Origin of the sequence: Kosakonia oryziphila (assembly GCF_900094795.1) — a bacterium.
Lineage (GTDB): Bacteria > Pseudomonadota > Gammaproteobacteria > Enterobacterales > Enterobacteriaceae > Kosakonia > Kosakonia oryziphila.
This window is the reverse complement of the sequence record NZ_FMBC01000005.1, coordinates 1-57,671: the sequence shown is the minus strand read 5'-3', so window position 1 is coordinate 57,671 and position 57,671 is coordinate 1. Positions and strand designations below refer to the sequence as shown.

The following is a 57,671-nucleotide window of genomic DNA, read 5'->3' as shown; positions in this document are numbered from 1 at the left end:
TCGGCGGATCGGCGGGGTTAACTTTGCTGTAAACCGGCGGGTTAGGCAGATCGGAAGGGAGCAAGCTGTTGGCAGCGTTCATCGCCGCCTGCACTTCCTGCTCGGCAACATCCAGCGGTAGCGTGAGCTGGAACTGTAACGTCACCACCGATGCCCCGCCGGAGCTTTGTGATGACATCTGTTTTAAGCCCGACATCTGGCCAAATTGCCGTTCGAGCGGCGCGGTAATTGCCGACGTCACCACATCGGGGCTGGCGCCGGGGTAGAGAGTGACGACCTGGATGGTGGGGTAGTCCACTTCCGGCAGCGCCGAGACGGGAAGAAACCGGTAGCCGATGATCCCGGCAAGCAGAATCGCCACCATCAATAAAGTGGTGGCGACCGGGCGTAAGATAAACAGACGGGAAGGGCCACCTGTCCGGCCTGGCGGTAGCAACTGCATCAGGAGTGCGCTCCTTTCGCCGGATGCTCAGGTTTTGTGGGCGTCTGCCGGGCGCTTTGCGCATCCACCACTTCCACTTTGGCCCCTTCGGTCAAACGGTCAATACCGTCCGTCACCACGCGGTCGCCCGCCGACAGCCCGGCAGCAATCACTACTTTCTGGCTGTCCTGAATACCCGGCGTAACAATATGTTTGCTGACCTGGCTATTCTCATTCACCACCCAGACAAAGTTGCCTTCATTACCCATTTGCAGCGCGGCGGTAGGGATCACAACGGCATCTTGTTGCGTGGCGACCAGCATGCGCGCATTGACGAACTGATTGGGAAACAGCGCGTCGTCTTGATTATTAAAGCGTGCTTTCAGTTTGATGGTGCCAGTGGTGGCATCGATCTGGTTATCAAGACTTAGTAGTGAACCGCTGCTCAGTTTCTGTTTGTTAGTGCGATCCCAGGCTTCCACTACCAGCGGTTGACCGGACTTTTGCGCTTGCACGACGGTGGCGATGTCGTTTTCCGGCAGGGTAAAGATGAGGTCAATCGGGTGGGTTTGCGTCAGCACCACAATACCGGTGGTATCGCTGCTGCTGATTTGGTTGCCAATATCCACCTGTTTTAAGCCAACGCGCCCGGAGATGGGTGCCGTGATGCGGCTCCAGTCCAGTTGCAACTGGGCGCTGGCGACCGAAGCTTCATCAGCTTTGACGGTGCCTTCGGATTCCGTTACCAGCGCCAGTTGGGTATCGAGATCCTGACGGGAGACGAGACTGGTTTTCACTAGTTGCTGATAGCGGGCCAGATCGCGGCGCGCATTCGCCAGCGTAGCTTGATCTTTTGCCAGTTGCCCCTGTGCCTGTGCCAGTGCGACTTTAAATGCGCTGGGGTCGATTTCAGCCAGCAGATCGCCGGCTTTAACCTGTTGCCCCTCCTGGAAGTGGAGCGCCATCAGTTGGCCGGAAACGCGGCTGCGCACGGTCACTGTGTTGGTTGCCGTAATTGTACCGAGGCCAGAGAGATAACGCGGAACGGATTCACGGGTCGCTGTGGCAGCCTGGACCGGTGGTAACGCGCCGCCGCGCATGCCGTGACGACCGCCGCCAGCCTGAATTTGTGTGTGTCCGGTGGTGGAAGAGGGGGGGGTAGCTTGCTGGTGGCTAAAGTAGTACCACGCGGCACCTGCCATGGCGATAACCACGACCGCCACAAGTGTGCGACGAAAAGTGAAGCTGCGTTTCATCGTTATATATATCTCGTCCTGGAAAGCATGACCAAAATAATACTAGTTTAATGAGGCCTTAACGCAGAAAAATGGAGGAAATATGAAACACTGTTTAGAAACGTCGAGTGGGATAGATATTTGCATTAGGGGCAATATGGAGAGGAAAATAATGCCGGATGTTGCTCATCCGGCAAAATATTAGCGAAACAGCACCTGCGCCCAACGGGCAAGCCCGGCGGTAACAGAGCCAAAATCATCGCCTCCCGCAATCGGGATCCCCGGTAGCGTTTCTGCCAGCGCTTTTTTGATGATGGGGGAGCGGGCGCTACCGCCAGTCAGATAGATCACTTCCGGCGTTTCGTTGCTATTTTCCAGCGCCAGTTGCACCTGCTCAATAATGCGCTGTAGCGGTTGATTGAGCGCCACTTCCAGGGTGTCCTGGGTGATTGCGGTGGCAAGCTCGTCGCTGATAAATGGCAACGGTGCGGTGATATGCGCTTCTTCTGAGAGGGCTATTTTGCTCTCTTCGGCGCTGCGTACCAGCCGGTAGCTCAGGCGCTGCCGCCACACTTTCAGCAGCAGGGCGACTTTTTCTGCGTCGCGGGCGTCGCGCAGCAGATCGTTGAGCAGACGGCCATTAGCTGCGCTGTAAAATTCGGTTTGCGCCGGCACATCGTTGATCGCCACCGCGTTCCACCATGGCAGAATCGGCAGGGCGATGCCTTTTTCCGTCTGGCCGCCCATACCAAGCAGGGGCATCAGACTTTTAAACGCCAGTGCGATATCCAGATCGTTACCGCCAACACGGCAACCGCTATGGCCGAGGAGGCTGGCTGCGCGATCCTGTCTGGCGCGCCATTCTGGGCCCATTAGCAGAATGGAGCAGTCTGTTGTTCCACCGCCGATATCCACCACCAGTACGCGTTTCTCTTCGTTTAGCGTGGCTTCAAAATCGAGCCCAGCAGCTACTGGCTCGTACTGAAACACCACGTCGCGGAAACCGGCGCGTTTCGCTGCGCGCTCAAGGATCCCCTGTGCCTGGGCGTTGGCATCATCGCCGCCAAGTCCCTGGAAGTTGATCGGCCGACCAATGACCGCCTGGTTGATGCTTTCTGGCAGTTGCGTTTCAGCCTGTTGGCGAATATGTAGCATCATGGCGCAGACCAGATCCTCGAACAGGGCAATCTGCTGCGGTTTCAGACCGTTGGCGCCAAGGAAGGATTTCGGCGATTTAACGAAGTAAACCTCTTCAGGATCGCTCACATACTGACGCAGCGAGGCGAGGCCAAACTGCACGCTGGTGGCATTGACCTCTATATCTTCCTCACGGTTAAAGCTCACCGCCCGGCGCAGCAGGGCCTGGGTTTCGCTCCCCGTTGCCGGAACCTGATGGTGACGATAGAGCCATTCGCTGACGGCTTCGCGCGTCGGCGCGCAGAGCATAGATGGCAGCAGCGAACTGTTATTTTCCATGGTCAGCAGATGTGGCGCGCCATCGCGCATTACTGCAATTGAGCAGTTTGCTGTCCCGTAATCAAAACCTACAAACACGTTGTTATCCCCATGCCAGTGAAGAAGGGGGGCGACTTTAGCCGAATGCGGCCCGGGCGACAACCGGAATATGAAAGCAAGGCGGAAAATCCCGAGGCCGTTTATGCTGTTAGCAGCAAATGAGGAGCAACTATGTACGAACTGCGCTGGCAGCCGCCTTACGACTGGGCCTGGATGTTGGAATTTTTAGGCGATCGCGCCGTGGCGGGCGTTGAAGAGATTGATACAACACGCTATGTGCGTTCCTTTTCCTCAGGCCCGCATCGCGGGCTGATTATCGCCGAACCGGATGAGGCGAGCGCGACGCTGAAGGTCACGCTTAGCGAAGGTTTACAGCCGATTGCAGAATTGTGCCTGCAACGGATCCGCTGCTTGTTTGATCTCGACTGCAATCCGCAGGAAGTGACCACAGCTCTGGGTACGCTGGGCGCCGCGCGACCAGGGTTGCGCCTGCCGGGATGTGTTGATCCGTTTGAGCAGGGCGTGCGGGCGATTTTAGGCCAACTAGTCAGCGTGGCTATGGCGGCAAAGCTGACAGCAAAGGTCGCACAGCGTTATGGCGATACGCTGGATGAGCGCGGTTTTATCTGTTTTCCCACACCGCAGCAGCTCTCTGCGGCGCGTGCCGGGGATTTACAGACGCTCGGCATGCCGCGCAAACGCGCTGAATCGCTGTTATACCTGGCGCAGGCCGCTTGCGACGGTGTGCTGCCGCTGACGGCACCGCCAGATGTAGAGCAGGGGGTGAAAGCCTTGCAAACCTTCCCCGGTATCGGCCGCTGGACTGCCAGCTACTTTGCCTTGCGCGGCTGGCAGGCGAAAGATATTTTTCTACCCGACGATTATCTGATTAAGCAGCGCTTTGCCGGGATGACACCTGCGCAGACGCGGCGCTATGCTGAACGCTGGCAGCCGTGGCGTTCCTATGCGCTGTTGCATATCTGGTATACGGCAGGGTGGGCGCCCGAAGTGTGATGCCTGGTGGTATCAGTGCATTTGTCTGCCAGATAAGGCAACGCCGACATCAGGTAATTAAGTACCAGACTCACGCAGCATCATGCCTGTATGGCTACGTGTACGCTCCGTTTTCCCCGCGCAGGCCGCAGCCATTCGCTGGTCAGTTGATGGCGAAATAACTGATGTTCAGCATCAAATCCAGCGGCTGAGCCTGTGAAATAATGTCGCCATAAATCATATCGATGCCGATGCCGGAAAGGGTATCCATCATGAGCGGCAGATTGGTCGGCCCGGCGATGCTCTTCATGCCAAGGCGCTGGGCGTGGCCCTGAATAATGGTCACCATCATCTCGTCCATCAGATTACCGTGAACGTTGGTAACCAGTACCGGGTCGAGCATCAGGTAATCGGCCATGTTCGGGCCCAGATGGTTAAAGATATCCAGATCGTTCCCGATACGGCTGAGAATAATGCGGCAACCTGTCTGGCGCAGCCGCGCCAGATTGTCGAGAAGGATGCTGTCTTCACGCATCAGTGCATCAGCGTGCACCACAAGATGCAACAGCCGGGCGGATAGTGGGCCGCTTTCCAGCAGATTGAGCAGTTCATTCACCAGCGTTGTGCTGGAGAGCCCGGCCACGGAAAGCGGCAGGGCAATACCGAACCCTTTACCGGCAACAGCAGTGGCGTGGTTACTGAAAAACTCATGGAATATGCGGCGGTCGAGCGCGCGGAGCAGTTCTGGTTCGCTAAGGCCAGAACGGAAAGCGTCCTCTTCCATTATTTCGCCTTCGCTGGTCCACAAACGCAGCGAGAGTAGCCAGAAGTTGCAGGCCGCCGGCACGCGCGGCGACGCCACGCCGCGGGCAATCAGCAGCAGAGGGTTATCTTTGATCATATGCCACTGTTCATCCAGCGACATCATGCTGCGCTCATGCTGCATCTCGCCTTGCTGCGGTTCGTACACTGTTACGATCCCGCGCCCGCTATTTTTGGAGGAGTAGCAGGCGATATCCGCCTGCGACATCACTTCTGAAGCCTGACAGTTGGTTTCATCAATCAACGAAATTCCGGCGCTGGCGCCGATATGGTGCAAACGGCCTTCCCACATGAAGCGGTAGGCATTGATGGCTTCAACGATACGGCCAGAAATATAGCGCGCGCTCTCGACATTACAGTCGGGCAGCAGTAAACCGAACTCATCGCCGCCAAGGCGGGCAAGAATATCGGTCGACCGCAACATGCTGAGCATCAGCGACGCGATCTCGCGCAGCAGGGCGTCTCCCGCCGCGTGCCCGGCTGAATCGTTAACGGCTTTAAAGCGATCAAGATCGATAAACACCAACGCATGACGCTGGTGGAATTCCTGCACTGTTAGCAGCAGGCGTTTGAGATGGTTTTCAAAACTGACCCGGTTCGCCAGATTGGTCAGCGCATCATGCGAAGCGCTGTAACTTAGCTGCCGCAGCATTTTTCGGGATTCCGTTACATCCTGAATCACCAGTACCGAGCCGATATGTTGCCCATCCAGTGTGCTGAGCGGCGTTATGCTGTAGTGAATGTCGAAGTAGCCGCCGGTGCGGCAGTGCAGCACCACATCCTGTTCAATGGTCGAGCGAGACATATCACTGCTGTGAATGTTTTCCATCGCCGGGCCATTATCACCAAAAGTAATGCGCAGTACCGTCAGCAACGGCTGGCCGATAGCCTGTTCCTGCGCCCATCCGCTCATTTTCTCCGCCACCGGGTTCATAAAGGTGACGTTCATATCCACATCGGTACACAGCACCGCTTCGCCGATGGAGTCCAGGGTAATGTGCAGGCGTTCTTTTTCCTGAAATAGCGCGTCGTTCAGCTGCTTAACTTCCGTCATGTCCATATTGACGCCGAGCAGGCGTTCAACTTCGCCATGCTTATTCAGCACACGGTTTGCCAGCGTGCGAATATGGCGAATACCGCCTTTGACGCTAATGCGGAACTCCAGTTTGAAAGCCATGCGCGCCACCAGCGCGTTGCGGATAATGCGTTCGGTTTCCGGTCTGTCTTCCGGCAGCACGCGTTCGTACCACAATTGCCATGTCGGTTTCGTGTGGGGAGGCACTTCGTACATCTCGAACATGCGCTTGTCCCAACTGATAATGTCCGTCTCAAGCTCCCACTCCCAGATGCCAATCCCGCCCGCCTCGTTCGCCAGCGTGATGCGCTCCATCAGGCGTTTGTTGACCCATTCGGTCTGCTTTAGATCGTTAATGTCTTCAACCTGGACGATAAAGTAGAGCGGGGTGCCATCCGTGTGGTGAACAACGGAAACCGCTATCAGCGCCCATACCAGCTCACCGCTGCGCGTGTAATAGCGTTTTTCCATGGAGTAAGCAGAGATATCGCCGCGCACCAGTTGCTCAAGCTGTTCCAGATCGCTATTTAAATCTTCCGGGCAGGTGAGCTGCTGGAAGGTCATCTGCTGTAGCTCCTCCTGGCTGTAACCCAGAAACTGGCATAACGCTTTGTTGGTCTGTAACCACTGCCCTTCGGTGCCCACCAGCGCCATCCCGATGGCGGAATACTCCATCGCATTTCGAAAACGCTCTTCGCTTTCGATAATGTGTTTGCGCTCGGCGCGAAAGGCGTACATCACCATAGTCATGACGTTCACTGGCAGCAGGATCATCAGGAACGGCAGCCATTGCGCGTTTATCATCACGTTGTTTTTTGGCATGGTGGTAAGGGTGGGGTTATGCGCAATCATCAGCGAGACCATCATGATGGTAATCAGAAAGACGAGAAAGGCTTCAACCCGTGGCAGACGCACTGCGCTCCACATTAGCAGTACAATTACCGCAGTAAACGGCCACGGCAGGTAATGCAGCGCCAGCCAGCTTAATCCGAGTGTGACAGAGAGCGTTGCAAGCGTTTCCAGCAGTAGCTGCGGTTTACGGTGACGCAACAGGTAGTGCGGTTTAAACAGCAGACCGAGCGGCACCACTGCCAGTGCGCCGATAGATTCGGACAGCACCCAGATAAGAAAGGTACGCAGAGCATTGTCGGCAGACGTCAACAGACAGATCAGCACGCCGCCGATCAGCGGAGGGATCAGCGCGCTGCCGATCGCCAGACGCAGCCAGTCGCCGAGGTTTTGCAGCGGGTTATACCAGGGCAATAGTTTACGCAGCAGCACCGCGCCTATTGCGGCCTCAATAACATTGACGACGGGGTAACGTAGATCGATCTGGCTGGCCGATGAGAGCATTACCGTCGCCGCTATATTGCCCAGCACGCAGGCCAGCGCGATGCCCGGCCACATCCGCCCGGCGTGGCGGTAAAATCCCACCGTAATGATGGCGGTGGGAAACCAAAGCGGCGCGATAACAGTGCCGAAACGGATAAGCTCCAGTGAGAAGAGCGTAAAAATGAAAGAGAGCAGCCCTAAACTGACAAGCCGCAGCCCAGGATGTGGGGTGGTAACCAAAACGCGTTGGTGTTGTTTCTTCATTACCGCTTTATCCGCAACCCTGTGACGTCCGGAACCGCGTCCGGAGAGTAAAATTTGAATTTTGGATTATGCTAGTACAAACAATTTACAATTCCTATGCCGGGCACTCATAATTTGACACCATAATGTTATTAATTACTTAGTGAGTAATGAAAACGCATCAGCCGGGTTAGTTTTACGCGTTTTACGGTGTGACTGGTCAGCCAGAGGGGCAAAAGTGAGCGGCTTTTTGCCGCCCCTGTTCCCGCTAAGGATTCGGCTGGTATCACGCCAGTGAAATCCCTATAATTGCCGCGTTTGACGCTTTGGCGTCGTCCTTCCTTTACATCCAGGTTAATCAGGTCGCTAAATTTATGACTGATCAGTCTCATCAGTGCGTCATCATCGGTATCGCCGGCGCATCTGCTTCAGGTAAAAGTCTTATCGCCAGCACATTGTATCGTGAACTGCGCGAGCAGGTGGGTGATGAACACATTGGCGTTATTCCAGAAGATAGTTACTACAAAGATCAAAGCCATCTGTCTATGGAAGAGCGTGTAAAAACCAACTATGACCACCCCAGTGCGATGGATCATAGTCTGTTATTCCAGCATTTAGAGTCGCTCAAGCGCGGCGAATCCATTGAGTTACCGGTGTACAGCTATGTGGAACATACGCGTACCAAAGAAACTATCCGCATTGAAGCGAAAAAAGTGATTATCCTGGAAGGGATCCTGTTGTTGACTGATTCACGCCTGCGCGATGCGATGAATTTCTCCATTTTCGTTGATACGCCGCTGGATATCTGCCTGATGCGCCGTATCAAGCGCGACGTTAACGAGCGAGGCCGTTCAATGGACTCGGTGATGGCGCAATATCAAAAAACTGTGCGTCCGATGTTCCTGCAATTTATTGAACCCTCAAAGCAATATGCCGATATCATCGTGCCGCGTGGAGGTAAAAACCGCATCGCCATTGATATCCTGAAAGCCAAAATCAGCCAGTTTTTTGAATAATACATGTTAGTCTATGGCACTGAGTGTTAAGAGCCTATCCCAGCAGGCGTAATTGTTGCCGGTGGTTTGGACACGGACCGCGCGGAAAAACCGGAGCGTACACGTAGTACGTGAGGATTTTGAGCACTGCCCAGGGCCAAACCAGCAAATAAAATAGCCTAATGAGATAGGTTCTAAGTCCGGCCCCTGATCTTCTCAGGGGCGTGCCGCACTATTAAGGAGAATGCGCCATGCGTCTTTGTGACCGCGATATTGAAGCCTGGCTGGATGACGGTCGGCTTGCTATTAACCCGCGTCCGCCGGTAGAACGGATTAACGGGGCGACGGTGGATGTCCGCCTTGGCAATAAATTCCGCACTTTCAGCGGACATACGGCGGCGTTTATCGATCTCAGCGGCCCTAAGCATGAAGTCAGCGCGGCGCTTGACCGGGTAATGAGCGACGAGATTGTGCTCGATGAAGGCGAGGCGTTTTTCCTGCATCCGGGCGAGCTGGCGCTGGCAGTGACCTATGAATCTGTTACATTGCCTGCCGATCTGGTCGGCTGGCTGGACGGGCGCTCTTCACTGGCGCGTCTGGGATTGATGGTACACGTGACCGCGCATCGTATCGATCCCGGCTGGTCAGGCTGTATCGTGCTGGAGTTCTATAATTCAGGCAAGCTGCCGCTGGCGCTGCGCCCGGGCATGCTGATTGGCGCCCTGAGCTTTGAGCCGCTCTCCGGGCCGGCCGATCGTCCTTATAACCGACGTGAAGATGCGAAGTATCGCGATCAGCAAGGCGCGGTCGCCAGCCGCATTGATAAAGACTGACTGATCTCCATTGAGGATGTGATGAGAAGAGCGTTAACAACACTGATGATTTTGTTGGTCGTGCTGGTTGCTGGCCTTTCGGCATTAGTGTTATTGGTCAATCCGAACGATTTTCGCGCTTACATGGTGCGCCAGGTGGAGGCGAGGAGCGGCTATCAGCTACAGCTTGATGGTCCGTTGCGCTGGCACGTCTGGCCGCAGCTTAGCATCCTCTCTGGCCGCGTCACGTTGACGGCCCCCGGCGCGGAAATGCCGGTGGTGAAAGCCGATAATATGCGTCTTGATGTCAGCCTGTGGCCGTTGCTGTCGCACCAGTTACAGGTGAGACAAGTGATGCTGAAGGGTGCGGTGATCCAGCTTATTCCGCAAAGTGAAGCGGCACCGGAAAAAAATGCGCCGGTGGCACCGCATGGCAACTCACTTCCGCTGGTGGAACCGGATCACGGCTGGTCATGGGATATTGCCCGTTTACAGGTTGCCGATAGCCTGTTGGTTTTCCAGCGCGCTAATGATGAACCGGTGACGGTACGCGATATTCGTCTGCAAATGGAGCAGGGGGCGCAATATCAGGCGACGCTGGATTTCTCGGGGCGGATTAACCGCAATCAGCGCGACCTGACGCTTTCATTCAGCGCGAAAGTGGATGCTCGTGATTATCCGCGTAATCTCAGCGCCGCTATCGATAAATTGCAGTGGCAGCTTCAGGGTGGCGATACGCTGCCGAAGGGTATTAGCGGCGCGGGCCAACTGCAAGCACAGTGGCAAGCCGCGACGCAGCGGCTGACGTTGAATGATGTCAGCCTCAGTGCAAATGACAGTGCCGTTACCGGCAAGGGAAGCGTAACATTTGGTACGCAGCCAGTCTGGGCGCTCGATATGCAGTTCGATAATCTCAATCTGGATAACTTGCTGCCGCCGGAAGTCACGCTGAGCGGCGACGGCGTGACGCCACAGGGGCAGGAACAAAACCGCCTGCCGCGCCCGGTTATTTCCAGTGGGGCAGATATGCCGCGGTACAACGCACTGCGCGGTTTCACGGCGCAAATCGGCATCACGGCGAAAAACGTGCGCTGGCGTGGTATGCAGTTTGTCGATGTCAGCGGCCAGTTCAACAATAATGCCGGTTTGCTGGCTATCCCGACGTTGCAGGGCAAAATGGGGAGCGGGCAAATCTCATTGCCCGGTACGCTGGATGTGCGTGGCAGGCAGGCTCATGCTGAATTCCAGCCGCGGCTGGAGGGCGTTGAGATTGGCAACATTCTCAAAGCGTTTAACTACCCGATTGCGCTGACCGGCAGCCTGACAATGGCGGGCGATTTCAGCGGTCCGGATATCAATGCAGAGTCTTTTCGCCGAAACTGGCAGGGAGATGCGCACATCGATCTGAAAAACAGCCGTGCGGAAGGGCTTAACTTCCAGCAACTGGTACAACAGGCGGTGGAGCGCAGCAGCGACGTGCAGGCGAAAGATAATTTCGACAACGCCACCCGGCTGGATAATTTTAGCTCAGAGCTGTCACTGGATAACGGGTTGATGACTTTCAGCGATATGCAGGGCAGCTCCGCGCTGTTGGCACTCTCCGGGGAAGGTGAGATGGATCTGGTGCAGAAGCAGGCAGATATGCGCTTCAGTGTCCGGGTGCTGGAAGGTTGGGAAGGTGATAGTGCGCTGATCGATTTCCTGAAAGCGACGCCGATCCCCCTGCGCGTTTACGGTAAATGGCAGACTCTTAATTACAGCTTGCAAGTGGATCAGGTGTTGCGTAAACATTTGCAGGACGAAGCTAAACGTCGTCTCAATGACTGGGCTGAGCGTAATAAAGATTCGCAAAACAGCAAGGATCTGAAAAAGCTGCTTGAGAAGATGTAACTATCCGGCCAGTTTGGCCGGATAAGCAACGGCGCTGTCGGGCTATAAAATGCCTTCCCGCGCCAGATGTTGCAGCAGCATAATGGTTTTGCCATCCGCGATATCGCCCGTACGGATTGCCGCCAGTGCGCTGGCAAAATCCATCTCAACCACTTCAATATCCTCTCCCTCTTCGATCACGCCGCCGCCGTTTCCGGTGCGTTTGCTGTCATCATATTCAGCAATAACAAAGTGCAGTTTCTCGCTGACAGAGCCGGGGCTCATCCACGCCGCGAATACTTTCTGCACTTGTTCCAGCCGATAGCCGGTCTCTTCTTCTGCTTCGTGACGAATGCGCTCTTCAGGCTCAAGCTCGTTCAGCAGGGCAGGTTGTTATGATTGATGGCGGTACGACAACCTCTGAACTGATTCCTTATTTCCCGCAAGAGATTGCTGGTCCCATTTAACCACCGTGGATTGACGGTGGTTAAAGCATAGCCATTTATACTTCGTAGTCAGGATCTTCGTCACGCGTCAACGGGATGAGCTGCACTTTATGCACGCGGTGGCTCTCAACTTCCAGCGTTTTCAGCAGAACATCGCCCACCTGTACCTCTTCGCCAGGTTTGGGGATCCGTTGCAGGTACTCCATCAGCAGGCCAGCAATGGTGTGGTAGTCGCGCTTCTCATCCAGCGGCAGCGTGATGTACTGCACCAGATCCTCCAGCGGCATATGGCCATTGGCCGTCCAACTGCCATCGCTGTTTTTCTGGATATCGTGGCGGGCATCGATCTCTTCCACTTCATTCGGCAGATTCCCGGCGATGGTTTCCATCACGTCGCTGAGAGTGACAATACCTTCCACCGATCCAAATTCATCGACCACGAAAGCGAAGTGGGTGCGGGCATTACGAAACTGCTCCAGCGCCTGCAACAAAGGCAGTGTTTCCGGAAACACCAGCGGCTGGCGGATCAGCACCTTCAGATCCAGCGGTTCACCGCGCAGGGATTGTTGCAGCAGATCGAGCACATGGACGACGCCGAGCAAATCCTCTTCAGCATCGCCACCCGTAACCACCACGCGCGTATGTTGGTTTTTATCCAACAGAGCGCGGATCTCTGGTTCGGGCGCGCTGAGATCGATATGTTCAATATCGTGGCGCGACGTCATGATGCTGCTAACCGAGCGCTGATTGAGGTTCAACACCCGCTCAATCATGCGCCGCTCCTGCAAATTAAAGATCTGGCTGTCGTCGCTGTTGCGCAACATTGAGGCGGTATCGGCATCCAGTTCAGCATCCTCTTTCCGCCCGCTGAGCAGGCGCATCACCGTCTCTGTTGTACGCTGACGTAGTGTCTGGTTGGCGAAAAGGAAACGGCGGCGATTAAAGATAGCCAACTGGTTCAGCGCTTCTATCATCACCGAGAAACCAATTGCGGCGTACAGATAGCCCTTCGGTATATGGAAACCAAAACCATCGGCTACCAGGCTAAAACCAATCATCAGCAGGAAACTGAGACAGAGAATAACAATCGTTGGGTGGCTGTTAACAAAGCGTGTCAGGGATTTGCTGGCCAGCAGCATCAGGGTAATGGCTATCACCACGGCGGCCATCATGACGGCCAGGTGGTCAACCATGCCAACGGCAGTGATCACCGAGTCGAGCGAGAAGACTGCATCCAGCACCACGATCTGGGCGACCACGGCCCCGAACTTCGCACCACGCCGCTGTGTTGGATTGTCGCTGTCTTTGCCTTCAAGGCGCTCATTAAGTTCCACCGTCGCTTTAAACAGCAGAAACAGGCCACCGAGCAGCATAATCAGATCGCGCGCGCTGAAGCTTAAACCGCGCACTGTAAATAAAGGAGTGGTGAGTGTTACCAGCCAGGAGATTGAGGCCAGCAAAAGCAACCGCATCAACATCGCCAGCAACAGCCCGGTAACACGGGCGCGATCACGCTGCGCCGTTGGCAATTTCTCCGCAAGAATCGCAATAAACACCAGGTTATCAATACCGAGTACCAGCTCGATCACTACCAGCGTGACCAGCCCGGCCCAGATTGATGGATCGGCAATCCATTCCATCGTAAACGTAATACCTTCTGTGATATGACAATTGTCACCGTACGATCATGGATAAAGCTGGATAAAATTGCAATGCCAGCTTGCGATTATTCTTAATTTATTGGATGTGTGCAATATGTATAAATTCAATTCCCTTATTGTTACTGTGATTAATTATAAGGAAAAAATTAGCAAATTAGGATATTCCGCATAAGTAAATCCACATATAAAAATTGTCAATATCCGGTTAATCTTAAAATTCGAAAAGTTTGTTCTTAAACTTATTCTTAAAAAGAAGTTTATCAGGGCTGGTGCCTTGCCTGCTATTCGCTTAGCTGCAACAATTCTTCCTGCATCACTCAAATATACTAACGATGTTATTTTCGTCATCGTTATTCGTTACAAGTTCGATTCCTGCCGTCTTTTTTCTGGTCTGCGGTCCATTGCAACCTTAAGGCCTGTAAGGGATAACTATCAATGAGTTAGAGATGTCCAGTGAATTGGTAACTGAAAGCCAGGGGCGGTAGCGTGCCTGTGGGTATGTCAATCAGCCTGGATTATTCTGTAATCGCATGTGGTTGAATAAACGCTTTTTAGGATTGATGCCAGTTATATTCTTTCGTAATTAACTGCATTCTGATTCTGTGTTCAGCTTGAGCGCTTATATAAATCGCACAGGATAATTACTCTGCCAAAGTGATAATTAATCAATGATGAAATCTCAAATGAAATTGATGCCATTATTGGTGTCCATAAGCTTGATGAGTGGCTGCACTGTTTTCCCCGGTAGCAATATGACTACGATGGGAAAGGATGTGATTAAACAGCAGGATGCAGACTTTGATTTAGACCGCATGGTGAATGTTTATCCTTTAACACCGCGTCTGATTGAACAATTGCGCCCGCGCGTTAATGTTGCTCAGCCAAATATGTCGCTCGACAACGAAATTGCGGCTTACCAGTATCGTGTAGGGCCAGGGGATGTATTGAATGTCACCGTCTGGGATCACCCGGAATTAACCACGCCAGCGGGTCAATATCGTAGTTCCAGCGACACAGGCAACTGGGTGCAGCCTGATGGCACCATGTTTTATCCCTATGTCGGAAAAGTGCGGGTGGTGGGGAAAACCCTCGCCGAGATCCGCAGTGATATTACCAGCCGTTTAGCGACGTACATTGCTGACCCGCAGGTGGACGTTAATATCGCCGCATTCCGCTCACAAAAAGCCTATATCTCCGGCCAGGTGATCAAGTCCGGCCAGCAGGCGATCACCAACGTACCGCTTACCGTGCTGGACGCTATCAATGCTGCGGGAGGGCTGACCGACAACGCCGACTGGCGCAACGTAGTATTGACGCACGAGGGAAAAGAACAGCGCATTTCGCTTCAGGCATTGATGCAGAATGGCGACCTCAGCCAGAACCGCCTGCTTTATCCGGGCGATATCCTCTTTGTACCGCGTAATGACGATCTGAAAGTGTTCGTGATGGGCGAAGTGAAAAAACAGAGCACGCTCAAAATGGACTTCAGCGGCATGACGCTGACGGAAGCGCTTGGCCAGGCCGAAGGTATCGATCTGACGAGTTCCAACGCCAGTGGCATCTTCGTTATCCGTCCGTTGAAAGGCGGCGATGGTGGTCAAAGTGGCAAAATTGCCAATATTTACCAGCTTGATATGTCTGACGCCACGGCGCTGGTGATGGCGACGAATTTCCGCCTCCAGCCGTATGACGTGGTGTACGTCACGACTGCGCCGGTGGCGCGCTGGAATCGTCTTATCAACCAGTTGCTGCCGACAATCAGTGGCGTTCGCTACATGACCAACACAGCTACTGACATTCAAAGCTTGAAATGACTATGTTCAACAACATTCTGGTGGTTTGCGTGGGGAACATTTGTCGTTCCCCTACAGCAGAGCGACTGCTGAAAAAATACCAGCCCGGATTAACAGTGGCATCAGCAGGGCTGGGCGCGCTGGTCGGACGTGGCGCGGATGCTAACGCTGTGAGCGTAGCGGCAGATAATCAACTTTCTCTGGAGGGACATTGCGCGCGGCAGGTTTCCAGTGCCATGTGTCGCGAATGTGACCTGATTCTGGTCATGGAAAAACGCCACATTGCTAGCCTGTGTGAAATTGCTCCGGAGATGCGCGGCAAAGTCATGTTATTTGGCCACTGGGATAACGAACGAGAAATTCCCGACCCGTATCGTAAAAGTCGTGAAGCTTTTGAAGCCGTTTACACCTTACTTGACCAGTCTGCCCGCCAGTGGGTGCAGGCATTGCAAGCTCAGCAGGGATAATAATGACAGAGAAAACACACCATTCGCATTCTGCTGCCCAGATGGTGGGCAATGATGAAATTGATATTGGCCGTTTGCTCGGCACTATCATTGAAGCTCGCTGGTGGGTAATGGGCATCACCTCGGTGTTTGCACTGATTGCGGTTGTCTACTGCCTGTTTGCGACTCCCATTTACAGCGCCGATTCACTGGTGCAAATCGAACAAAACACCGGCAGTTCGCTGGTGCAGGATATCAGCAGTGCGCTGACAAACAAGCCACCCGCGTCAGAAGCAGAAATTCAGCTTATCCAGTCGCGTCTGGTGCTGGGCAAAACTGTTGAAGATCTGGATCTCGACATCTCTGTGGTGAAAAACACCTTTCCGCTGTTTGGTACTGGCTGGGAGCGGCTGATGGGGCGGCAGGACGAAACGGTGAAAGTCACCACCTTTACTTTGCCTGCCAGCATGAATCAGCAGATCTTTACGCTTAAAGTGCTAAGCCCAAAACAGTATCAGTTAACCAGCGATGGCGGTTTTGAAGCACGTGGCGAAGTCGGCAAGTTGCTGAACAAGCAGGGCGTGACCATGATGGTGAGCGACATTCTCGCCTCGAATGACTCTGAATTTACCGTCACTAAATTCTCTACGCTGGGGATGATTAACAACCTGCAAAACAACCTGACGGTCGTGGAGAACGGTAAAGATACCGGTGTGCTTAGCCTGACGTATACCGGTGAAGACCGCGATCAGATCCGCGCTATTTTGAACAGTATTACCCGTAATTACCTTGAGCAAAATATCGAGCGTAAATCCGAGGAAGCGGCGAAGAGCCTGATGTTCCTTGATAAACAGCTACCGGAAGTGCGCCACAATCTCGACATTGCAGAAGATAAGCTCAACACCTATCGGCAGACCAAAGACTCTGTCGATCTGCCGCTGGAAGCCAAATCGGTGCTCGATTCGATGGTCAACATCGACGCGCAGTTGAACCAACTGACTTTCAGTGAAGCGGAAATCTCCAAGTTGTACACCAAAGCTCACCCGGCATACCGCACGCTGCTGGAAAAACGTAAAGCGCTGGAAGATGAAAAAGAGAAGCTGAATGACCGCATCACCGCCATGCCGCAAACGCAACAGGAAATTGTTCGCCTGACGCGTGATGTCGAATCCGGCCAGCAGGTCTATATGCAACTGCTGAATAAGCAGCAGGAGCTGCGGATTACTCAGGCCAGTACCGTGGGTGATGTACGCATTGTTGACCCGGCGATCACCCAGCCAGGCGTGCTGAAACCGAAGAAAGCGTTGATCATTCTCGGCAGCATTATTCTTGGCCTGATTGTTTCCGTGGTTGGCGTTCTGCTGCGCTCGCTGTTCAATCGCGGTGTGGAAAGCCCGCAGATCCTCGAAGAGCATGGTATCAGCGTTTATGCCAGCATCCCGCTTTCCGAATGGCAAAAAGCGCGGGATAGCGTCAAAACCGTTAAAGGCGTTAAGCGCTACAAGCAGAGGCAGTTGTTGGCGGTGGGTAACCCGACGGATCTGGCGATTGAAGCCGTGCGTAGTCTGCGTACCAGTCTGCATTTCGCCATGATGCAGGCCACTAATAATGTGTTGATGATGACCGGGGTCAGTCCTTCCATCGGTAAAACCTTTGTCTGTGCCAACCTCGCAGCGGTGATAAGCCAGACGAACAAACGTGTGCTGCTGATCGACTGTGATATGCGCAAAGGCTACACCCATGAACTGCTGGGTACCGACAACATTAACGGTTTGTCCGATGTGCTGGCTGGAAAATGGTCGGTAGAGAATTGCGCCAAGCCGACCTCCATCGGCAATTTCGATCTGGTTCCGCGAGGCCTGGTGCCGCCGAATCCGTCCGAACTGTTGATGAGCGAACGCTTTACGCAACTGATGAAATGGGCCAGCAGCCATTATGACCTGGTGCTGATCGATACACCGCCAATACTGGCGGTGACGGACGCGGCGATTGTTGGTCGTCATGCCGGCACCACGCTGATGGTAGTTCGCTACGCTGTGAATACCCTGAAAGAGATCCAGACCAGCCTGAGTCGCTTCGAACAGAACGGTATTGAGGTTAAGGGGGTGATCCTGAACTCGATTTTCCGCCGTGCGACCAGCTATCAGGATTACGGCTACTACGAATACGAATACAAATCCGATTCGAAATAACCAGTCCCTCACTTCAATCTTTAACACGACATGCTCTCCTCCATCTGGGGGAGGGCAGACGTGGGGGCGAACGTGGCATGTTGAACGCATTAGGGATCGCATAATGAGCACAACAGCAAACCCATTAATTTCTATCTATATGCCAACCTGGAACCGGCAACAGCTGGCGATCCGTGCCATCAAATCGGTGCTGCGCCAGGATTATCCGCACTGGGAAATGATCGTTGTGGACGACTGCTCCGACGCGTATGAACAACTGCAACAGTTTGTTGAAGAGTTAGGTGATTCGCGCGTGAGTTATACGCGCAATCCCCATAACTCGGGTGCCTGCGCGGTACGTAACCAGGCGATTTTACAGGCACAGGGGCAGTACATTACCGGAATTGACGACGACGACGAATGGACGCCGAACAGGCTGTCGGTTTTTCTGGCGCACAAACATCTGCTTAACACTCGTGCATTTCTCTATGCCAATGATTATCTCTGCGAGGGCGAGGTTTATGCACAACCCACCAGTTTGCCTCTGTATCCGAAATCGCCGTTCTCGCGCAAGCTGTTCTGGAAGCGCAACATTGTCGGCAACCAGGTCTTTACCTGGGCCTGGCGATTCAAAGAGAGCTTGTTCGACACACAACTGAAAGCGGCTCAGGATTACGATATTTTCCTGCGCATGGTGGATGAATATGGCGAACCGTGGAAGATTGAAGAAGCCACGCAGATCCTGCACGTCAACCACGGCGAAATGCAAATAACCTCGTCGCCGAAGAAATTCTCCGGTTACTTCCATTTTTATCGTAAGCATAAAAATAAGTTCGATCGTGCCAGTAAAAAATATCAGTTGTTTACGCTGTATCAGATCCGTAATAAGCGCATGACCTGGCGTACGCTACTGACATTGTTTTCGCTGCGTAACGGTAAACGATTGGCTGACGGGCTGCGGGGGAAATAATGCGACTGGAAGATTTTCGCGCAAACCACTGGAACTTGCGCCCGTGCTGCATGGTTGCGGCTTACCGTATTGCTCATTTTTGCTCGGTGTGGCGCAAAAAACATGTCATCAACAACCTGTGGGCTGCGCCTGCGATCCTGCTCTATCGCTTTGTCACCGAGTATTTGTTTGGCTACGAAATTCAGGCTGCTGCGACCATCGGGCGCCGTTTTACAATCCATCACGGCTACGCGGTGGTGATCAATAAGAATGTGGTAGCAGGTGATGATTTCACGATTCGTCACGGCGTTACCATCGGTAATCGTGGTGCCGATAATTTGGCCTGCCCGGTGATTGGTAACAACGTCGAGGTGGGGGCGAATGTCGTGATCATTGGTGACATCACCATTGGCAACAATGTCATCATCGGCGCGGGAAGCGTCGTACTCGACAGCATCCCCGATAACGCGCTGGTGGTTGGCGAGAAAGCGCGCGTGAAGGTGATCAAATGAATATCTTACAGTTCAATGTTCGCCTTGCCGAAGGCGGCGCTGCGGGCGTGGCGCTGGATTTGCACCAGCGCGCACTGCAAAAGGGTATGCAGTCACGTTTTATTTATGGCTACGGCAAAGGCGGGAAAAAAAGTGTCAGTCACGATAACTACCCGCAGGTTTACAAGCAGACGCCTCGTCTGACTTCTGTTGCTAATCTCGCGCTGTTCCGCCTGTTTAATCGCGATATTTTTGGCAATTTGAATAATCTTTATCGCACTGTGACCCGGACGCAAGGGCCGGTGGTACTGCACTTTCATGTGATGCACAGCTACTGGCTGAACCTTGATGAGCTGGTGGCATTCTGCCAGAAAGTGAAAGCGCACAAACCTGACGTCACGCTGGTCTGGACGCTGCACGATCACTGGAGCGTAACCGGGCGCTGTGCCTTTACCGACGGCTGTGAAGGCTGGAAAGAGAATTGCCGCAAATGCCCGACGTTGAGCAACTATCCGCCAGTGAAGGTGGATCGCGCGCATCAACTGGTCAACCACAAACGTCAGTTGTTTAACGATATGCTGGCACTGGGCTGTCAGTTTATCTCTCCCAGCCAGCATGTGGCGGACGCTTTTAACAGCCTCTATGGTGCAGGGCGATGCAGCATTATTAATAACGGTATTGATGTCGCGACTGAGGCGATTCTGGCTGAACTCGCGCCGGTAAAAGCCACCGAAGGAAAACCGAAAATTGCCGTGGTTGCCCATGACCTGCGCTATGACGGTAAAACCAACCAGCAGCTAGTGCGTGACATCATGGCGCTGGCTGACCGCGTGGAGCTACACACCTTCGGCAAATTTTCTCCGTTTGCGGGGCAAAATGTCGTCAACCACGGCTTCCTCACTGACAAACGCCAGTTGATGAGTGAACTCAATCAGATGGATGCGCTGATGTTCTCTTCCCGGGTGGATAACTACCCGTTGATCCTCTGTGAAGCGCTCTCTATTGGTGTGCCGGTGATCGCCACGCACAGCGATGCGGCGAGGGAAGTGTTGCAAAAATCCGGTGGTAAAACCTTTACCGAACAAGAGGTGCTGCCGCTGGTACAGTGCCGTAAAGCAGAAATTGCACAGGCGGTGTTTGGCGAAAGCCTCGACGCGTTTAGCGCACGCAGCCGCCAGGCCTACAGTGGACAACAGATGCTGGAGGAATATGTCTCGTTCTATCAGAGTCTGTAGCTATCTGCTGCTGCCAGTGATTTACCTGCTGGTTAACGTGAAAATCATACAGCTCGGTGAAAGTTTCCCGGTCACTATCGTGACGTTTTTGCCGCTGCTGTTGCTGCTCTATCTCGACAAAATCAATCTGAAAAAATTGATGCTGGCGCTGGGTGCGGGAGCCGGGTTAACGCTGTTTAATTTTATTTTTGGTAAATCGCTCGATCCCGGCAAATATGTCACTTCAACCATGCTGTTTGTTTACATTGTGATCATTGTGGGCATGGTGTGGAGCATCCGCTTTAAAACCATATCACCGCATAATTATCATAAGATTTTGCGATTTTTCTATGTGGTCGTGGCAATGGTGGTGATGCTCGCGGCAATGGAAATGGCTCAGATTATTCTCACTGGTGGAAGTAGTTTGATGGAGGGTATTTCTAAGTACCTCATCTACAGTAACAGTTACGTGCTGAATTTTATCAAGTTCGGCGGTAAGCGTACTACTGCGTTATATTTCGAACCGGCATTCTTCGCTCTGGCATTAATCTCAATTTGGCTCAGTATCAAACAGTTTGGTATCAAAACGCCAAAGACCGATGCTATGATTTTAGCAGGCATAGTACTTTCGGGATCGTTCTCTGGGGTAATGACGTTTATTGTGTTTTATTTGCTGGAGTGGGCATTCCAGTATCTGAACAAAGAGGCGATTCGTAAAAAGTTGCCGCTGGCAATTATTTCACTGTCAGTATTTATTGTCGGCGTGGTTTTCGCTTTTCCCTATATTGCAGAACGACTCGGCGATTTAGGCACGGAAGGTTCATCTTCTTATTACCGTATTATCGGCCCGCTGGTGATGGTGGGATATTCACTGACCAATATTGATGGGGTAGTAAGATTTGGCTCACTTTATGAATATGTCGCGTCATTCGGAATCTTTAACGGTGCAGATGTCGGGAAAACAATAGACAATGGGCTGTATCTGCTGATCATTTATTTTTCATGGTTCGCAGTGTTGCTAACAGGTTGGTATTTGTCCAAAGTCGGGAAAATGATGATAAATGCCTTCGGTAATAATCAAAATTTTCGTGTGCAGCTTTACCTGTTTACGCCTATATCATTGTTTTTTACGGGGTCAATTTTTAGCCCCGAATATGCGTTTTTAATTGTTTGTCCGTTTATTCTGCGTAAAGCGCTGAATATCGTGAATTCATGAAAAGGTGGGTCATATGCTGCTAAGTGTTATTACTGTCGCGTTTCGCAATTATGAAGGTGTGATGAAGACCTGGCAGTCTCTGGCTCATCTGGCGAAAGCACAGAATATCGAATTCGAATGGATTGTCGTTGACGGCGGTTCGCAGGATGGTACTGCGGAATTTCTGAAAAATCTCAACGGGCAATACAATTTACGTTTTATCAGCGAGCGTGACAAAGGCATTTATGATGCTATGAATAAAGGCATTGACATGGCAACAGGACGCTATGCATTGTTTTTGAATTCTGGCGATATTTTCCATGCGGAAATCGTGGATGTTGTTCGCCAACTAGATGAAGAACGCGAAAATGCCATGTATATTGGCGATGCGCTGCTGGACTTTGGTGACGGCAACAAATTACGCCGTAGCGCCAAACATGGCTGGTATATTTACCACAGCCTGCCGGCCAGCCATCAGGCCATATTTTTCCCTGTGAATGGTCTGAAAACATACCCCTACGATCTGCAATTTAAAGTCTCTTCCGATTACGCATTAGCGGCCAGAATGTTTAAAGCCGGTTTTCCTTTCAAGCGTTTGAAAGGGCTGGTATCTGAATTTTCGATGGGCGGCGTATCTACCTCTAATAACGTTGAATTATGTAAGGATGCCCGCAAAGTTCAGCGCATGATATTACGAGTTCCGGGTTTTTGGGCGCAATTGTCATATATATTGCGTATGCGGACGACTGGCAAAGCAAAGGCCTTATATAACAAAGCATAACGCTCAAATATAGGGAATAAAAATGCAGGATTTACAAGGATTCTCCGTGCCAAAAGGCTTTCGGGGCGGCAATGCTATTAAGGTTCAACTGTGGTGGGCGGTACAGGCGACATTATTTGCCTGGTCTCCACAGGTGCTGTATCGCTGGCGTGCATTCCTCTTGCGTTTATTTGGCGCAAAAATTGGTAAGGGCGTGGTTATTCGCCCATCGGTAAAGATTACCTACCCGTGGAAATTAACATTAGGCGATTACAGTTGGGTCGGTGATGACGCGGTGTTGTACACCCTTGGTGATATCACTATCGGCGCAAATTCCGTGGTTTCACAGAAATGTTATTTGTGCACCGGCAGTCACGATTATCAGAGCGCGCATTTCGATATTAATGCGACGCCAATTGTGATTGGTGAGAAGTGCTGGCTGGCGACAGATGTCTTTGTCGCGCCAGGCGTCTCCATCGGCGACGGGACGGTAGTCGGTGCGCGCAGCAGTGTTTTTAAATCGCTTCCGGCAAATGCAATTTGCCGTGGCAATCCCGCAGTGGTGACGCGCGAACGCGTTGAAAAGATAACCCCCTAACAGGGACTATTGAGGAAAATAAATTATGTCTAAAGTCGCTCTCATCACCGGCGTAACCGGGCAAGATGGCTCTTATCTGGCAGAACTGCTTCTGGAAAAAGGCTATGAAGTTCATGGTATTAAACGCCGTGCTTCCTCATTCAATACCGAGCGTGTGGATCATATCTATCAGGATCCGCACACCTGCAATCCAAAGTTCCATCTGCACTACGGCGACCTGACGGATACGTCTAACCTGACCCGTATCCTGCAGGAAGTTAAACCGGATGAAGTCTACAACCTGGGGGCGATGAGCCATGTGGCTGTGTCGTTTGAATCCCCGGAATACACCGCCGACGTGGATGCGATGGGGACTCTGCGTCTGTTGGAAGCGATTCGCTTCCTTGGCCTGGAGAAGAAAACCCGTTTCTACCAGGCATCAACCTCTGAACTGTATGGTCTGGTACAAGAAATTCCGCAGAAAGAGACTACGCCGTTCTACCCGCGTTCTCCGTATGCGGTTGCCAAACTTTACGCCTACTGGATCACCGTGAATTACCGTGAATCTTATGGCATGTATGCCTGCAACGGCATTCTGTTTAACCACGAATCTCCGCGTCGCGGCGAAACCTTCGTAACCCGCAAAGTCACCCGTGCGATCGCCAACATTGCTCAGGGTCTGGAATCCTGTCTGTACCTCGGCAACATGGACTCCCTGCGTGACTGGGGCCATGCAAAAGACTACGTGAGAATGCAGTGGATGATGCTGCAACAGGAAAAACCGGAAGACTTCGTTATCGCGACCGGCGTGCAGTATTCCGTGCGTCAGTTCGTGGAAATGGCTGCGGCGCAACTGGGTATTAAACTGCGTTTTGAAGGCAAAGGCGTTGAAGAGAAGGGCATTGTGGTCTCCGTGACTGGCCATGACGCTCCGGGCGTGAAACCGGGTGATGTGATCATCGCCGTTGACCCGCGCTACTTCCGTCCTGCGGAAGTGGAAACCCTGCTGGGTGATCCGACCAAAGCACACGAAAAACTGGGCTGGAAACCGGAAACCACACTGCAGGAGATGGTCTCCGAGATGGTAGCGAAAGATCTGGAAGCAGCGAAAAAACACTCACTGCTTAAAGCCCACGGTTACGAGGTTGCCATCGCGCTGGAGTCTTAAGCATGACCAAACAACGTATTTTCGTGGCTGGCCATCGCGGGATGGTGGGATCAGCCATTGTTCGCCAGCTCGAACAACGTGCGGATGTTGAACTGGTACTGCGCTCCCGTGAAGAGCTGAACCTGCTGGATCCCGCTGCTGTCGATGCTTTTTTCGCCAGCAACCCTATCGATCAGGTTTACCTGGCGGCGGCAAAAGTGGGCGGTATTGTGGCGAACAATACCTATCCGGCGGACTTCATCTACGAAAACATGATGATTGAGAGCAACATCATTCACTCAGCGCATAAGCATGACGTGAACAAACTGTTGTTTCTCGGTTCGTCCTGCATCTACCCGAAACTGGCGCACCAACCGATCGCGGAAAGTGAGCTGTTGCAGGGGACGCTGGAGCCGACCAATGAGCCGTACGCGATTGCCAAAATCGCCGGTATCAAACTGTGTGAATCCTACAATCGCCAGTATGACCGCGACTACCGCTCGGTAATGCCGACCAACCTGTATGGTCCACACGATAACTTTCACCCCAGCAATTCGCACGTGATCCCGGCGCTACTGCGCCGCTTCCACGAGGCGACGCAGGAGAACACTCCGGATGTGGTGGTGTGGGGAAGCGGCACGCCGATGCGTGAATTCCTGCATGTGGACGATATGGCGGCAGCCAGTATCCATGTTCAGGAGCTGGCGCGCGAAGTGTGGCAAGAGAATACCGAACCGATGCTGTCGCATATCAACGTTGGTACGGGTGTGGACTGCACGATTCGCGAACTGGCGCAAACCGTGGCCAGCGTTGTCGGCTACAAAGGCCGCGTGGTGTTTGATGCCACCAGGCCGGACGGTACGCCGCGTAAACTGCTGGATGTGACACGTCTGCATCAGCTTGGCTGGTATCACGAGATCTCACTGGAAGCAGGGCTGGCGAGCACCTACCAGTGGTTCCTTGAAAACCAGCACCGGTTCCGGGGGTAGGCATGTTTTTGAGTCAAGAAGATTTTGCCACGGTGGTGCGCTCCACCCCGCTGATTTCCATCGATTTGATCGTGGAAAACTCACGCGGTGATTTTTTGCTCGGCAAGCGCACTAACCGTCCGGCGCAGGGATACTGGTTTGTGCCGGGCGGACGCGTGCAAAAGGATGAGCCGCTGGCAGCCGCTTTCGAGCGGCTGACCCTGGCGGAGCTGGGGCTGCGCCTGCCGATGTCAGCAGGCGAGTTTTACGGCGTCTGGCAGCACTTCTATGACGATAATTTCTCCGGTAGCGATTTTTCCACCCACTACATTGTGCTGGGTTTCCGTCTACGTGTGGACGAACAGACGCTCGCGTTGCCGCCGGATCAACACAATGACTATCGCTGGGAAGCGCCGGAGTCGCTGGTTGCCGACCCGCTGGTGCATGACAACAGCCGCGCTTATTTCCTCGACGCGCAGGGAGTACCGGGCTTATGAAAATCCTGGTCTATGGCATCAACTATTCGCCGGAGTTGACCGGGATCGGTAAGTACACCGGCGAAATGGTGGAATGGATGGCCCGTCAGGGCCATGAAGTGCGCGTGATCACGGCGCCGCCTTACTACCCGGAATGGAAAGTCGGCGAGCACTACAGCACCTGGCGCTGGCGTAAAGAGCAGGGTGCCGCCACGGTGTGGCGCTGCCCGCTGTATGTGCCAAAACAGCCATCAACCTTGAAGCGTTTACTGCATCTGGGCAGCTTTGCTCTCAGCAGCTTTTTCCCGCTGATGGCACAGCGTAGCTGGAAACCGGACCGCATTATCGGCGTGGTGCCAACGCTGTTTTGCACGCCGGGGATGCGTCTGCTGGCCAAACTGAGCGGCGCAAAAACGCTGTTGCACATTCAGGATTATGAAGTGGACGCCATGCTCGGTCTGGGGATGGCGGGTAAAAGTAAAAGCGGCCGCGTAGCGAAGCTGGCGACCACATTTGAACGTAGCAATCTGCATAACGTCGATAACGTCTCCACTATCTCTCGCTCAATGATGAACAAAGCGCGCGAGAAAGGGGTGGCGGTCGACAAAATTATCTTCTTCCCGAACTGGTCGGAAGTGGCGCGGTTTCGCGATGTCAGCGCAGCAAATGTCGCGAAACTGCGACGCAACCTTGGTCTGCCGGATGACAAAAAAATCATTCTTTACTCCGGCAACATCGGCGAGAAGCAGGGGCTGGAAAACGTCATTGAAGCTGCTGCGCAGTTACACACCCATCCGTGGCTGTTTGTCATTGTCGGTCAGGGTGGTGGGAAGGCGCGGCTGGAAAAACAGGTTAGTGAACGTGGCCTGAGTAACGTCATCTTCTTCCCGTTGCAGCCGTATGACGCACTGCCAGCGCTGCTGAAAATGGGCGATTGCCATCTGGTTATCCAGAAACGTGGCGCGGCCGATGCGGTACTGCCGTCAAAGCTGACCAACATCCTGGCGGTGGGCGGTAATGCCGTAATCACTGCTGAAGAGAGCACTGAGCTTGGGCAACTCTGTCTGGCAGAGCCGGGCATCGCGGTCTGTGTGGAACCGGAATCGGTCGAGGCGCTGACCTGGGGCATTGAGCGCGCACTGGCGCTGCCCAAAAACAACACGGTGGCACGTGAATATGCCGAACGCACGCTCGAAAAAGAGAGTGTATTAAACCAGTTTATTGCTGATATCAGCCCGGAAAGTTCCGTGAAGCCCGTACGCGCCTGCGAAAGCGCGCAGCACGAAGGCCGACTGAATTTTGACGGAAATGGGGATAAATCATGAGTCAAACACAACTCTATCCGGTAGTGATGGCCGGAGGCTCCGGGAGCCGTCTGTGGCCGTTGTCTCGCGTGCTTTACCCTAAACAGTTTCTCTGCCTGAAGGGCGATCTCACCATGTTGCAGACCACCGTCTGCCGCCTTAATGGCGTCGAGTGTGAAAGTCCGGTGGTGATTTGTAATGAACAACATCGCTTTATCGTCGCCGAGCAGTTGCGTCAACTGAACAAGCTGACCGAGAACATCATTCTCGAACCTGCCGGCCGTAATACCGCCCCGGCGATCGCGCTGGCGGCGCTGGCGATAAAACGCCATAACCCGGACAGCGATCCGCTGATGCTGGTGCTGGCTGCCGACCATGTGATTCAGAACGAAGAGGCGTTTCGCGCCTCGGTTCGCAATGCTATTCCTTATGCGCAGAGCGGCAAACTGGTGACCTTCGGCATCGTACCGGATCTGCCGGAAACGGGTTATGGCTATATCCGTCGTGGCGGCGTCTGTGCCGGTCAGGACGATTCCGTTGCTTTCGAGGTGGCGCAGTTCGTTGAAAAACCGAATCTGGAAACCGCGCAGAGTTACGTTGCCAGCGGCGAATATTACTGGAATAGCGGTATGTTCCTGTTCCGCGCTGGTCGTTTCCTTGAAGAGCTGAATAAATATCGTCCGGATATTTTACGTGCCTGCGAACAGGCGATGCAGGCCGCCGATCCGGATATGGATTTTGTTCGTGTTGATGAAGAAGCCTTCCTGGCTTGCCCGGAAGAGTCGATTGACTATGCGGTAATGGAACGCACGGTGGATGCGGTGGTAGTGCCGATGGATGCAGGCTGGAGCGATGTCGGCTCCTGGTCTTCTCTGTGGGAAATAAGCCAGCATACACCGGAGGGAAACGTCTATCACGGTGACGTCATCAGTCATAACACCGAAAACAGCTATGTGTATGCAGAGTCCGGGCTGGTCACGACCGTCGGCGTTAAAGATCTGGTGGTGGTACAGACCAAAGATGCAGTGCTGATTGCCGATCGCAAGCAGGTGCAGGATGTGAAAAAAGTGGTGGAGAAAATCAAAGCCGACGGACGTCACGAGCACCACATCCACCGTGAAGTTTATCGCCCATGGGGCAAATATGACTCCATCGATACCGGCGATCGTTATCAGGTGAAACGCATCACCGTGAAGCCGGGCGAGGGGCTCTCCGTACAGATGCATCATCACCGTGCAGAGCACTGGGTGGTGGTAGCGGGAACGGCGAAAGTGACCATCGATGATGAAGTGAAATTACTCGGTGAGAATGAATCGATTTATATCCCGCTCGGCGCGCATCACTGTCTGGAAAACCCGGGGAAGATTCCGCTCGATCTGATTGAAGTTCGCTCGGGTTCGTATCTGGAAGAAGACGACATCGTGCGTTTTGCCGATCGCTACGGGCGAGTTTAAAAATCAGGGCCGGACGCGGTGTTGTTCGTCCGGCAAAAAAAACAAACAAATCAATAACAAATGGCCATTTTACGGTCAAGGCTGACTGTTGCCTGAAGAAGAGGTAATGATGGAAAAATTAACCTGTTTTAAAGCTTACGATATCCGTGGAAAGCTGGGCGAAGAACTGAATGAAGATATCGCATGGCGTATCGGCCGCGCCTACGGTGAATACCTGAAGCCGCAAACGATTGTGCTGGGTGGCGATGTGCGTCAGACCAGCGAAGCGCTGAAACTGGCGCTGGCGAAAGGGTTGCAGGATGCGGGCGTCAACGTGCTGGATATCGGTCTTTCCGGTACTGAAGAGATCTATTTTGCGACGTTCCATCTCGGCGTGGATGGCGGCATCGAAGTGACCGCCAGCCACAACCCGATGGACTATAACGGCATGAAACTGGTGCGCAAAGGCGCTCGTCCGATAAGCGGCGATACCGGGCTTCGCGATGTGCAGCGTCTGGCGGAAGCCAACGACTTTCCGCCAGTGAATGCAGATAAACGTGGCAGCTACGAGAAAATCAACCTGCGCGATGCGTATGTTGATCATCTGCTGGGATATATCAATCCGGCTAACCTTAAGCCGTTGAAATTAGTGATTAACTCCGGTAACGGCGCGGCAGGCCCGGTAGTGGATGCTATTGAAGCCCGCTTCAAAGCATTGAACGTGCCGGTGACCTTCATAAAAGTGCATAACGAACCGGACGGCACTTTCCCGCACGGTATTCCTAACCCGTTGCTGCCGGAATGTCGCGCGGATACCCGCAATGCGGTGCTGGAACATCATGCCGACATGGGGATCGCCTTTGACGGCGATTTCGACCGCTGTTTCTTGTTCGATGGCGAAGGGCGTTTTATTGAGGGCTACTACATCGTTGGTTTGCTGGCGGAAGCATTCCTCGAAAAACACCCTGGAGCCAAAATCATCCACGATCCCCGTCTCTCCTGGAACACGGTGGATGTGGTGACGCGCGCGGGCGGCACACCGGTAATGTCGAAAACCGGGCACGCATTTATTAAAGAACGTATGCGTAATGAAGATGCCATTTATGGTGGCGAGATGAGCGCGCACCACTACTTCCGCGACTTCGCCTATTGCGACAGCGGCATGATCCCGTGGCTGCTGGTCACTGAGTTGCTGTCTCTGAAAGGTAAAACCCTCGCCGAGCTAGTCAGTGATCGCATGGTGGCGTTTCCGGCAAGTGGTGAAATCAACAGCAAGCTTGCCGATCCGGTCACGGCTATCCAGCGCGTTGAGCAGCACTTTACGCCCGGCGCGCTGGAGATCGATCGCACCGACGGTATCAGCATCGCCTTTCCTGAGTGGCGTTTTAACCTTCGTTCATCCAATACCGAGCCGGTAGTGCGTCTGAACGTTGAATCGCGTCGCGATGTGTCACTGATGGAGGCACGAACGCAGGAAATTCTGGCGCTGTTGAATCAGTAAATCTCGGCGTTGCTCTCCCCGAATGTGGGGAGAGTCAATATACAGGCAGGTAAAACGATGACTCATCTAAAAAAGCGCGACCGGGCCAAAACGAATGCATCGTTAATCTCAATCGTGCAGCGATTCTCTGACATCACCATTATGTTCGGTGGGCTGTGGCTGGTGTGTAAAGTGAATGCGTTGCCTTTTTTCTACATGCATCTGCTGATGGCTCTGCTCTCCCTTGTTGTCTTCCAGATGATTGGCGGGATGACCGATTTTTATCGCTCCTGGCGAGGGGTAAAAATAACAACTGAACTGACCCTACTGTTGCAGAACTGGACGCTCAGCCTGATTTTCAGCGCGGGTCTGCTCTCGTTCAGCAACGATTTCGACAACACCTTCATTATCTATCTCCCTTGGTATTTGTTAACCAGCATGGGGCTGATGTTGAGTCGCACGGTGATCCGCTTTGGCGCAGGCTGGCTGCGGAACATGGGCTATAACACGCGCCGCGTTGCGGTGGCGGGGGATATGCCGATGGGCCAGTCGTTGCTGGAATGCTTTCGCAATGAACCCTGGCTGGGATTCGAGGTGGTCGGGGTGTACCACGATCCGCAGCCGGGCGGCGTCACCACTGGCTGGGCCGGTAATCTCGACCAGTTGGTTGACGATGCGAAAGCGGGGAAAATTCACAACGTCTATATCGCGATGTCGATGAATGATGCAGCCAGCATCAAAAAACTGGTGCGCCAGTTGGCGGACACCACCTGTTCGGTGATCCTGATCCCCGATGTCTTCACCTTCAATATTCTGCATTCGCGGATTGAAGAGATAAATGGCGTGCCGGTCGTACCGCTGTATGAAACACCGCTCTCCGGCGTGAACCGTATTCTCAAACGCCTTGAAGACATTGTGCTCTCGTCGCTGATATTGCTGCTGATCTCCCCGGTACTGCTGGCGATTGCGGTGGCGGTCAAACTCAGCTCTCCCGGCCCGATTATCTTCCGTCAGACCCGTTACGGCATGGACGGTAAGCCCATCAAAGTGTGGAAATTCCGTTCCATGAAGGTCATGGAAAATGACAAAGTGGTGACTCAGGCAACACAGAACGATCCGCGTGTAACCAAAGTGGGGAGTTTCCTGCGTCGTACCTCGCTCGACGAACTGCCGCAGTTCATTAATGTGCTGCTCGGCGGTATGTCTATCGTTGGCCCACGCCCGCATGCGGTGGCGCACAACGAGCAGTACCGTTCGCTGATTGAGGGTTATATGTTGCGCCATAAAGTGAAACCGGGCATCACCGGCTGGGCGCAGATTAACGGCTGGCGCGGCGAAACTGACACGCTGGAAAAAATGGAAAAACGTGTTGAGTTCGACCTGGAGTACATTCGCGAGTGGAGTCTGTGGTTCGATATCAAAATCGTTTTTCTGACCATCTTTAAAGGCTTTATTAATAAAGCGGCGTATTAAAGGAAAGGTCATGAGTTTGAGAGAAAAAACCATCAGCGGTGCGAAGTGGTCAGCGATGGCCACTTTAATCATCATTGGGTTGGGGCTGGTGCAGATGACGGTGCTGGCGCGTATTATCGATAACCACCAGTTTGGTCTGCTGACCGTCTCGCTGGTGATTATCGCGCTGGCGGATACGCTATCAGATTTTGGTATTGCGAACTCCATTATTCAGCGCAAAGCGATAAGCCACCTTGAACTTACCACCCTGTACTGGTTGAACGTTGGGCTGGGGATTGTGGTTTGTCTGGTGGTTTTCTCGCTGAGCAACCTTATTGCCAGCGTATTACACAACCCTGATCTGGCGCCGCTGATCAAAACCTTGTCGTTCGCTTTTGTGGTGATCCCGCACGGTCAGCAGTTTCGCGCGTTGATGCAAAAAGAACTGGAGTTCAATAAGATTGGCGCGATTGAAACCGTGTCAGTGCTGGCGGGCTTCTGCTTTACGGTGATCAGCGCCTTTTATTGGCCCTTGGCGATGACCGCAATCCTCGGTTATCTGGTCAATAGTGCCGTTCGTACGCTGCTGTTCGGCTATTTTGGCCGCAAGATCTATCGTCCTGGTTTGCATTTCTCCCTTGCGTCGGTCAGTTCAAATCTGCGCTTTGGCGCATGGCTGACGGCTGACAGCGTCATTAACTATGTCAATACCAACCTCTCCACATTAGTGCTGGCGCGTATCCTCGGTGCCAGTGTCGCCGGGGGATACAACCTGGCGTACAACGTGGCGGTGGTACCGCCGATGAAGCTCAACCCGATTATCACTCGCGTGCTGTTCCCGGCGTTCGCCAAAATTCAGGACGATACCGAGAAGCTGCGCGTTAATTTCTACAAGCTGCTGTCGGTGGTGGGTATTATTAACTTCCCCATCCTGCTGGGGTTGATGGTAGTGTCGAACAACTTTGTGCCGCTGGTCTTTGGCGACAAGTGGAACAGCATTATCCCGATCCTGCAATTGCTCTGTATTGTTGGCCTGCTGCGCGCGGTCGGTAACCCTATCGGTTCGCTGTTGATGGCGAAAGCGCGAGTGGATATCAGTTTTAAATTCAATGTCTTCAAAACGTTTCTCTTTATTCCCGCCATTATCCTCGGCGGTCATCTGGCCGGTGCGCTGGGCGTAACGCTGGGTTTTCTGCTGGTACAAATCATCAACACCATATTGAGCTACTTCGTGATGATCAAACCGGTGCTCGGTTCCAGCTACCGTCAGTACATCCTCAGCCTGTGGCTGCCATTCTACTTATCGTTGCCGACACTGGTCGTGAGCTATGGCCTCGGCCAAGCGCTGAACGGGCATATGCCGCTGGCCGCCATGCTGGCGGTACAGGTCGCGGCGGGCGTACTGGCTTTCGCAGTGATGCTGATTGTCTCGCGCAACGCACTGGTGGTGGAAATGAAGCGCCAGTTTTGCCGCAATGAGAAAATTAAAACGCTGCTTCGCGCAGGATAAGAAACGTTATTGAACCTATGAGGTCGCTATGAAATTATTGATCCTTGGCAATCATACCTGCGGAAACCGAGGTGACAGCGCAATTTTACGCGGATTGCTGGATGCGATTACCCTGATTAATCCTGATGCCGACGTTGACGTGATGAGCCGCTATCCGGTGAGTTCATCATGGTTATTAAACCATCCGGTGATGGGCGATCCGCTCTACAGCCAGATGAAAGAGCACAATAATGCCGCCGGTCTGATGGGCCGGGTGAAGAAAGTGCTGCGCCGTCGCTATCAGCACCAGGTGTTGCTTTCACGCGTGACGGATACCGGCAAGTTGCGCAATATCGCCATCGCTCAGGGCTTTACCGATTTTGTCCGTCGGCTTAACGATTACGACGCGATTATTCAGGTCGGTGGTTCGTTCTTCGTCGATCTCTATGGCGTACCGCAATTTGAACACGCACTCTGCACCTTCATGGCGAAAAAACCGCTTTATATGATTGGTCACAGCGTCGGTCCGTTCCAGAATGAGGCTTTCAACCAGTTGGCGAATTATGTTTTTGGCCACTGCGATGCGCTGATCCTGCGTGAAACCGTCAGCCTGAATCTGATGAAGCAGAGCAATATCACCACCGAAAAAGTGGAACAGGGTGTGGATACCGCCTGGCTGGTGGATCATCATCAGCATGATTTTGTTGCCAGCTATGCGGTGCAGCACTGGCTGGATCTGACGGCAAAACAGAAAACTGTTGCGATTACCCTGCGAGAACTGGCGCCTTTTGACAAACGACTGAATACCACACAGCAGGCCTATGAACAGGCGTTTGCCGGAGTAGTGAACCGTATTATCGATGCGGGCTACCAGGTGATTGCGCTTTCTACCTGTACCGGTATCGATAGTTACAACAAAGATGACCGTATGGTGGCGCTCAACCTGCGACAGTATGTTAACGATCCGACGCAATACCATGTGGTAATGGATGAACTCAACGATCTGGAAATGGGCAAGATCCTCGGCGCCTGTGATTTAACCGTTGGGACGCGTCTGCACTCCGCCATTATTTCGATGAACTTCGGCACACCAGCGATTGCCATCAACTACGAGCACAAATCGGCAGGCATCATGCAGCAACTGGGCATGCCGGAAATGGCGGTCGATATTCGTCATTTACTGGACGGTTCGCTGGCGGCGATGGTTGCTGATTCGCTGGGGCAGTTGACTGCAATTAACCAGCGTCTGGCAACGGCGGTTGCGGCTGAACGCGAGCATGGCATGAAGATGGTGAAATCGGTGCTTGAGCGTGTACAGGGGGTGAAATGAAAGTCAGCTTCTTTTTGCTGAAGTTTCCATTATCTTCCGAAACCTTTGTCCTCAACCAGATTGTTGCGTTTATCAATATGGGGTTTGAGGTAGAAATCATCGCTCTGCAAAAGGGTGATATGAACAATACCCATGCGGCATACACCGAATACCGGCTGGCGGAGAAAACCCGCTGGCTGCTGTCGGAACCGGAAGGACGCATGGCAAAGCTGAGCTATCGCGTGCAGGCAATGGCGCGCGGGATGTGGAAATCAGCAACCTGGAAAGCGCTGAATATTAGCCTCTATGGCAACGAGGCGCGCAACCTGATCCTGCCGGCGATTTGCGCCCTCGCGCCGCGTACATTCAATGCGGATATTTTTATTGCGCACTTTGGCCCGGCAGGCGTTACGGCGGCAAAACTGCGTGAACTTGGGGTGCTGAAGGGCAAAATTGCCACTGTTTTTCATGGTATCGATATTTCCCATCGCGATGTGCTGAACCACTACACGCCGGAGTACCAGCAACTGTTTCAGCGCGGGGATTTGATGCTACCGATCAGCGAGTTGTGGGCGGGCAGACTGAAAAATATGGGCTGCCCGGAGAAAAAAATCGCGGTTTCGCGTATGGGCGTCGATATGGCGCGCTTTAGCCTGCGCCCGGTTAAAACACCGGGCATTCCGCTGCAAATTATCTCTGTGGCGCGTCTTACTGAGAAGAAAGGACTGCATGTGGCGATTGAAGCCTGCCGCCTGCTGAAGGAACGTGGCGTCGATTTCAAATATCGTATCCTGGGTATCGGCCCGTGGGAACGCCGTTTGCGCACGTTGATCGAACAATTTCAGTTGGAAGATGTCATTGAGATGCCCGGCTTTAAACCGAGCCATGAAGTCAAGGCCATGCTTGATGAAGCGGATGTTTTCCTGCTGCCTTCGGTGACGGGCACGGATGGTGATATGGAAGGGATACCCGTTGCTCTGATGGAAGCGATGGCGGTGGGTATTCCGGTGGTTTCGACGGTGCACAGCGGTATTCCTGAGCTGGTTGAAGCCGGGAAATCCGGCTGGCTGGTGCCGGAAAACGATGCTCAGGCGCTGGCGCAACGGCTTGCCGCGTTTGGCTCGATGCAGAGCCAGGATTTGGCGCCGGTGGTGACGCGTGCGCGCGAAAAAGTTGAAGCCGACTTTAATCAAAAGATCATCAATCAGCAGCTTGCCAGCCTGTTGCAGGCGCTTTGAATCGAGGTTTTATGACCGCAAAAAAAGCATCAACAGCGCTCTCACGGCGCTCTTTTCTCGCCGCCAGCTCTGCGCTGGCAGCGCTACCGTTGCTGCACTCGCCAGCCGCACGTGCGTTGGCAGGCAATGATTCCGTCAACATCAGCGATTATGATCACAACGACTGGCCCGCTGCGTTAAATAAAGCCTTTAACGAGGGGCAAACGGTAGAAATCCCCGCTGGTTTGGTGTGTGAAAATATCAATACCGGGATCTTTATCCCGCCTGGCAAAACGCTGTTGATACGCGGCGCGCTAAAGAGCAGTGGACGCGGACGATTTGTGTTGCAGGATGGTAGCCGCGTTATCGGCGAGAAAGGCGGAAGCTTGTATAACATTACGCTGGATGTGCGTGGTTCCAACTGCGTCATCCAGGGTGTCAGCATGAGCGGCTATGGCCCGATCATGCAGATTTTTATTGGCGGCAAAGATAACAACTTGCTGCGTAACTTACTGATAGATAACATCACTGTCAGCAAGGCTAACTACGGCATTCTGCGCCAGGGTTTCCATAATCAACTGGACGGCGCACGTATTACTAATAGCCATTTCAGCGACTTGCAGGGCGATGCCATCGAATGGAACGTGGCAATTAATGATCGCAATATCCTTATTTCCGACCATGTCATCAAAAATATTGATTGCACCAACGGCATGATTAACTGGGGCATTGGCGTTGGGCTGGCGGGAAGCACCTACGACAATAACTACCCAGAAGATCAAGCAGTTAAAAATTTTGTCGTAGCCAATATTACCGGCAGTAATTGCCGCCAACTGGTGCACGTCGAGAACGGTAAACATTTCATTATCCGCAACGTTAAAGCGGAAAATATCACCCCTGATTTCAGCAAAAAGGCGGGCCTGGATAATGCCACGGTCGCTATTTACGGCTGTGATAATTTTGTTATTGAAAATGTCAGTATGGTCAATAGTGCCGGAATGTTGATTGGTTATGGGGTGATCAAGGGGAACTATTTATCCATTCCGCAGAACTTTAAACTCAACGATATTCAGCAGGATAACAGCGGCAGCAAATATAAACTGCGCGGTATCCAGATATCGTCCGGCAATGCAACGTCGTTTGTGGCGATCACGAATCTTAAAATGCAGCGAGCGACGCTTGAGTTGCATAACAAGCCGCAACATCTTTTTTTGCGAAATATCAATGTAATGCAAAATGCAGCTAATGGTCCGGCGCTGAAACTCAATTTTGACATGCGCAAAGATGTGCGCGGACGCTTTATGGCCAAGGAGGACACGCTGTTGTCGCTGGCGAATATTCACGCAGTTAACGAAAACGGGCAAAGCTCAGTGGATATCGACAGAGTCGATCAACATGTGGTGAATGTTGATAATTTAAACTTCCGGCTACCGACGAAGCGGTTATAACCCGTTATGATGGGCTTTTGCGATAAATCCTGGTGATTTAACCAGGGGGTTAGGATTACATCATTGGCCTGAGCTGGGCACTCATAACACAACATAAGACTTTTTACCGATCATCATCGCTAACTTGCTGGCGAAACCAGGTTAAAGGTTTATACTTCGTCCAATTATTATAGGTGGATAGAAATAATGGTTAATTTGAAAGCAGTTATTCCGGTAGCAGGGCTGGGAATGCATATGCTTCCTGCCACGAAAGCCATTCCAAAAGAGATGCTGCCGATTGTCGACAAGCCGATGATTCAGTATATCGTCGATGAAGTTGTTGCTGCAGGGATCAAAGAAATCGTTCTGGTTACGCACTCGTCTAAAAACGCAGTGGAGAACCACTTTGACACCTCATATGAGCTGGAAGCGCTGCTGGAACAGCGTGTTAAACGCCAGTTGCTGGCGGAGGTTCAGTCTATTTGCCCGCCGGGCGTAACGATCATGAACGTGCGTCAGGCGCAGCCGCTGGGTCTGGGCCACTCTATCCTCTGTGCTCACCCGATTATTGGCGACAACCCGTTCGTGGTGGTGTTGCCGGATATCGTGCTGGACAACGCCACGGCGGATCCACTGCGCTACAACCTTGCCGCCATGGTGGCGCGTTTTACGGAAACTGGCCGCAGCCAGGTACTGGCAAAACGCATGAAAGGCGATCTCTCTGAATACTCTGTGATCCAGACCAAAGAGCCGCTGGATACCGAAGGTAAGATTAGTCGTATCGTTCAGTTCATCGAAAAACCGGATCAGCCACAAACGCTGGATTCTGATCTGATGGCCGTAGGGCGCTATGTGCTTTCTGCGGATATCTGGCCTGAGCTGGAGAAAACCGAACCGGGCGCCTGGGGCCGTATCCAGCTGACTGATGCGATTGCCAAACTGGCGGAAAAACAGTCTGTCGATGCAATGCTGATGACCGGCGAGAGCTACGACTGCGGTAAAAAAATGGGCTATATGCAGGCGTTTGTGCAGTATGGCTTACGCAATCTGAAAGAAGGTCAAAAGTTCCGCGATAGTATTAAAAAATTACTTACACAATAAGCAATTAAAACGTTGCTGTTGCAGAGCTAGTTTATAAGGCAGTAAAGAGTCGCTATGAGGAGTTTTATTCTCAGGTTATTCTTACTGCCTTATTTATTTTTACTGTAAAATCAAGAAGTAAAATAGTGTTTTTGCGGGATTTTTGTACGACCAGGACTAAGAATTTTCCTTGTTTCAGGGGCTGTTTCGGTAGAAAATACCCGCTTAGCATTTTGTGCCGGATGGCAAAATAGAAATTGTGTTAATGATACGCATTAACAGCAGATATAGAAGATAGTTTCAATCAGTTAACAGGTAGCTGAAGAGCCTGGGGCGGTAGCGTGCCTGAAATTATTTGGCTGATCTCTCTCGCCCGTTCATATAGTTCAAAATATTGCATAGCAAGTACGGATAATTCTCGTGAAAATATTGGTTACCGGTGGCGCAGGCTTTATTGGCTCTGCAGTGGTTCGTCATATTATTAATAGCACACAAGATTCTGTGGTTAATGTCGATAAATTGACCTATGCAGGAAATCTTCAATCACTTACAGATGTCTCGGATAGTGAACGTTATTTTTTTGAGCATGTGGATATTTGCAATGCAGCAGAAATGGCGCGTATCCTGAACGAGCATAAGCCAGATGCAGTCATGCATCTGGCTGCGGAAAGCCATGTTGACCGTTCTATCACCGGGCCTGCGACCTTTATTGAAACCAATATCATAGGCACTTACGTATTGCTGGAAGCGGTTCGTGCGTATTGGTCCTCGCTGACCGATGCGGCAAAAAAAGCATTCCGTTTTCATCATATCTCGACAGATGAAGTTTACGGCGATCTGCCACATCCTGATGAGCAGCCGCAAGGTCAGCCGTTACCGCTGTTTACTGAAAAAACGGCCTATGCGCCGAGCAGCCCTTATTCCGCATCAAAAGCCTCCAGCGATCATCTGGTTCGCGCCTGGTTACGTACCTATGGTATGCCTACTATTGTCACCAACTGTTCCAATAACTACGGCCCTTACCACTTCCCTGAAAAATTGATCCCGCTGGTGATTCTTAATGCGCTTGAAGGTAAACCGTTGCCCATCTACGGCAAAGGCGACCAAATCCGCGACTGGCTGTACGTTGAAGATCACGCCCGTGCGCTCTATACCGTGGTGACTCAGGGTGTGGCCGGTGAAACCTATAACATTGGCGGCCATAACGAAAAACAGAACCTCGATGTTGTTTATACGATCTGTGATTTACTCGATGAGATCGTGCCCAAGAACGGTTCTTATCGTGATCAAATCACCTATGTTACCGATCGTCCTGGTCACGACAGGCGGTACGCTATTGACGCCGGAAAAATCAGTCGCGAACTGGGCTGGAAACCGCAGGAAACCTTTGAGTCAGGTATCCGTAAGACAGTGCAGTGGTACCTCGATAATCAGCATTGGGTTGAGAACGTTAAAAGCGGCGCATATAAAAGCTGGATCGAACAGAATTACGAGAAGCGTTAATCATGAATATTTTGTTATTCGGTAAAACGGGACAGGTTGGTTGGGAGCTGCAACGTGCGCTGGCACCCCTTGGTAATGTGATTGCTGTTGATGTTAACTCTACTGAGTATTGTGGTGATTTCAGTAAGCCGAACGAGGTGGCCGAAACCGTTCGCCGTATTCGCCCTGATGTGGTGGTGAATGCGGCTGCGCACACTGCCGTGGATAAGGCGGAATCAGAGCGTGATTTTGCTCAATTGCTGAATGCAACCAGTGTCGAGGCAATTGCGCGTGAAGTTGGCGCGATCGGCGGCTGGCTGGTGCACTACTCGACGGATTATGTTTTCCCTGGTACCGGCGATAAACCCTGGTGTGAAACGGATCTCGCTGCGCCGCTGAATGTCTATGGCGAGACCAAGCTGGCGGGGGAAAAAGCCGTCCAACAACATTGTCCCCATCATCTTATTTTCCGTACCAGTTGGGTCTACGCGGGCAAAGGCAATAACTTCGCTAAAACAATGCTCAAACTGGCAAAAGACCGCGAAGAACTCTCCATTATCGATGATCAGTATGGTGCGCCAACTGGTGCTGAATTACTCGCCGACTGTACGGCACATGCGATTCGTACTGCAATGAGTAAACCGGAGGTCGCCGGGCTTTACCACCTGGTTTCTGCGGGAACTACAACCTGGTATGCCTTTGCGCAAATGGTGTTTGACGAGGCGCGGAAAGCGGGTTTAACGCTGGCGCTTAATAAAGTCAACCCGATTGCTACAGCAGATTATCCAACTCCAGCGAAGCGTCCAGGTAATTCGCGGCTCAACACAGAAAAATTCCAGCGTGAATTCGGTCTTGTTCTGCCGCCATGGGAGAACGGCGTAAAACGTATGCTTGCTGAGCTCTTTGCTGCAACATCAAATTAACTTCTTAAAAATGCCCTCTGGGCAGGCATTTTTGCGCGGGAATACGAAATGAAAACACGTAAAGGAATCATACTGGCGGGTGGTTCGGGAACCCGTTTGTATCCGGTAACAATGGCTGTGAGTAAACAACTGTTACCGATTTACGATAAGCCAATGATCTATTATCCCCTATCCACACTAATGCTGGCCGGGATTCGCAATATCCTGATCATCAGCACGCCGCAGGATCTCCCCCGCTTTGAACAGTTGCTTGGTGATGGCAGCCAGTGGGGATTAAGCCTGCACTATAAAGTTCAGCCAAGTCCGGACGGGCTGGCGCAGGCATTTATCCTCGGCGAAGAATTTATTGGTAACGATCCTTGCGCACTGGTGCTGGGTGACAATATTTTCTATGGCCATGATTTGCCGAAACTGATGGATACAGCGGTTAATAAGGAAAGTGGTGCGACTGTTTTTGCTTATCATGTTACCGATCCTGAACGCTATGGTGTCGTCGAGTTTGATAGTGAAGGTACTGCTGTTAGCCTGGAAGAGAAGCCACAGGAACCGAAAAGTAATTATGCGGTGACCGGCCTCTATTTTTACGATAATGATGTGGTTGCGTTGGCGAAAAGTCTAAAGCCTTCTCCGCGCGGTGAGCTGGAGATTACCGACATTAACCGCCTTTATATGGAACAGGGGCGTTTGTCCGTGGCGATGATGGGACGTGGTTACGCGTGGCTGGATACCGGCACTCATCAGAGTTTGATTGAAGCCAGTAACTTTATTCAAACCATTGAAGCTCGTCAGGGACTTAAGGTTTCCTGCCCGGAAGAAATTGCCTATCGTAAGAATTTCATTGATGCAGAGCAGGTTAAAAAACTGGCTGAGCCGCTGAAAAAAAATGCTTACGGTCAATATCTGTTAAGAATGGTTAAAGGTCACTAAAAATGAAAATCGTTGAGACTGCGATCCCGGATGTATTAATTTTTGAGCCAAAGGTTTTTGGCGATGATCGCGGCTTTTTCTTTGAAAGCTTTAGCCAGCGTCAGTTTGAAGAGGCGGTTGGGCATAAAGTACAATTCGTGCAGGACAATCACTCTAAATCCAAAAAAGGGGTTTTGCGTGGTCTGCATTATCAGTTAGCTCCTCATGCACAGGGGAAACTGGTGCGTGCTGTAGCAGGGGAAGTTTTTGATGTTGCCGTAGATGTTCGCAAAAGCTCGCCGACATTTGGGCAGTGGGTTGGCGTACATTTGTCAGCGGAAAATAAGCGTCAATTGTGGATCCCTGAAGGTTTCGCACATGGATTTGTTGTGTTAAGCGATAGTGCTGAATTTGTTTATAAAACCACCAATTATTACTGCCCGCAGTCAGAAAGCAGTATCATCTGGAACGATCCTGAATTGAATATTGCGTGGCCGCTAGCCGCAGAGCCTGAGCTCTCTGGCAAAGATGCGGTGGCGCCTTCATTTACCTCAGCGAAATTTTTCGAGTAACTGTCCGTGTCACATGTAATTAAAATATTCCCTGCTGATATCGCCTTTGAAGGTGACAGTGAGAAAACGCTGCTTGATTCTGCCCTGGATTCAGGTATCCCCCTTGAACACAGTTGTAAAAACGGTAGTTGTGGTATTTGCGAAGCCGGACTAATTGCAGGGGAAGTCATTGATGCTGCGGGCCAGGTTATTACTGCCGGAAATAATATTCTGACATGTAGTTGCCGCCCCCAGAGCGATATATCGCTACAGGCAACGTATTATCCTGAACTAGCCGGGCAGGTTAAAAAAATCACCCCATGTAAAGTGGCTAGCGCAGAAAAGGTTTCTGCGGATGTGATCAAGTTGCTGCTGCGTTTCCCGCCGACAGCACAGATTAACTACTTACCGGGTCAGTATATTAATTTGCAGTATCAAGGAGTAACGCGCAGTTACTCAATTGCCAATGCCAATGAAAAAGAGGGCATTGAATTACACATTCGCAATGTGCCTGATGGTCAAATGAGCCAGTTAATTTTTGGCGGGCTTGCAGCAAATACATTGATGCGAATTGAAGGTCCGTGCGGAACATTTTTTATCCGTAAAAACGAGCGCCCGGTAATATTTATCGCCGGAGGCACTGGTTTCGCTCCGGTAAAAGCGATGGTTGAATCGCTGATTGCCGAAAATACGCAACGGAAGATCTATATCTATTGGGGAATGCAGCATTCAGCGCATTTCTATTCGTCTTTACCTCAGCAATGGGCTGATGCGAATCCTGATATCCATTTTATTCCTGTGGTCTCAGGTGAAGAAAGCAACTGGCAAGGACGTAAAGGTTTTGTTCACAATGCGGTCGTGGAAGACTTCGAAAACTTAGCGGATTTCGATGTTTATGCTTGTGGTTCACCCGTGATGATCGAAGCGAGCCGAAAGGATCTGATGACATTGGGATTGCTGGCTAAACACTTTTATGCGGACGCGTTTACCGTATCAAAATAAGACAGAGGATAAAGAGATGAAAGCCGTTATTTTAGCCGGTGGGTTGGGTACACGTTTAAGTGAAGAGACCGTATTAAAACCAAAACCCATGGTTGAAATCGGTGGTAAACCGATTTTATGGCATATCATGAAAATGTATTCTGCTCACGGTATCCGTGATTTTGTTATTTGCTGCGGATACAAGGGATATGTCATTAAAGAGTATTTCGCCAACTATTTTCTGCATATGTCCGATGTGACTTTTCATATGGCAGAAAACCGCATGGAAGTTCATCAGAAGCGTGTAGAACCCTGGAACGTCACACTCGTTGATACTGGTGAAGCCTCAATGACAGGCGGACGCCTGAAACGTGTACGCGATTATGTCAAAGAGGATGAGGCTTTTCTGTTTACTTACGGCGATGGCGTATCTGATTTGGATATTAGCGCGACGATCGATTTCCACCGTAAACATGGTAAAAAAGCCACGCTGACCGCTACTTTCCCGCCAGGCCGTTTTGGTGCTCTGGATATTCAGAATCGCCAGGTTCGTTCGTTTAAAGAAAAACCGAAAGGCGATGGTGCCATGATCAACGGTGGGTTCTTCGTTCTGCACCCGTCTGTTATCGATCTTATCGAAAATGATGCGACGACATGGGAACAAGAACCGCTAATGCAGCTTGCTGAAGAGGGCGAGTTAATGGCGTTTGAGCATCCTGGTTTCTGGCAGCCGATGGATACCCTTCGTGATAAAACTTATCTGGAAGGTCTTTGGGAAAAAGGAAATGCTCCCTGGAAAACGTGGGAGTAAAAGATGATTGACGCATCATTCTGGAAAGGTAAACGAGTCTTTATCACTGGTCATACTGGGTTTAAAGGCTCATGGTTAACGCTCTGGCTGCAATCGATGGGTGCGGTGCTTAAGGGGTATTCGCTGAATCCTCCTACTGAGCCCTCTTTATATGAAAGTGCAGCCGTCGACGATCTGATTGATTCAACGATTGGTGATATTCGTAACTTTGATCAGTTACATGCGGCAATCAGTGCGTTCAGGCCTGAAATCGTCTTTCATATGGCCGCGCAGCCGCTAGTCAGACTCTCCTACGATGAGCCTATCGAGACCTATTCGACCAATGTAATGGGCACAGTCCATTTGCTGGAAGCGGTTAAACGCGTGGGTGGCGTAAAGGCGATCGTCAATATTACCAGTGACAAATGCTACGAAAACCGCGAATGGGTCTGGGGCTATCGTGAGCACGAGGCAATGGGAGGTTACGATCCTTACTCAAACAGTAAAGGATGCGCTGAGTTAGTAGCCTCTGCCTACAGAAACTCGTTTTTTAATGAAAAAGACTATGCAAAACACGGGGTTGCTCTCGCTTCCGTGCGCGCGGGTAACGTGATTGGCGGTGGTGACTGGGCGAAAGATCGTTTGATTCCGGATATTTTGCGTTCGTTTGAGAACAATCAAACTGTTATTATCCGCAACCCACACGCTATTCGCCCGTGGCAGCATGTGCTTGAACCTCTGTCTGGCTACATCACTATCGCCCAGCGGTTGTATAAGGAAGGTCCTGCTTTCGCTGAGGGCTGGAACTTTGGACCACGCGAAGATGATGCAATGCCCGTGCAGTTTATCGTTGAAACCATGGTGAAAATTTGGGGAGACGATGCAGCGTGGCTGTTGGACGGTAATGAGCATCCACATGAGGCTCACTATCTAAAACTCGACTGTTCCAAAGCGCGTATGCGCCTGGGATGGCAGCCGCGCTGGAATTTAGTTGAAACGCTGCAGCGTATTGTTAAATGGCATAAAGCATGGATTGCTGGTGAAGATATGCTTGCTTGTTCACGGAACGAAATCAGCGAATACATGAAAACCTCTTTGAAATAATTGACTAACAGGAAAAAGCGATGAGCGCAAATAACCTGCGTGAGCAAATCTCTCAACTAGTTGCCCAATATGCTGACGAAGCGTTAAATCCAAAGCCGTTTGTTGCTGGCAGCAGTGTCGTACCGCCTTCTGGCAAAGTGATCGGTGCAAAAGAGCTTCAATTGATGGTAGAAGCATCGTTGGATGGTTGGTTAACTACGGGCCGTTTTAACGATGCTTTTGAAAAAAAACTGGGTGAGTTCATTGGTGTCCCGTATGTTCTGACTACCACTTCAGGCTCTTCAGCAAACCTGCTGGCATTAACTGCATTGACGTCGCCAAAATTGGGTGACCGCGCCCTAAAACCGGGTGATGAAGTAATTACAGTCGCTGCGGGGTTCCCTACCACCGTTAACCCGACGATCCAGAATGGTTTAATTCCGGTATTTATCGATGTTGATATCCCGACTTATAACGTCGATTCGAAACTGATTGAAGCGGCAGTATCAGATAAAACCAAGGCTATCATGATTGCCCATACGCTGGGTAACGCCTTCGATCTGACGGAAGTTCGCCGTATTGCCGATAAATATAATCTGTGGCTGATTGAAGACTGCTGCGATGCACTTGGTACGACTTATGATGGCAAAATGGTCGGTACCTTCGGTGATATCGGTACCGTAAGTTTCTATCCTGCTCACCATATCACGATGGGTGAGGGCGGCGCGGTATTCACCAAATCTCCTGAGCTGAAAAAGCTGATTGAATCTTTCCGCGACTGGGGCCGTGATTGCTACTGCGCACCGGGCTGTGATAATACCTGTGGTAAGCGCTTCGGTCATCAACTGGGTTCGCTGCCGTTCGGCTATGATCACAAATATACCTATTCTCATCTGGGTTATAACCTCAAAATTACCGATATGCAGGCAGCGTGTGGTCTGGCGCAGTTGGAACGCATTGATGAATTTGTTCGTCTGCGTAAAGAGAACTTTGCTTATCTCAAACAAGGTCTTCAGTCTTGTGCGGAGTTTCTGGAATTACCGGAAGCTACTGAAAAATCGGATCCGTCGTGGTTTGGTTTCCCGATTACGCTCAAAGAGACCAGTGGTGTTACGCGCGTTGACCTGGTGAAATTCCTTGATGACGCAAAAATCGGTACCCGCTTACTATTCGCAGGTAACCTTACCCGCCAGCCATATTTTGCAAATGTGAAATATCGTGTTGTCGGTGAGTTAACCAATACTGACCGCATTATGAATCAGACTTTCTGGATCGGTATTTATCCAGGCCTGACAAAAGAACATCTGGATTATGTTGTCTCTAAATTCGAAGAGTTCTTTGGTCTGAATTTCTAATCATCCCTACTAAGGAAATAAGAGAGCTAACGCTCTCTTATTATTTCTATGAAAATAACAGAACTCCAATTCCCTGGCTGTTTTCTGATTGAATCTTCAAAATTTATGGATGTACGCGGTGGATTCGTCAAAACCTACCACAAGAATATATTTGAAGAAAACGGTATCAAGATAGATCTTGCAGAAGAGTTTTATTCTGTCTCCAGAAAAGATGTATTAAGAGGCATGCATTTCCAGTTGCCACCCTCTGACCATGAAAAACTGGTTTATTGCATGAATGGAAGCGTGCTGGATGTATTCCTTGATATCAGAAAGAACTCTCCAACTTACGGACAGTCGATGGGAATAGAACTGAGTGGTGAAAATGCCAGGGCATTATTCCTCCCTAGAGGTATTGCGCATGGTTTTCTTTCATTAGAAGATAATAGTGTAATGGTATATAAAACCAGCACCGTTCATGATCCAATGAAAGACTGCGGCATTCGGTGGGACAGTTTTGGTTATAACTGGCCTGTAAGCGCACCAGTCATTTCAGACCGAGATACTAAACATTCTACCTTTTCTGAGTTTAATAGCCCATTTTGAGTTTATATGAAAATATTACTGACTGGTGTGACGGGATATATTGGTAACGCTGTAATGAAGTATTTACTCAGCCAGGGCCATGAAGTCCATGGTCTGGTGAGACGAGAAATCCAGGTGCTCAATCCGGAACTCCATTACCATCTATTAACCGATGATAATCTAAAGTCACTTATAGGATTTATTAAACCCGATTGTGTCGTACATATTGCGTCCCTGTTTTTAGCTGCGCATAAATACGAAGATATCCATAACCTGATTAGCAGTAATATTCTCTTCCCAACTCAGTTACTAGAAGCTATGGCAGAAAATGGTGTTACCAGACTGATCAATACGGGTACATCGTGGCAACATTATGATTCTGAGGAATACAATCCGGTAAATCTTTATGCCGCGACGAAGCAATCATTTGAAGATATTGTCAAATATTATGTAATGGCGAAGGGATTTAGCTGCATTACGCTGAAAATTTATGATTCTTATGGACCTAGTGACTCCCGAGGAAAATTAATCTCTTTGTTGGACCGATTGGCGAAAACCCAAGAAAAGTTGGATATGTCACCTGGTGAACAGATGATTGATCTCATCCATATTGATGATATTTGCCGGGCCTATGGCATTGCTGTGGATATGCTATGCAAACAAAGTGAGAGTTATATTACTTCTTTCGGTTTATATTCAGAAAACGCAGTTTCACTAAAAGAGTTGGCCAAAATATACGAATCTGCTAATCAGTGTCAGTTAAATATCAACTGGGGTGGGCGAGAATATCGTGAAAGAGAAGTTATGCATCCCGCTAATAATTTAATGATTCTTCCCGGATGGAAGCCAGAGATTCCGCTTGAAGAAGGTATTAAACTTTCTAACAGGTATTGATACTTTCATATTAATGGTTGTAGCAACAATGATAAAAAAATATGGCCAGTTACTTACTGGCCTGATTAATCAGTTTGTCAATATTCTATCACCGTTCATTATAACAGTGATTGGCTTGAAAACTACTGATGCTGAACATGGTAGTATTTGGGTCATATTTTTATCGATGATGGTACTTATAAATCTTTTTGACTTTGGTTTGTCGCCGACGACAATTCGCAATGTCAGCTATGTTATTGGTGGCGCAAAGACATTACAAAAAGATGGTATCGTTGCAATTTCTGATGATGCAATTATATCATTTCCTTTGTTGCTAAGATTATTAAAAGATATTAAGCATATATATTCATATATTACAGTAGTTGCGTTTTTTATCATTACTCTGGGTGGGGGGGGGTATTTTTGGCTCATTTCCCCGGAGCATTTAGCTACTGAGATTATCATTGCATGGGGGATTTTTTCTCTCGGGCTTTTGCTCAATCTTTATTATTTATACTACACGCCTGTTCTGTGTGGCTTAGGTGTAATTCAACATTCCTACTATGCAAATATTGCAGGTAAATTGTCCTGGCTTGTATTGACAATGTTCGTTTTGCTTTTCCATTCAAGCATAATTGGTTTTTCAGTTGTCTTTGTCATTTCAATATTTATTAACAGGGCCGTAAGTTCCTACTTTTATAATCGCAACGATAATATTCGCAAAACAAAAAATGTCGTGATGCAGTCGGAATCAACAATACCCTTCATTGCGTATAATACAATCAAGCTTGGAACAGTAAGCCTGGGCAGTTTTATGATAAGCCGCGCGACCATCCTGATTGCAGGGCTGTATTTGCCCCTCGCACTCGCAGGTGCTTATACATTTACTTTACAAGTGTATATGGCACTGTTGGCTGTAGGGAATGTATTCGTGACTATAAAAGTACCGCAGCTTTCTTCTTTAGTTTTAAGGGGTGATCGCACGGGCTTACAGAAAAGCATTGCTAAAACGCTGAGCCTCTCTTGTTCTATATATATACTTGGGTTTCTCACTTTTTATGTACTGGCAAATTTTTTGACTGAGTTCCTTAACCTTAAAGTGCATTTCCTGGACAGTAAGTTTCTCGTATTACTGGCGGTTGTGTATTTCCTTGAGTTAACGCATTCTATTTGTGCAACTGTTATTACGACGCAGAATAAGGTTCCTTTTGTCAAACCTGCATTACTATCAGGTTTCTTCATTGTATTAACATCATATCTGTTACTGAAATATACAGATTTAGGCGTTATGGGGTTGATCATAGCGCAGGGCATAATTCAACTTTCCTATAATAACTGGAAATGGCCAGTGACGGTTTATAAGGAGTTTTTCTCGTATGCTAAGTGAAAAAGCTAATCGCTGTATAATAAATACAATGGATTATGAAGGGGATGTGCTTTTAACTATAGCAATACCTACTTATAAACGATTTGATTTGCTGAAGGAAACATTACGTAGTGTCTTTGCAAATGATTTTAAAATTAATATCGAAGTGATCGTTGTGGACAATGATCCGGATAATGATATGTTGGCTTTGCAGGAAATGAAGGAGTTCGAAAGATTTCAGTTTAAATATTATAAAAATTCAGAAAATTATGGAATGTTTGGTAACTGGAATCAATGTTTGATGTTGGCTAAGGGTAAATACATTACCTTATTGCATGACGATGATCTCCTTAAAGATAATTTTTCCTCTACTTTAGATATCAGTCGGCTTGAGAAAGATGACTTCGTGGCATTCAATTGCGGGGTCTTGGATGAAAGAACTGCTGCAAGTAAACCACGCACTCACCTGTTATATAGCTTCATCAAGAAGTTTTATACACGTGTTCGTGAAATTAAGCACAAACGTAGAAGAGTTATTGATATCAAAACTCTCTTCTTTCTCAATGTATTTATGGGGACATTGGCTGTAGTATTTAATCGAGACAAAGCTATTGCCATTGGGGGCTTTGATGAAGGTTATTACCCGGTTGCGGATTATCATTTTTGGTCGAAATGGATAGTTAAATTCGGTACTGTATATATTGATCCTGAACATGTTGCGCTATATCGAATAAGAGAAAACGAAACGATGAAGCAACAAACTATTGATGCGTTTATAGAGAAGGATTTTCAGCTTCGCGAAGAGATATGTAGAAATGTACCGGTGATGAAAGCGTATGCGAAATATACTAATTTATTGAAACAGAGAGATAGTATGCTTTTTAATTTCTCATGGAGTAATAATGAAGTTAAGCATAAGAAAAACGTAATTAATATTTTAAAGTATTTCATTCTAAGAGTTCGTTGCGCGATATTCTTTACATTGCGTTAATGTGTAGCATTTGACTTAAGAAATAATATAAATGAGCAACTATTCGATGATGTCGATAAAAAATTCTCACAGAGAATTAAAATGTAATGTTATTCTAATCTGTTCCGATCTCGTTGCGTTATTTTCCTCTTTTTTTATTTCGTGCTTTTTCTTAACGTTTGCAGAGGGAGGACTCAACAGGTTTATTCCAGCAGCATATTTCTCAACTAGATTTCATACATTGGCATTACTATATGCTTTTTTTATATTTTGGTTCAGTATACGTTTGAGACATTATACTAGCAGGAAACCCTTCTGGAGTGAGTTAAAAGAGATATTACGAACTATCGTTATTTTCTCTATTTTTGATCTGGCACTCGTGGCTATAACTAAATGGGAAGTGTCCCGTTACTCATTTGGTAGCACTTGGTTGCTTGCTTTTTTGTTAGTACCATGTCTACGTTTTCTTACAAAAACAATTTTATTGCGATTGAAATATTGGCAACGTCCGACGTTAATAATAGGCAGTTCCGATAATGCATATTTGGCCTATTGTGCCGTTAAACGTGAAAAATACTTAGGTCTGGAAGTAAAAGGTTTTCTTGTTACAGATAAATCTTACCTCTCTAATCTCGTAGACCCTGATTTGTTATTCACTGAAAAAGAATTACAACTAAGAGATTTAGCGAAAGATAATTACCAAGTGATAATTGCTCTGGAATACAATGAGCAAAATGAATGTGACCACTATTTGCGCCTAACTTCAAAACCAGGTTTTCACTATGTATCTGTAATTCCCCCGTTACGTGGTGTTCCACTATATGGTACAGAGTTGTCCTACTTTTTCAGCGAAGAATTGATGATCCTGAAGGTTGGTAATAACCTTGGAAGATTATCATCACGTATTTTTAAGCGTATTTTTGATGTCGTTTGTGCTGTGACTATTCTTGCTATGATTTGGCCATTGTTTATCATTTTAAGTTATAAGATTAGAAAAGATGGAGGCAAGACATTTTATAGCCAGGTTCGCGTTGGCCGTAATGGTCAAAAGTTCAATTGTTACAAGCTACGCTCTATGGTGCATAACTCTGAGCAAGTGCTGAAGAGTTTATTAGAGACTGACCCATCAGCAAGGTTAGAATGGGAAAAAGATCATAAACTTAAAAATGATCCTCGTATTACAAAGATTGGCCATTTTATACGGAACACAAGCCTTGATGAATTACCTCAATTATGGAATGTGGTGCGTGGCGAAATGAGCTTGGTTGGGCCTAGACCTGTCGTGGACGAAGAACTTGAAAAATATGGTGATGATGTTGAATATTATCTAATGGTTCGTCCTGGTATGACCGGTTTATGGCAGGTAAGTGGTCGCAATGATGTTGATTACGAGAGACGCGTATATTTTGACTCATGGTACGTTAAAAACTGGTCTTTGTGGAATGATATTGTGATTCTGATAAAGACAATCAGCGTTGTTGTATATCGAAGCGGTGCTTACTGACCATTATTTTTGTGTAATGGTGCAGCAGTTATAGGAGTTAAAATGAATGATGCTATCATTCGCAAAGTAACTGGTCGCAATTTAATATTTGGACCACTGGCGATTTTCTTTATAGTATGGAATATAGTGCTTTTTCTTTATTCATTACATTTTTCCAAGTTGTTGTATTATTCTACTTTACAAGCTTTTTTTGCCACTTATCTAATTATTGCCAGTTTCTTTATCGGTTGGTTAATTATGAGGGTTGTGACTAATTACAGTCAGAATGATCATGTTCATACGATAACTGAATCTTTTATTTCACAACTAATAAGGAGGGTCAAAATATTTTTTTGGTTTTGGAGTATGATGACTGTGTTCGAAGTCGTCTATTGCCAGGGCGTACCAGTATTGTGGTTGATTATTGGTAATGGTAAAACTTATTTTGACTTCGGAATAGCAAGTATACATGGTTTTCTTAATTCATTGATACTTGCAACTTCATTAGTTTCTTATTATTTGTATTTAATGACAGGTAATAAAAGACATTTGCTAATTCCTTTGTTTGCTTGTTTTTGGGCACTGATAGTTATATCTCGAAATTTATTGATAGTGAATGTGATTCAAATGGCTATTCTGCATTTTTATTTCACTAAAATAAATTATTATAAATTTGCTAAATCGATATTATTGCTACTTATCCTGATTCTGATTTTCGGGGTGGTTGGCGATGCACGTACAGGCAAAACAACTTTCTTTGAATTAGCTGCAGTTAATGATAACTATCCAGATTGGTTACCTTCTGGGTTTTTATGGGTGTACATGTACCTTGTAACACCTTTGAATAACCTTATACATGTCTTTAATACGATTTCTCCTGAATGGAATATTGGACTGGATAATTCAACGATATTATTGATTCCTTCTTTTCTAAGAAATTTGATTTATGGTGATCTAACCTACGATTCAACATATTATTTGGTAACGCAGGCATTCAATGTTAGCACGGCATATATTGATCCCTATAGAGATTTAGGGTATATCGGTGTATTTTTACTTGCTTTCTTTTCTGGTTTTTTTGTTACTTTTTTGCAAAGTAAAAAAGATACGCGATCAGTACTTTGCTTTTGTGTGCTTATGCAATGTAATATGTTAAGTGTATTTTATAATCACTATATGTATTTACCTATTATATTCCAGCTTGTGGTGATTTATTTTTGCTTCATTGCAAGATATGATTCCAGGATTGTCAAGTATGCTGAAACAAAAAGAAAAAACATGGTTTGATTCTCTTCGCGTAGTAAAGGATGTCAGGAATTTAGATGAAACTCCTTTTTTTTCGATTCTGGTCAGAATGAAGAATGAGGAGAAAATGTTACCACACTTTATAAAATCACTTTCGGCGCAGCTAACAAGTTATAATTACGAGTTAATATTTTTAGATAGTGAAAGTAAAGATAACAGTGTTGAAATTGTAATGGAGAATTGCAAAAATTTTATAATTTACGCTATAAATGCAAATGAATTTTCATTTTCCAAAACCTGTAATTTTTTAGTGGAGTGTGCCAGAGCGCCTAACTGTATTTTATTATCAGCTCATATTGAAATGATTGGTGATGATTTCTTACAAAGACTAGGTGAGGAAATAGAAAAAGGAAGTGAGTGTGGGTACTTCCGGCAGGTTGTAAATCATAATAACGGTTATTCTCTTTATGATGTGTTGACGCTGAATAAAAGTTTTCCGGCGAGAAAGGAAACCAAAATATTTAGCATGGCGGATAAAATAGGTTTGCGATTCAGTAATGCTGGCTCTTTTTTTAAAACCAATTTAGCCATTGAAACAGCTTTCCCTGACGTTGCTGCAAGTGAGGATTTTTTGTGGGCAATTTCGGTTATTGATAAAAATCATCATGTTCATTATATTCCATCGCTTACTATCGCACATTCGCATAATGAATCGTTAAAGGATATTACTAAGCGAGTAAATATTAATAAGCGAGTTTTGTATGGTGATAAACCTGCGTATAAAAAAAGTTTTATAATGTTCGTGGTGTTATTCTTGATGTTGTTGTTTTCAGGATCTGGTTTGAAAAAATCTTGTGCCTATGCTTCAGCCCACGCAAAGGGATATTTGAAATGAATTTTACTGTAGTTATACCAACCTATAATGGCGGGGATGTATTTAAAGAATGTCTGGAATCAATTACAAAACAAAGTGTTCAACCTAATAAAATTTTGGTCATAGATTCCAGCTCTAGAGACGATACGGTTGCGTTAGCTTCGGGATACACAGATTGTATTAAAATTATTCCATCTTCTGAGTTTAATCATGGTGGGACAAGGAATATGGCCGCTAGGCTAGTGAGCGATGCTGAATTTATTGTATTCCTCACTCAAGATGCGATCCTCAATTCACCTTTTGAATTTGCAAATCTATTATCTTTCTTTGAATCGGATAAGAAAATTGCTGCTATATGTGGCAGGCAGCTGCCTCATGTGACGGCAAATCCTCTTGCTTGCCATGCCAGGTGGTATAACTATCCGCAGACATCTGTAGTTAAAACAGCGAATGACATACCAATCTTGGGTATCAAAGCGGCATTCATGTCCAACTCATTCGCCGCGTATCGAACAGTCGATCTTCTTGGCGTTGGTGGTTTTCCATTAGATACTATTCTTGCTGAAGATATGTATGTTGCTGCAAAATTTTTACTTGATGGAAAGAAGGTCGGTTATTGTGCTGAAGCTTGTGTACGCCATTCACATAATTACTCTCCGATTGAAGAATTTAAAAGATATTTCGATACGGGTGTTTTCCATTCTCAAGAAAATTGGATAAGAGAAAGATTTGGTGTGTTGGATGGAGAAGGGAAAAGATTTGTTATATCAGAATTGAAATATCTTTTGAAAACTAATCCATCATGGATACCCTTGTCGATTCTGAATACCATTGCGAAATTAGTGGGCTTTAAGCTTGGTTTGCGCTGGAATAAAATACCAAAATCCTTATTACCTAAATTAAGCATGTATAAAAGTTACTGGATTAAGAAATAATCTATTGAGCGGCTCCAGAACGTAAAATGCTATCTTTTGATAAACCATCGTTGTTCTCGCTTGTAGTTTGTTCTGGTAGAGTATTTCGCAATAACATGATGTCACTTGACAGGAGTATGTAATGTCCAAGCAACAAATCGGCGTTGTGGGTATGGCAGTGATGGGGCGCAACCTGGCGCTCAACATTGAGAGCCGTGGCTACACCGTTTCCGTGTTCAACCGCTCCCGCGAAAAAACCGAAGAAGTGATTGCCGAAAATCCGGGCAAAAAGCTGGTTCCTTACTATACCGTGCGAGAATTTGTCGAATCCCTGGAGACACCGCGCCGCATCCTGCTGATGGTGAAGGCAGGCGCAGGTACCGATGCTGCTATCGACTCCCTGAAACCTTATCTGGACAAAGGCGACATCATCATCGATGGTGGTAATACCTTCTTCCAGGACACCATCCGTCGTAACCGCGAACTTTCTGCAGAAGGTTTTAACTTCATTGGTACCGGTGTTTCCGGCGGTGAAGAAGGCGCGCTGAAAGGCCCGTCAATCATGCCTGGTGGTCAGAAAGAAGCGTATGAACTGGTTGCGCCGATCCTGACGAAAATCGCTGCTGTGGCGGAAGATGGCGAACCGTGCGTCACTTACATCGGTCCGGATGGCGCGGGCCACTACGTGAAAATGGTGCACAACGGCATCGAATACGGCGACATGCAACTGATCGCTGAAGCCTACGCGCTGCTAAAAGGCGGTTTGAACCTCTCTAATGAAGAGCTGGCGAAAACCTTCAGCGAGTGGAATGCCGGCGAGCTGAGCAGCTATCTGATCGACATCACCAAAGACATCTTCACCAAGAAAGATGAAGAGGGCAAATACCTGGTTGATGTGATCCTGGATGAAGCGGCAAACAAAGGTACTGGTAAATGGACCAGTCAGAGCTCTCTGGATCTCGGCGAGCCGCTGTCGCTGATCACCGAATCCGTTTTCGCGCGCTACATCTCCTCTCTGAAAGTTCAACGCGTTGCGGCTTCTAAAGTACTTTCCGGCCCGCTGGCGAAAGCGGCAGGCGATAAAGCGGAGTTTATCGAGAAAGTGCGTCGCGCCCTCTATCTGGGTAAAATCGTCTCTTACGCGCAGGGCTTCTCTCAATTACGAGCCGCTTCTGACGAGCACAACTGGGATCTGAACTACGGCGAAATCGCGAAGATTTTCCGCGCAGGCTGCATCATTCGTGCGCAGTTCCTGCAGAAAATCACTGACGCTTATGCAGAAACACCGGCAATCGCCAACCTGTTGCTGGCACCGTACTTCAAGAAAATTGCTGATGACTACCAGCAGGCACTGCGTGATGTCGTGGCTTACGCTGTGCAGAACGGTATTCCGGTACCAACTTTCTCTGCCGCCGTGGCTTATTACGACAGCTACCGTTCCGCTGTGCTGCCAGCGAACCTGATTCAGGCTCAGCGCGACTACTTCGGTGCTCATACCTATAAACGTACTGACAAAGAAGGTATCTTCCACACCGAGTGGCTGGATTAATCTGAAATCATTCGTTTGATAAATGTAAGCCCGGTTAGCACAACCGGGTTTTTTTTCGGCCGCAGAGCGGCTTTTCAGGGCACTCATCTTTAATTTGTTGACATATCGACATTAAACTTCGCATCAACGCCACTGTTGCAGGCTGGTTGTCACCTTGACAGTTCCTCAACAGAAGAGGTAAAAACCCCAACAGTTATTGATATTAAGTGGGTGGCGACAGGTTCGTCATCTCCGTTTTCATACACTCACAAAAGTTGCTTATCGAATGAAAATAACAATCTCCGGAACAGGTTACGTTGGGCTATCAAACGGGATTCTGATCGCGCAGAACCATGAGGTCGTAGCGCTCGATATCGTGCAATCCAAAGTTGATATGCTTAACCAGAAGATTTCTCCCATCGTTGATAAGGAAATCCAGGAGTATTTGCAGAATAAGCCGCTGAATTTCCGTGCCACTACGGATAAGCAGGAAGCCTACCGCGGTGCCGACTTTGTGATTATTGCTACTCCAACGGATTACGACCCGAAAACCAACTACTTCAATACCAGCAGCGTGGAATCGGTGATCCGCGATGTGCTGGAAATTAACCCGCAGGCGGTGATGATTATCAAATCCACCATTCCGGTGGGCTTTACCAAGTCTATTCGCGAAAAATTCGGCGTGGATAACATCATTTTCTCACCAGAATTCCTGCGTGAAGGGAAAGCCTTGTACGATAACCTGCATCCATCACGTATCGTAATTGGCGAGCGTTCTGAACGTGCTGAGCGTTTTGCTGCGCTATTGCAGGAAGGGGCAATTAAGAAAGACATTCGCGTGCTGTTTACCGATTCAACGGAAGCTGAGGCGATCAAACTGTTCGCTAACACCTATCTGGCGATGCGTGTTGCTTACTTCAACGAGCTGGACAGCTACGCGGAAAGCCTGGGGCTGAACAGCCGTCACATTATTGAAGGCGTTTGTCTCGATCCGCGCATTGGCAACCACTATAACAATCCGTCATTTGGTTACGGCGGCTACTGTTTGCCGAAGGACACCAAACAGCTGCTGGCAAACTATCAGTCGGTGCCGAACAACATTATTTCGGCTATCGTTGATGCTAACCGTACACGCAAAGACTTTATCGCCGATTCCATTCTCTCGCGTAAACCGAAAGTGGTCGGCGTTTACCGTCTGATCATGAAGAGCGGTTCCGATAACTTCCGCGCGTCGTCTATTCAGGGCATCATGAAACGCATTAAAGCGAAGGGCGTACAGGTCATCATTTATGAGCCTGTGATGCCGGAAGATGAATTCTTCCATTCCCGCGTAGTGCGCGACCTGGAGACGTTTAAGAAGGAAGCTGACGTGATTATCTCCAACCGTATGGCGCAGGAACTGTCTGATGTTGCGGACAAAGTCTATACCCGCGATCTATTCGGTAACGACTAAAGACGAAAAATGAAAACGGCCTATCAGGGCTGAGGGATCCCCAGAAACATCATTAATACACCATGATGATGTTTCGATAGGCCCTCGCCATATCGGCATATACCCTGTCGGGGTTCATCCCCGACAGGAGTCCCGGCGACTGCCGGATGACATTTTCACTCAAAGTCAGATACGACAGCACCCTGCGCGGTAAGTGTCAAGGTAGTTGGCACCCCCGGTTTATTTAGGCTGCCTGTTTTTCCCGTTCTGGATTCAGCATTACCTTACCTGCCGGATGCCAGTTTCGTGTTCTGCCAGACCAGCGTTCAGGCCGTTGCGCTTTTGCCTTTTTGTACACCTCATCCCGATTTTTCAACAGCACACCGTCTTCTCCACGATGTCGCTGACCCGGCGTCACATATCTGATACCGCTATGTCTGTGCGTTTCGTTATACCACTGCATAAAATCCTCTACCCATTCACGCGACTCATCCAATGTACCGAACCCCGATGTCGGCCACTGCGGGACATATTTCAGTGTCCGGAACAGCGAC

General features: G+C 49.5%; 49 protein-coding genes and 2 pseudogenes (1 of these 51 running past the window's edge). 43 read left to right on the top strand and 8 right to left on the bottom strand.

Annotated elements, in window-relative coordinates:
• The 3 genes from GA0061070_RS03800 to yegD all read right to left on the bottom strand — a co-directional run.
• Positions 1-442, bottom strand: the start of a protein-coding gene (locus GA0061070_RS03800) for an MdtB/MuxB family multidrug efflux RND transporter permease subunit (protein WP_090133784.1). Its footprint begins 2,681 nt before the window's first position; 442 of the gene's 3,123 nt are visible here — the first part of the coding sequence; its start codon is at positions 440-442; its stop codon lies beyond the left edge, outside the window.
• Positions 442-1,677 (bottom strand): MdtA/MuxA family multidrug efflux RND transporter periplasmic adaptor subunit, encoded by a 1,236-nt coding sequence (locus GA0061070_RS03795; RefSeq protein WP_090133782.1) that lies wholly within the window; start codon positions 1,675-1,677, stop codon positions 442-444. The genes GA0061070_RS03800 and GA0061070_RS03795 overlap by 1 nt, the downstream gene beginning before the upstream one ends.
• A 180-nt stretch (positions 1,678-1,857) precedes the next feature.
• Positions 1,858-3,210, bottom strand: a complete 1,353-nt coding sequence (gene yegD, locus GA0061070_RS03790; protein WP_090133781.1) for a molecular chaperone — start codon at positions 3,208-3,210, stop codon at positions 1,858-1,860.
• A 132-nt stretch (positions 3,211-3,342) separates the two neighbouring features.
• Here yegD and alkA point away from each other — a divergent pair, with 132 nt between their 5' ends.
• Positions 3,343-4,185 carry a DNA-3-methyladenine glycosylase 2 gene (gene alkA / locus GA0061070_RS03780; protein ID WP_090133776.1) on the top strand — a complete coding sequence of 281 codons (843 nt, stop codon included), beginning with the start codon at positions 3,343-3,345 and terminating at the stop codon, positions 4,183-4,185.
• 142 nt (positions 4,186-4,327) lie between these two features.
• Here alkA and GA0061070_RS03775 read toward each other — a convergent pair whose 3' ends face one another.
• On the bottom strand, positions 4,328-7,657 hold the full coding sequence (locus tag GA0061070_RS03775; protein WP_090133774.1) for a diguanylate cyclase: 3,330 nt from the start codon (positions 7,655-7,657) through the stop codon (positions 4,328-4,330).
• 353 nt (positions 7,658-8,010) lie between these two features.
• On the opposite strand from GA0061070_RS03775, the gene udk reads away from it, so the two are divergent.
• The 3 genes from udk (at position 8,011) to asmA (ending at position 11,333) form a co-directional block, all read left to right on the top strand.
• Positions 8,011-8,652, top strand: a complete 642-nt coding sequence (gene udk / locus GA0061070_RS03770; RefSeq protein WP_090133772.1) for a uridine kinase — start codon at positions 8,011-8,013, stop codon at positions 8,650-8,652.
• A gap of 230 nt (positions 8,653-8,882) precedes the next feature.
• The gene (gene dcd / locus GA0061070_RS03760) at positions 8,883-9,464 is read left to right on the top strand and encodes a dCTP deaminase (protein ID WP_090133769.1); all 582 of its coding nucleotides are present in this window, start codon (positions 8,883-8,885) and stop codon (positions 9,462-9,464) included.
• A 21-nt stretch (positions 9,465-9,485) separates the two neighbouring features.
• Positions 9,486-11,333 carry an outer membrane assembly protein AsmA gene (gene asmA / locus GA0061070_RS03755; protein WP_090133767.1) on the top strand — a complete coding sequence of 616 codons (1,848 nt, stop codon included), beginning with the start codon at positions 9,486-9,488 and terminating at the stop codon, positions 11,331-11,333.
• 42 nt (positions 11,334-11,375) lie between these two features.
• Here the strand turns inward: asmA and GA0061070_RS03750 are convergent.
• A pseudogene (locus GA0061070_RS03750) lies at positions 11,376-11,696 on the bottom strand (NUDIX hydrolase); the annotation flags it as partial.
• A 118-nt stretch (positions 11,697-11,814) separates the two neighbouring features.
• On the bottom strand, positions 11,815-13,398 hold the full coding sequence (locus tag GA0061070_RS03745; RefSeq protein ID WP_090133765.1) for a TerC family protein: 1,584 nt from the start codon (positions 13,396-13,398) through the stop codon (positions 11,815-11,817).
• Positions 13,399-14,087: 689 nt separating this feature from the next.
• On the opposite strand from GA0061070_RS03745, the gene GA0061070_RS03740 reads away from it, so the two are divergent.
• The 39 genes from GA0061070_RS03740 to ugd all read left to right on the top strand — a co-directional run bounded on the left by GA0061070_RS03740 (position 14,088) and on the right by ugd (position 57,138).
• Positions 14,088-15,233: a polysaccharide export protein gene (locus GA0061070_RS03740; RefSeq protein WP_090133764.1), complete on the top strand. Its 1,146-nt coding sequence runs from the start codon at positions 14,088-14,090 to the stop codon at positions 15,231-15,233.
• 2 nt (positions 15,234-15,235) lie between these two features.
• Positions 15,236-15,679 (top strand): low molecular weight protein-tyrosine-phosphatase Wzb, encoded by a 444-nt coding sequence (wzb, locus tag GA0061070_RS03735; RefSeq protein WP_090133762.1) that lies wholly within the window; start codon positions 15,236-15,238, stop codon positions 15,677-15,679.
• A 2-nt stretch (positions 15,680-15,681) separates the two neighbouring features.
• Positions 15,682-17,850: a tyrosine-protein kinase Wzc gene (wzc, locus tag GA0061070_RS03730; RefSeq protein WP_090133760.1), complete on the top strand. Its 2,169-nt coding sequence runs from the start codon at positions 15,682-15,684 to the stop codon at positions 17,848-17,850.
• Between the two features lie 103 nt (positions 17,851-17,953).
• Complete coding sequence (wcaA, locus tag GA0061070_RS03725; RefSeq protein WP_090133758.1) at positions 17,954-18,799, top strand: colanic acid biosynthesis glycosyltransferase WcaA; 846 nt, start codon at positions 17,954-17,956, stop codon at positions 18,797-18,799.
• A complete protein-coding gene (gene wcaB, locus GA0061070_RS03720; protein WP_090133756.1) occupies positions 18,799-19,290 on the top strand; it encodes a colanic acid biosynthesis acetyltransferase WcaB in 492 nt (163 codons plus the stop codon). Before wcaA ends, wcaB begins: the two co-directional genes overlap by 1 nt.
• Positions 19,287-20,504 carry a colanic acid biosynthesis glycosyltransferase WcaC gene (gene wcaC, locus GA0061070_RS03715; protein ID WP_090133755.1) on the top strand — a complete coding sequence of 406 codons (1,218 nt, stop codon included), beginning with the start codon at positions 19,287-19,289 and terminating at the stop codon, positions 20,502-20,504. Before wcaB ends, wcaC begins: the two co-directional genes overlap by 4 nt.
• A complete protein-coding gene (wcaD, locus tag GA0061070_RS03710) occupies positions 20,479-21,699 on the top strand; it encodes a colanic acid polymerase WcaD (RefSeq protein ID WP_090133753.1) in 1,221 nt (406 codons plus the stop codon). The genes wcaC and wcaD overlap by 26 nt, the downstream gene beginning before the upstream one ends.
• 13 nt (positions 21,700-21,712) lie before the next feature.
• Positions 21,713-22,459 carry a colanic acid biosynthesis glycosyltransferase WcaE gene (wcaE, locus tag GA0061070_RS03705; protein WP_090133751.1) on the top strand — a complete coding sequence of 249 codons (747 nt, stop codon included), beginning with the start codon at positions 21,713-21,715 and terminating at the stop codon, positions 22,457-22,459.
• Between the two features lie 22 nt (positions 22,460-22,481).
• Entirely contained in the window at positions 22,482-23,036 is a 555-nt protein-coding gene (gene wcaF / locus GA0061070_RS03700) for a colanic acid biosynthesis acetyltransferase WcaF (protein ID WP_090133749.1), read from the top strand.
• A 25-nt stretch (positions 23,037-23,061) separates the two neighbouring features.
• On the top strand, positions 23,062-24,183 hold the full coding sequence (gene gmd, locus GA0061070_RS03695; RefSeq protein WP_090133748.1) for a GDP-mannose 4,6-dehydratase: 1,122 nt from the start codon (positions 23,062-23,064) through the stop codon (positions 24,181-24,183).
• A 2-nt stretch (positions 24,184-24,185) separates the two neighbouring features.
• Positions 24,186-25,151 (top strand): GDP-L-fucose synthase, encoded by a 966-nt coding sequence (gene fcl / locus GA0061070_RS03690; protein WP_090133746.1) that lies wholly within the window; start codon positions 24,186-24,188, stop codon positions 25,149-25,151.
• 2 nt (positions 25,152-25,153) lie between these two features.
• Positions 25,154-25,627, top strand: a complete 474-nt coding sequence (locus GA0061070_RS03685) for a GDP-mannose mannosyl hydrolase (protein WP_090133744.1) — start codon at positions 25,154-25,156, stop codon at positions 25,625-25,627.
• Positions 25,624-26,931, top strand: coding sequence for a colanic acid biosynthesis fucosyltransferase WcaI (gene wcaI / locus GA0061070_RS03680; RefSeq protein WP_090133742.1), 1,308 nt, complete (start codon positions 25,624-25,626; stop codon positions 26,929-26,931). The genes GA0061070_RS03685 and wcaI overlap by 4 nt, the downstream gene beginning before the upstream one ends.
• Complete coding sequence (gene cpsB / locus GA0061070_RS03675; protein WP_090133740.1) at positions 26,928-28,364, top strand: mannose-1-phosphate guanyltransferase; 1,437 nt, start codon at positions 26,928-26,930, stop codon at positions 28,362-28,364. Before wcaI ends, cpsB begins: the two co-directional genes overlap by 4 nt.
• 109 nt (positions 28,365-28,473) lie before the next feature.
• Positions 28,474-29,844 (top strand): colanic acid biosynthesis phosphomannomutase CpsG, encoded by a 1,371-nt coding sequence (gene cpsG, locus GA0061070_RS03670; RefSeq protein WP_090133897.1) that lies wholly within the window; start codon positions 28,474-28,476, stop codon positions 29,842-29,844.
• A gap of 57 nt (positions 29,845-29,901) precedes the next feature.
• Complete coding sequence (wcaJ, locus tag GA0061070_RS03665) at positions 29,902-31,296, top strand: undecaprenyl-phosphate glucose phosphotransferase (protein ID WP_090133738.1); 1,395 nt, start codon at positions 29,902-29,904, stop codon at positions 31,294-31,296.
• Between the two features lie 10 nt (positions 31,297-31,306).
• Positions 31,307-32,785, top strand: coding sequence for a colanic acid undecaprenyl disphosphate flippase WzxC (gene wzxC, locus GA0061070_RS03660; RefSeq protein WP_090133736.1), 1,479 nt, complete (start codon positions 31,307-31,309; stop codon positions 32,783-32,785).
• Between the two features lie 28 nt (positions 32,786-32,813).
• Complete coding sequence (wcaK, locus tag GA0061070_RS03655; RefSeq protein ID WP_090133734.1) at positions 32,814-34,094, top strand: colanic acid biosynthesis pyruvyl transferase WcaK; 1,281 nt, start codon at positions 32,814-32,816, stop codon at positions 34,092-34,094.
• Positions 34,091-35,311 carry a colanic acid biosynthesis glycosyltransferase WcaL gene (gene wcaL / locus GA0061070_RS03650; protein WP_090133732.1) on the top strand — a complete coding sequence of 407 codons (1,221 nt, stop codon included), beginning with the start codon at positions 34,091-34,093 and terminating at the stop codon, positions 35,309-35,311. Before wcaK ends, wcaL begins: the two co-directional genes overlap by 4 nt.
• Before the next feature lie 11 nt (positions 35,312-35,322).
• Positions 35,323-36,738, top strand: a complete 1,416-nt coding sequence (gene wcaM / locus GA0061070_RS03645; RefSeq protein WP_090133730.1) for a colanic acid biosynthesis protein WcaM — start codon at positions 35,323-35,325, stop codon at positions 36,736-36,738.
• A 186-nt stretch (positions 36,739-36,924) separates the two neighbouring features.
• Positions 36,925-37,818: a GalU regulator GalF gene (gene galF / locus GA0061070_RS03640; protein WP_007371272.1), complete on the top strand. Its 894-nt coding sequence runs from the start codon at positions 36,925-36,927 to the stop codon at positions 37,816-37,818.
• A gap of 399 nt (positions 37,819-38,217) precedes the next feature.
• Positions 38,218-39,300: a dTDP-glucose 4,6-dehydratase gene (rfbB, locus tag GA0061070_RS03635; RefSeq protein ID WP_090133728.1), complete on the top strand. Its 1,083-nt coding sequence runs from the start codon at positions 38,218-38,220 to the stop codon at positions 39,298-39,300.
• A gap of 2 nt (positions 39,301-39,302) precedes the next feature.
• Positions 39,303-40,202 carry a dTDP-4-dehydrorhamnose reductase gene (rfbD, locus tag GA0061070_RS03630; RefSeq protein ID WP_090133725.1) on the top strand — a complete coding sequence of 300 codons (900 nt, stop codon included), beginning with the start codon at positions 39,303-39,305 and terminating at the stop codon, positions 40,200-40,202.
• A 48-nt stretch (positions 40,203-40,250) separates the two neighbouring features.
• A complete protein-coding gene (gene rfbA, locus GA0061070_RS03625) occupies positions 40,251-41,129 on the top strand; it encodes a glucose-1-phosphate thymidylyltransferase RfbA (RefSeq protein WP_090133724.1) in 879 nt (292 codons plus the stop codon).
• A gap of 2 nt (positions 41,130-41,131) precedes the next feature.
• On the top strand, positions 41,132-41,680 hold the full coding sequence (gene rfbC / locus GA0061070_RS03620) for a dTDP-4-dehydrorhamnose 3,5-epimerase (protein WP_090133722.1): 549 nt from the start codon (positions 41,132-41,134) through the stop codon (positions 41,678-41,680).
• A gap of 6 nt (positions 41,681-41,686) precedes the next feature.
• On the top strand, positions 41,687-42,661 hold the full coding sequence (locus GA0061070_RS03615) for an FAD-binding oxidoreductase (protein WP_090133719.1): 975 nt from the start codon (positions 41,687-41,689) through the stop codon (positions 42,659-42,661).
• A 16-nt stretch (positions 42,662-42,677) separates the two neighbouring features.
• Positions 42,678-43,451 carry a glucose-1-phosphate cytidylyltransferase gene (gene rfbF / locus GA0061070_RS03610; RefSeq protein WP_090133717.1) on the top strand — a complete coding sequence of 258 codons (774 nt, stop codon included), beginning with the start codon at positions 42,678-42,680 and terminating at the stop codon, positions 43,449-43,451.
• A gap of 3 nt (positions 43,452-43,454) precedes the next feature.
• Positions 43,455-44,534 carry a CDP-glucose 4,6-dehydratase gene (rfbG, locus tag GA0061070_RS03605; RefSeq protein WP_090133715.1) on the top strand — a complete coding sequence of 360 codons (1,080 nt, stop codon included), beginning with the start codon at positions 43,455-43,457 and terminating at the stop codon, positions 44,532-44,534.
• A 20-nt stretch (positions 44,535-44,554) separates the two neighbouring features.
• Positions 44,555-45,868, top strand: a complete 1,314-nt coding sequence (gene rfbH, locus GA0061070_RS03600) for a lipopolysaccharide biosynthesis protein RfbH (RefSeq protein ID WP_090133713.1) — start codon at positions 44,555-44,557, stop codon at positions 45,866-45,868.
• A gap of 48 nt (positions 45,869-45,916) precedes the next feature.
• Positions 45,917-46,453 carry a dTDP-4-dehydrorhamnose 3,5-epimerase gene (gene rfbC, locus GA0061070_RS03595; RefSeq protein WP_244153028.1) on the top strand — a complete coding sequence of 179 codons (537 nt, stop codon included), beginning with the start codon at positions 45,917-45,919 and terminating at the stop codon, positions 46,451-46,453.
• Between the two features lie 6 nt (positions 46,454-46,459).
• Complete coding sequence (locus GA0061070_RS03590) at positions 46,460-47,326, top strand: NAD-dependent epimerase/dehydratase family protein (protein ID WP_090133709.1); 867 nt, start codon at positions 46,460-46,462, stop codon at positions 47,324-47,326.
• Positions 47,292-48,692: an O-unit flippase-like protein gene (gene wzx / locus GA0061070_RS03585; RefSeq protein WP_139109726.1), complete on the top strand. Its 1,401-nt coding sequence runs from the start codon at positions 47,292-47,294 to the stop codon at positions 48,690-48,692. The genes GA0061070_RS03590 and wzx overlap by 35 nt, the downstream gene beginning before the upstream one ends.
• Positions 48,682-49,662 (top strand): glycosyltransferase, encoded by a 981-nt coding sequence (locus GA0061070_RS03580; RefSeq protein WP_244153027.1) that lies wholly within the window; start codon positions 48,682-48,684, stop codon positions 49,660-49,662. The genes wzx and GA0061070_RS03580 overlap by 11 nt, the downstream gene beginning before the upstream one ends.
• A 46-nt stretch (positions 49,663-49,708) precedes the next feature.
• On the top strand, positions 49,709-51,145 hold the full coding sequence (gene wbaP, locus GA0061070_RS03575; RefSeq protein ID WP_090133893.1) for an undecaprenyl-phosphate galactose phosphotransferase WbaP: 1,437 nt from the start codon (positions 49,709-49,711) through the stop codon (positions 51,143-51,145).
• A 42-nt stretch (positions 51,146-51,187) separates the two neighbouring features.
• Positions 51,188-52,411 (top strand): O-antigen polymerase, encoded by a 1,224-nt coding sequence (locus tag GA0061070_RS03570; protein WP_090133706.1) that lies wholly within the window; start codon positions 51,188-51,190, stop codon positions 52,409-52,411.
• Positions 52,380-53,264 carry a glycosyltransferase family 2 protein gene (locus GA0061070_RS03565; RefSeq protein WP_167353528.1) on the top strand — a complete coding sequence of 295 codons (885 nt, stop codon included), beginning with the start codon at positions 52,380-52,382 and terminating at the stop codon, positions 53,262-53,264. Before GA0061070_RS03570 ends, GA0061070_RS03565 begins: the two co-directional genes overlap by 32 nt.
• Positions 53,261-54,178 (top strand): glycosyltransferase family 2 protein, encoded by a 918-nt coding sequence (locus tag GA0061070_RS03560; RefSeq protein ID WP_090133703.1) that lies wholly within the window; start codon positions 53,261-53,263, stop codon positions 54,176-54,178. Before GA0061070_RS03565 ends, GA0061070_RS03560 begins: the two co-directional genes overlap by 4 nt.
• A 121-nt stretch (positions 54,179-54,299) precedes the next feature.
• Positions 54,300-55,706, top strand: a complete 1,407-nt coding sequence (gene gndA / locus GA0061070_RS03555; protein ID WP_090133702.1) for an NADP-dependent phosphogluconate dehydrogenase — start codon at positions 54,300-54,302, stop codon at positions 55,704-55,706.
• A gap of 265 nt (positions 55,707-55,971) precedes the next feature.
• Positions 55,972-57,138: a UDP-glucose 6-dehydrogenase gene (ugd, locus tag GA0061070_RS03550; RefSeq protein ID WP_090133700.1), complete on the top strand. Its 1,167-nt coding sequence runs from the start codon at positions 55,972-55,974 to the stop codon at positions 57,136-57,138.
• 52 nt (positions 57,139-57,190) lie between these two features.
• Here ugd and GA0061070_RS24610 read toward each other — a convergent pair.
• Both GA0061070_RS24610 and GA0061070_RS03545 read right to left on the bottom strand, forming a co-directional pair.
• Positions 57,191-57,325, bottom strand: a pseudogene (locus tag GA0061070_RS24610) (IS4 family transposase); the annotation flags it as partial.
• Positions 57,326-57,361: 36 nt separating this feature from the next.
• A partial coding sequence (locus GA0061070_RS03545) for an integrase core domain-containing protein (RefSeq protein ID WP_139109725.1) occupies positions 57,362-57,671 on the bottom strand: 310 nt, incomplete at its 5' end.

What these genes read in the sequence shown, in the direction of transcription:
- fcl (WP_090133746.1), top strand. Translation starts at nt 24,186, where the DNA reads ATGACCAAACAACGTATTTTCGTGGCTGGCCATCGCGGGATGGTGGGA.
- GA0061070_RS03580 (WP_244153027.1), top strand. Translation starts at nt 48,682, where the DNA reads ATGCTAAGTGAAAAAGCTAATCGCTGTATAATAAATACAATGGATTAT.
- alkA (WP_090133776.1), top strand. Translation starts at nt 3,343, where the DNA reads ATGTACGAACTGCGCTGGCAGCCGCCTTACGACTGGGCCTGGATGTTG.
- wcaK (WP_090133734.1), top strand. Translation starts at nt 32,814, where the DNA reads ATGAAATTATTGATCCTTGGCAATCATACCTGCGGAAACCGAGGTGAC.
- gndA (WP_090133702.1), top strand. Translation starts at nt 54,300, where the DNA reads ATGTCCAAGCAACAAATCGGCGTTGTGGGTATGGCAGTGATGGGGCGC.
- GA0061070_RS03740 (WP_090133764.1), top strand. Translation starts at nt 14,088, where the DNA reads ATGATGAAATCTCAAATGAAATTGATGCCATTATTGGTGTCCATAAGC.
- ugd (WP_090133700.1), top strand. Translation starts at nt 55,972, where the DNA reads ATGAAAATAACAATCTCCGGAACAGGTTACGTTGGGCTATCAAACGGG.
- wcaC (WP_090133755.1), top strand. Translation starts at nt 19,287, where the DNA reads ATGAATATCTTACAGTTCAATGTTCGCCTTGCCGAAGGCGGCGCTGCG.
- wcaL (WP_090133732.1), top strand. Translation starts at nt 34,091, where the DNA reads ATGAAAGTCAGCTTCTTTTTGCTGAAGTTTCCATTATCTTCCGAAACC.
- GA0061070_RS03795 (WP_090133782.1), bottom strand. Translation starts at nt 1,677, where the DNA reads ATGAAACGCAGCTTCACTTTTCGTCGCACACTTGTGGCGGTCGTGGTT.
- wcaI (WP_090133742.1), top strand. Translation starts at nt 25,624, where the DNA reads ATGAAAATCCTGGTCTATGGCATCAACTATTCGCCGGAGTTGACCGGG.
- rfbF (WP_090133717.1), top strand. Translation starts at nt 42,678, where the DNA reads ATGAAAGCCGTTATTTTAGCCGGTGGGTTGGGTACACGTTTAAGTGAA.
- GA0061070_RS03775 (WP_090133774.1), bottom strand. Translation starts at nt 7,657, where the DNA reads ATGAAGAAACAACACCAACGCGTTTTGGTTACCACCCCACATCCTGGG.
- cpsB (WP_090133740.1), top strand. Translation starts at nt 26,928, where the DNA reads ATGAGTCAAACACAACTCTATCCGGTAGTGATGGCCGGAGGCTCCGGG.
- gmd (WP_090133748.1), top strand. Translation starts at nt 23,062, where the DNA reads ATGTCTAAAGTCGCTCTCATCACCGGCGTAACCGGGCAAGATGGCTCT.
- wzb (WP_090133762.1), top strand. Translation starts at nt 15,236, where the DNA reads ATGTTCAACAACATTCTGGTGGTTTGCGTGGGGAACATTTGTCGTTCC.
- wzxC (WP_090133736.1), top strand. Translation starts at nt 31,307, where the DNA reads ATGAGTTTGAGAGAAAAAACCATCAGCGGTGCGAAGTGGTCAGCGATG.
- rfbC (WP_244153028.1), top strand. Translation starts at nt 45,917, where the DNA reads ATGAAAATAACAGAACTCCAATTCCCTGGCTGTTTTCTGATTGAATCT.
- dcd (WP_090133769.1), top strand. Translation starts at nt 8,883, where the DNA reads ATGCGTCTTTGTGACCGCGATATTGAAGCCTGGCTGGATGACGGTCGG.
- GA0061070_RS03590 (WP_090133709.1), top strand. Translation starts at nt 46,460, where the DNA reads ATGAAAATATTACTGACTGGTGTGACGGGATATATTGGTAACGCTGTA.
- wcaD (WP_090133753.1), top strand. Translation starts at nt 20,479, where the DNA reads ATGTCTCGTTCTATCAGAGTCTGTAGCTATCTGCTGCTGCCAGTGATT.
- rfbC (WP_090133722.1), top strand. Translation starts at nt 41,132, where the DNA reads ATGAAAATCGTTGAGACTGCGATCCCGGATGTATTAATTTTTGAGCCA.
- wcaE (WP_090133751.1), top strand. Translation starts at nt 21,713, where the DNA reads ATGCTGCTAAGTGTTATTACTGTCGCGTTTCGCAATTATGAAGGTGTG.
- wcaJ (WP_090133738.1), top strand. Translation starts at nt 29,902, where the DNA reads ATGACTCATCTAAAAAAGCGCGACCGGGCCAAAACGAATGCATCGTTA.
- rfbD (WP_090133725.1), top strand. Translation starts at nt 39,303, where the DNA reads ATGAATATTTTGTTATTCGGTAAAACGGGACAGGTTGGTTGGGAGCTG.
- GA0061070_RS03560 (WP_090133703.1), top strand. Translation starts at nt 53,261, where the DNA reads ATGAATTTTACTGTAGTTATACCAACCTATAATGGCGGGGATGTATTT.
- GA0061070_RS03565 (WP_167353528.1), top strand. Translation starts at nt 52,380, where the DNA reads ATGCTGAAACAAAAAGAAAAAACATGGTTTGATTCTCTTCGCGTAGTA.
- GA0061070_RS03570 (WP_090133706.1), top strand. Translation starts at nt 51,188, where the DNA reads ATGAATGATGCTATCATTCGCAAAGTAACTGGTCGCAATTTAATATTT.
- asmA (WP_090133767.1), top strand. Translation starts at nt 9,486, where the DNA reads ATGAGAAGAGCGTTAACAACACTGATGATTTTGTTGGTCGTGCTGGTT.
- galF (WP_007371272.1), top strand. Translation starts at nt 36,925, where the DNA reads ATGGTTAATTTGAAAGCAGTTATTCCGGTAGCAGGGCTGGGAATGCAT.
- wzc (WP_090133760.1), top strand. Translation starts at nt 15,682, where the DNA reads ATGACAGAGAAAACACACCATTCGCATTCTGCTGCCCAGATGGTGGGC.
- wcaM (WP_090133730.1), top strand. Translation starts at nt 35,323, where the DNA reads ATGACCGCAAAAAAAGCATCAACAGCGCTCTCACGGCGCTCTTTTCTC.
- wcaF (WP_090133749.1), top strand. Translation starts at nt 22,482, where the DNA reads ATGCAGGATTTACAAGGATTCTCCGTGCCAAAAGGCTTTCGGGGCGGC.
- rfbA (WP_090133724.1), top strand. Translation starts at nt 40,251, where the DNA reads ATGAAAACACGTAAAGGAATCATACTGGCGGGTGGTTCGGGAACCCGT.
- GA0061070_RS03745 (WP_090133765.1), bottom strand. Translation starts at nt 13,398, where the DNA reads ATGGAATGGATTGCCGATCCATCAATCTGGGCCGGGCTGGTCACGCTG.
- GA0061070_RS03685 (WP_090133744.1), top strand. Translation starts at nt 25,154, where the DNA reads ATGTTTTTGAGTCAAGAAGATTTTGCCACGGTGGTGCGCTCCACCCCG.
- udk (WP_090133772.1), top strand. Translation starts at nt 8,011, where the DNA reads ATGACTGATCAGTCTCATCAGTGCGTCATCATCGGTATCGCCGGCGCA.
- rfbG (WP_090133715.1), top strand. Translation starts at nt 43,455, where the DNA reads ATGATTGACGCATCATTCTGGAAAGGTAAACGAGTCTTTATCACTGGT.
- cpsG (WP_090133897.1), top strand. Translation starts at nt 28,474, where the DNA reads ATGGAAAAATTAACCTGTTTTAAAGCTTACGATATCCGTGGAAAGCTG.
- wbaP (WP_090133893.1), top strand. Translation starts at nt 49,709, where the DNA reads ATGATGTCGATAAAAAATTCTCACAGAGAATTAAAATGTAATGTTATT.
- wcaA (WP_090133758.1), top strand. Translation starts at nt 17,954, where the DNA reads ATGAGCACAACAGCAAACCCATTAATTTCTATCTATATGCCAACCTGG.
- rfbH (WP_090133713.1), top strand. Translation starts at nt 44,555, where the DNA reads ATGAGCGCAAATAACCTGCGTGAGCAAATCTCTCAACTAGTTGCCCAA.
- wcaB (WP_090133756.1), top strand. Translation starts at nt 18,799, where the DNA reads ATGCGACTGGAAGATTTTCGCGCAAACCACTGGAACTTGCGCCCGTGC.